The sequence below is a fragment of the Streptococcus sp. VTCC 12886 genome, assembly GCF_049893425.1.
Classification (GTDB): domain Bacteria; phylum Bacillota; class Bacilli; order Lactobacillales; family Streptococcaceae; genus Streptococcus; species Streptococcus suis_AA.
In genome coordinates, this window is sequence record NZ_JBMVJB010000004.1 from 1 (window position 1) to 57,671 (window position 57,671).

The window sequence follows — 57,671 nt, forward strand, 5'->3', positions numbered from 1 at the left end:
AAGCTCTACAATCACGCTTTGAAGCACAACTAGCAGAAACACAAAAGGAATTGTCTAAGTTGGATAATCGTATCAGTGATTTAAACAAAATCACGGCCAGTCTGATAGCTTACCAAAACCAGACACCACAGGCTGACCGTGCTGAAGAAGTCTTGGCAGCTTTCCAGATTGACAAGTTAACTAGTCCAGCTCCCCTTAAAAAGGAGCTTCAGGAGTTGCAGGTGGAAAGAGGAGCTCTTCACGAACACCTCGACATGATTATCAAGAATTTCACGGACTACAAGGAAATTCAAGAGAAGGTCGCAAAACGGGAACAAGAAGAAAAAAGGAAACTATAAATATATTTATAATTATATTTATAAATATATTGACAAACAAAAAAGAATACTATATAATATCAATATAAATACAAATATAAATATATTTATATTGATAAAGGAGTTTTACTATGAAAATCATTAGCTTTGTAGCGATTAAAGGGGGAGTGGGAAAAACCACCCTCACCTTTAACTATGGTGAGTGGTTGGCTCGAAAAGGAAAGAGAGTCCTTTTTATCGACCTTGACCATCAATGTAACCTTACACAGACTTATGACGTTTACGACCAAGATAACACCATTGAGAACGCCTTTAAGGGCGGTGAGGTTGCTATCAAGCAGGTCAAAGACAATATCGCTTTAATACCTGGTTCAATGAGACTAGATAGCGTGGAAAAGGAACTGGAGAACAGTGACAAGAAACACATGCTGCTATATCTTTGGCTAGAGGACAACTACGAAAACAAGAACCTGGAGCAGTTTGACTATGTTTTGATTGATTGTCACCCTGATTTCTCGACTGCGACAAAAAATGCTATTGCGGTCAGTCATGCGATTATTAGCCCTTTGATTCCTTCAGAATTTGGTTATAATGCCAAGTTTAACTTGGAGAATAGACTAGAGGTCTATCGACGTGACGTGATTGATTACCGTACTCGTGAATCCTACATCACGGCAGACCTTTACTTTCTAGCCAATATGATTAGACCGAATTACGGTTCATCACGTGACCTATTGGAAGCCCTAGACCAGGAAGCTAAAGAAAAAGGGACAAGTGACCTTTTAGGTATTGTCCCAGCTAAGGAACTGTTTAATCACTCGACGATTGACAAGGTATCTATTGCAGAAATGAAAGAAGATAAAGACGTCTTCAATCAACACAGGAAATTCTTTGACGAGATTGAAGTGACATTCTCAGCTATCTATGATACAATCTAATTATAAATATATTTATAAACACAAACATAAATATATTTATACCTATGATTATATTGATACAAACGAAGGAGACCCCTATGGCCTTTACCCCTAAAAAACAAGAAATCGCTCAAGCCCTCGGCGATACAAAGAAAACTATAACCCCTCCTCAATCCGTTTCATCTTCTAACACGAAAGAATTTGAACGGAAGAAACAATATCAGTTTATGCTTAAACCAAGCAATCGTGAAAAGCTCACTGAACTTGCTAAAGATAGCGGTTCTCGTTCTGCTTCAGATTATCTGGACAAGTTGATAGAAAGTCTATAAATATATTTATATTGACCTCCCTAGAAAGGGGAGGTCTTTTCTTTTTTCGGTATAATAGGCAGTAATTGATTTTGAGAAAGAGGGACGATAATGGATTTGATAGTATTGAACGAACGAGACTTTTATTCTTACCTTCAGGAAGAAAACAAAAAGACTTTCCTAAAGATGATTGATAAGTTTGAAAATTATATCGCTCCTATTATGCGGTCAAAAGGGTTTAAACGTATCAATCGTGCAGAACGGACAGTCCTTTTCTCATTTGGTGAGATAACCTTTTCCAGGAGCAGGTGGAAAAAGGACGGACAAACTAAAATCCCAGTAGATGAAAAATTAGGTCTAGTCTCTCATACTCGTTTTTCTAAGGAAGTCCTTTACCAACTGACAAAACTGGCCAACTATATGCCCTATCGTAAAGTGGCTGAAGTGATGGAACTCTTAAACCAGGTCTATGTGACTAAAGATAGTGTCCTATCAGCTATCCAGAAAGCAGGGGAGTTGTTGAAGGAGAAGGAGGACTATCGGATTCTCTCTCCTGAAGTAAAGCAGGAAAAAATCAAGCCTGAAGTGCTTTACATCGAAGGTGATGGCGTTTGGGTCAAAAGCTCCCAGGAGCAGGAGGGAAACTGTTCTAAAGAACTTTCCCACTTTGTCGTCCATACAGGTTGCCAAGAGAATAACCGTCGTACCCTCAAGGATAAGCTAGAGGTTATTTCAATCAATTACAAAGAGGCCAAGGACAAAATCCTCGACCTCATACATAATCATTTTGACATCACGTCAGAGACGGTTATCGTGACCAATTCAGATGGTGGCAGCGGCTATACACCAAAAGCCTTTAAGGAGTTGGCGGCGGCTTTTAGCCCTAAAAAGCATATCCATTTTTGGGACGCCTTCCATGTGAACCAGCTTATCAAGAGAATTTTCAACCCTTTCCCACCTGAATTAAAAACCCTTGCCTTTGAAGGGGTTAAGAAGCAGGATAAGGAAACTGTGAGCCTAGCACTAGACACCGCAGAAGCCTTGATAGACACCGCAGAAAAATTAGAACCCTTCCAACGATTGAAGCGTCAGCTCCTGCGTAATTTTGACTATACCCACCGACCAGAACACCAAGGCTTATCTTCTCAAGGAATCGGCGTCATGGAAAGCCAGCACCGAAAGATAACCTATCGCATGAAGAACAAGGGCATATATTGGAGTGACAAGGGAGCTGATACCATAAGCCAGACCATCTTATTAGACCATGAAGGCAAATTAAGAGACCTTTTCTTTGGCGATTGGCGGGAGAACTACGAAATAATACAAGAACGAAGCCAGCACACAACAGGCTATTTTTTGCGTGTCGGTACAAGTAAGAAAATTTATGATTTGCCAAAAGTAAATCTACCACAAAAAACAGTCCAGATTGAAGAATAAAGGGAGTATTTATCTGTATCAAAAAACACTTGAAAAATCAAGGTTTCTTTGAAAAAAATGTGAGAAAAAACTTGCTTTTATCTGTGGATATGGTATAATAGTTCTATAAATAAAACACGAAAAAAGGGCGGTAGGTGCTACAACACCTGACCACCCACCGATAAAACAAGCTAACACCTTGATTTATCAGTTTAGTCTATTTTATCATCAAGAGAGCAGAATAGTCAAGACTGAAGCAAGAAAAAGTTTGTTTTGGTCTTGACTTTTCCGTTTTCTTGGTAATATCCTCTCTTCTCAAAAATTCCGACACACTCTTCGGAAGGCTTGCACTTGCAAGCTTTTCTCATTTTTTGTAGAATAGAAACAGTGAGGTTATAAAATGAGTAAAAAAGACAAAAAAATTGAAATCCAGATTGAAGATGCAACTGTTGTTGTCAATAATGAAAAATATGATGGTTACCGTCTCGTCATTGGAAAAAAAGTTATTGGTGAGATCGCAGAATTAGCTGAAAATAATTTTACAATTGTAAAAAATGGAAATGCCGAAGGCTTATATAAAATATTGGAAAAAGCAGTCGGAAATATTATTGAAAATTATAATTTAAGCAACTAAAAGTATTGTAATTGGTACTATTTTATGGTAAAATAGTGTCTGTTAGTGCACGGAGAGATAGCGAAGAGGCTAAACGCGGCGGACTGTAAATCCGCTCCTTCGGGTTCGGGGGTTCGAATCCCTCTCTCTCCATTGAACAGGATACAAAGGACGTTAAGAAATCCGTATGAAAATAGGAAACTGACGCAGTGTGCTAAACACACAAGGAAGTTTATCTTTTTCACTAGGATTTTAGTCCGTGTTCAACTAAGATACGAAGCAGTTAAAACGCCTAGTGAAATTAGGAGATTGACACTGTGTCGTAAGACACAAGGAAATCGGTCTATTTCACCCAGCGTTTAGGCTGAGTTCATTTAAGATACGAGAGATGTTCTGGTTTACCAGAAATTTCTGTAGAAAATTAGGAGACTGACGCTGAGTGTTAACACTCAAGGAAGGCTATCTATTTTCCTAAGAAATTAATCTCGAGTTCAATTTCTTGTGACTAGTAAATAAATGAATTGTATCTCTTTTTGGGGTATCGCCAAGCGGTAAGGCAAGGGACTTTGACTCCCTCATGCGTTGGTTCGAATCCAGCTACCCCAGTAAAGGTATTAGGCAAGTCCTAATTCGTCAAAGATGTCCATAAGTTGTCCTTGCGTGTGCCTTAATAAAATATATTTTTTGTTGGGTGTAGAAACCCGATTGTCGGAGGTTTATTAATAATGAACGAATTTGAAGATTTGTTGAACAGTGTAAGCGAAGTTACACCAGGTGATGTGGTAACAGCTGAAGTATTGACAGTTGACGCTGGACAAGCTAATGTTGCAATTGCAGGTACTGGTGTAGAGGGTGTGTTAACGCTTCGTGAGTTGACAAACGATCGTAATGCTGACATCAACGACCTTGTTAAAGTTGGTGAAACACTTGAGTTGCTTGTACTTCGCCAAGTTGTTGGTAAAGATACAGACACTGTTACATATCTTGTATCTAAAAAACGTTTGGAAGCTCGTAAAGCATGGGACAAGCTTGTTGGTCGTGAAGGTGAAGTTGTAACTGTCAAAGTTACTCGTGCAGTTAAAGGTGGATTGGCAGTTGAAATTGAAGGCTTGCGTGGTTTCATTCCTGCTTCAATGATTGATAGCCGTTTCACTCGTAACACTGAGCGTTTTGTAGGTCAAGAATTTGACGCTAAAATCAAAGAAGTTGATCCAGCAGAGAATCGTTTCATCTTGTCACGTCGTGATGTAGTTGAAGAAGCAGCTGCTTCAGCACGTGCTGAAGTATTCGGTAAATTGGCTGTTGGTGATGTTGTAACTGGTAAAGTTGCTCGCATTACAAGCTTTGGTGCTTTCATCGACTTAGGCGGTGTTGATGGTTTGGTTCACTTGACTGAGTTGTCACATGAGCGTAACGTATCTCCTAAATCAGCTGTTACTGTTGGTGAAGAAGTAGAAGTTAAAGTTCTTGCTATCGACGAAGTTGAAGGCCGCGTATCATTGTCATTGAAAGCTACACAGCCTGGCCCATGGGATGGCGTTGAGCAAAAATTGGCACCTGGCGATGTAATCGAAGGTAAAGTAAAACGTTTGACTGATTTTGGTGCATTCGTCGAAGTATTACCTGGTATCGACGGTTTGGTTCACATCTCACAAATTTCACACAAACGTGTTGAAAATCCTAAAGATGCTTTGACAGTAGGTCAAGAGGTAACTGTTAAAGTTCTTGAAGTGAACTCAGCAGATGAACGTGTGTCACTTTCTATCAAGGCTTTGGAAGAACGTCCAGCAGCAGCTGAAGGCGAAGAAAGAGCTGAAAAACGTGCTTCACGTCCACGTCGCCAAAAACGTGAAGAAAAACGTGATTACGAATTACCAGAAACTCAATCAGGTTTCTCAATGGCTGACCTTTTCGGTGACATTGAATTGTAATTCACTTAAAAACTTGCCTCGGCAAGTTTTTCCTTTCCACCCTTAGTGTAATGGATATCACGTAAGATTCCGGTTCTTGAGATGGGGGTTCGATTCCCTCAGGGTGGACTAAATATACTTAAAAGCCCTTGATTTACAAGGGTTTTTGTTATATCTGCCCCAAATCTGCCCCAAATTATAGGGGGAGTTAATTTTTTACTGGAGGTATCTATGTTACATTTTGAAAATGATTATAATAAAGGGCTTCATCCTGCGCTTCTAGAAGCTATCATTGAAACAAACAATGAAGGGTTGTCTGGATATGGGACTGATCTTTATACTGTCCGTGCTGTAGAGAAAATCCGTGAAGCAACAGATTGTCCACTTGCACAAGTTACTTTCTTAGCTGGGGGGACACAAACAAACCAATTGGTCATAAATTCAATGCTTGCATCATATGAGGGAGTAATTGCTGCAGAAACAGGGCATGTGACAACTCATGAGGCAGGTGCTATTGAATTTTCAGGACATAAAGTTATGGCCTTACCGCATTCACAAGGTAAGCTAGTAGCATCAAACGTTGAACAATACATAACTGACTTTTATGCTGATGCCAATCACGAACATATGGTATTTCCTGGTATGGTCTATATTTCACATCCTACAGAATATGGTACCTTGTATACAAAACAAGAATTGAGTGACCTTGCTAGCGTTTGTAGTCACTTTCAAATTCCTTTGTATTTAGATGGAGCTCGTTTGGGATATGGTCTAGCAGCAAGGAACACAGATCTCGATTTGAAAGCAATCGCTACCTTAACAGATGTTTTCTACATCGGTGGAACTAAAATGGGAGCCTTACTTGGTGAAGCAGTTGTCTTCACTAAAAATAATCAGCCAAAGCACTTTTCAACAATTGTAAAACAACATGGAGCATTACTTGCAAAAGGTCGTGTAGTCGGTGTTCAATTCGATCGATTTTTCACAGAAAATCTATATATGGAGATTGGTCGTCATGCGATTGAAATGGCAGAGCGTTTAAAAAGAATCTTGACTGAAAAAGGATATCAATTTTATCTGCAATCACCTACTAATCAACAGTTTATCATTGTTTCGAATAAAGCCCTAAACCATTTTGACGAATTAGGAATTGTTTATAGTTTTTGGGAAAAATATGATGAGTATAGTACGGTAATTCGCTTAGCAACAAGCTGGTCTACAACTGAAGAAGATATTACTGAATTAGAAAGCTTGTTATAACATTACAATCATTTACACACATAAAATTTTTAATAAAAACGAATAAAAATACAAAAAACTGTTGACAAATGTATAAATATGATTTAGAATAGCATAAACATACAAAAGAAACTGTTGGTATGTTCAATATTATGATTTTTTATACAGGAGATTATTATGAAATTTAAATCAATTTATAGGTTTGCGACTATTTGTTTTGCCTCTACTATCCTTGTGGCTTGTAACTCAAGCTCAACTTCAAATACTTTGCAAAAAATTGAAGACAAAGGAAAAATTGTTGTTGCTTTAAATCCAGAATTTCCTCCGTTTGAATACAAAACCATTGTAGATGGAAAAGATACAATTGTTGGTGCAGATATTGAGCTAGCTAAAGCAATCGGGGAGGAGTTAGGAGTTGAGGTTGAATTCTCTAGCATGAGCTTTTCAAATGTATTAGCGAGTGTACAGAGCGGTAAGTCTGATATTGCCATTTCGGGTATTTCTGCAACCGAAGAGCGTGCAAAAATCTATGATTTCTCTGAGGCTTATTATCAATCGGTAAACAAAATGATCATAAAGAAATCTGACGCAACTCGCTTAACAAGCATCGAGGATTTCGTTGGTACATCAATTGGAACGCAAAAGGGTACTATTCAAGAAAGTGTCGGAAAAGAAGAATTCACTGGGGCCACAATAATTAGTTTAGATAAAAATGGCGATTTGATTCAACAATTAAAGGCTGGTCAGCTTGATGGTGTCATCTTTGAAGAGCCAATTGCCAAAGCCTACGTGGGGGTCAATAGTGACTTGCAAATAGTTGATATGGATATTGAATCTTCTATTTCGGATTCTTACGCGGTTGCAATGCCAAAGGGTAGTACCGAATTAAAGGAAAAAATTGACAAAGTCATTACTGAGTTAGTTGACTCTGGTAAAATGGATCAATTTGTTGAGGAGGCCTACCAGCAATCCATCAGTAATAATTAGTTGTTTTTGAGAATAAATATTCAAATCTATTGGTTGACAATTGAATAAAAATACGATAGAATATTCACTATCGAATCAAAAAAGATTGATTTGGAAATGAATGAAAAGGAACTGTTTATTAATGAAATTGAAAAAAATGCTTACTCTAGCTGCGACATTTGTCGCTACCCTATCTCTAGCTGCTTGTTCAGCAAGCTCTAGTTCAGATTCCAGCCAATCCACATTAGAAAAGATTAAAGAAAAAGGTACGTTGGTTGTTGCTACTAGTCCAGACTATGCACCATTTGAGTTTCAAGCCCTTGTTGATGGCAAGAATGAAGTCGTTGGTGCAGATATTATGCTTGCACAAAAGATTGCTGATGAATTGGGAGTAAAACTTGAAGTTTCAGCAATGAGTTTCGATAATGTCTTATCTAGTGTACAAAATGGGAAAGCTGATATTGCTATTGCTGGTATATCATACTCAGATGAACGTGCGAAAGTTTTTGACTTCTCAGAAAGCTATTACCAAATTGCTGATGTATTGCTTGTCAAAAAAGATGATGCAAATACCTTAACTTCAATTGATGCAATCTCAGGTAAAAACCTGGCTGTCCAAAAAGGTTCTACTCAGGAAACATATGCTAAATCAGAAATAAGTCAGGCTAAAATTGTTTCATTGACATTAATGGGAGAAGCAGTAAATGAACTTAAAGCTGGTAAAGTTGATGCTGTTTTGATGGATTCACCTGTCGCAGCTGGTTATGTTTCACAAAACTCAGATTTAGTCATTGCTTCAATTGAATTCCCAACTATTGATGAAAATTCAAAAGTTATTGCTCTCCCAAAAGGAAGTGATGACTTGAAAACAAGCATTGACAAGGTTATTAAAGAAGTCAAATCAAGTGGTGAATTTGATACCTTCTTAGAAAAAGCAGCTACTTATACAGCTGTTGAATAGAATACAAAAAAAACTTGTAAGTCTAAAAGTAGAGACTTACAAGTTTTTTCTACTTCATTTTTTCGAAATAGAAACTAGTTAAGCGTGGCATTGTTATCGTAACACCATTCTCATTTGGATAGATACTAAATGATTCCATTGGGATGGTACTAGATGAGAAGACTAGCTTATATTCGGATTCTGCAGGCAGATCCAAATGTACGTCGAAGAGTTCTTGGTCATTAAAATTATGGATCGTTAGAATTTCTTGGTCATCACTCATACGTGAAAATGCAAAGAGATTACTATCACCATCAATTTTTACCCAATTAAACCCTTTTTCGTAGGCTTGATAATCATACTTCCAAAAGGCATCGTTTTCTTTATAGAAAGTAGATAAGGTTTTCATCATTTGATAGAAGGATTGGTGAATTGGAAATTGTAGTAAATTCCAATCCATTTCAGTATATTCATGCCATTCACGAATATGTCCCCATTCATTGCCCATAAAGAGTAATTTTTTACCAGGATGGGCAAAATAAAAGCTATAGTAGGCACGCGCCAAATTAAATTTATCTTCGTAATTTCCATCCATTTTCTCTATGATGGAGTGTTTCCCATGCACAACTTCATCATGTGAAAGTGGAAGAAGGAAATGCTCGTTTTGGTTGTAATACATTCCGAACGTTATTTCGTTTGAATGGTATTTGCGGTAGGCAGATGGGCGACCCATGTATTTTAGCGTATCATTCATCCAGCCCAAATCCCATTTCATATCGAATCCTATACCGCCATCTTCTAAGGAATGGGTTACTTTTGGAAAGCTAGAAGAATCTTCTGCAATCATTAGAACACCTTTATAGTCCGTATGAACCATTGCATTGACACGCTTGATAAAATCGATGGCAGCATGGTTTATTTTGTCTTCAGTCGTTTCCCCTCGCCAATAAAGGATATAGGATAGAGCGTCAACGCGTATGCCATCAAAATGGAAGTATTCTAGCCAATATTTCAAATTTGAAAGTAAGAAAGACTGTGTCATGCCTTTACCAAGGTCAAAATTGGCAGTTCCCCACTGATGATTTTCTCGATCATGCTCATAAGGGTATTCATATAACCAACTACCATCAAACTGGTATAGACCATGTGCATCTTTACAAAAATGTAATGGAACCCAGTCTAAGATAACGCCAATCCCAGCATGATGAAGCTGATCAATTAAATATTTTAATTCGTCTGGCTTACCAAACCGACTGGTGGGACTATAATAACCTGTGACTTGATAGCCCCATGATGCGTCTAACGGGTGCTCAGTAATTGGAAGCAACTCGACATGCGTATAGTTGTTTTCTTTGAGATGCTCGATCAAAAGCGGGGTGATATCCTTATAACTATTGAAGGCCTCCATCGGAGCCCCACCCTCGTTTCTATTGACGAATTTTTGCTTCCAAGATCCCAAATGCACTTCATAGATGGAGACAGGTTGTTCTTTGAAGTCATATTCCACTCTGTCATTCATCCAAGCTTGATCTTTGAATTTATAGCGTGAGTTGTAGGTGGTAGAAGCAGTCTCTGGGCGAACTTGACTGAAAAATGCGTATGGATCAGCCTTATATATTTCCCGACCGTCATGGGTAATAATCAAATATTTATAATTCTCAAGTGACTTTAATCCTTCAACATAGAGTTGAAAAACACCATCAATTTCCCACTGCATTTGATGACTTCTTTGCCACGCATTAAAATCACCAATCACAAATACCTCCCTAGCATTAGGAGCATAGACACGAAAATGGGTACCGAGTATCTTGTTTCTCTCTTTTACCATGTGTGCACCCATCTTTTCGTAAAGGGTGGTATGTTCACCGGAATTCATATAATATAGGTCTAAATCAGTAAATTCTTTCAAAGCAATCTCCATTGTGCAAAAGGAGTGGACGGGGGTCTCACTCCAAATCAATCCTTATTTGTATTCTAACCACTTATTTCATGATAGAGCCAGATGTATTTTTCAGCCGAAGCAGTCCAGCTAAAGTCTCGCTTCATCGCTTGTTCAACCATCCTAAACCAATCTTCTGGCCGGTCATAGTAAGTTTGAAGGGCTAAATCGTAGACTTGACGCATACTGTAGGCATCACGTCCTCCAAAACTAAAACCAGTACCTTCTTTTGTTTCCATGTTATAAGGTGTGACGGTATCAACTAGACCACCTGTTTCACGAACCAATGGGAGTGTTCCATAGTGCATAGAAATCATTTGGCTAATACCACATGGTTCAAACATAGATGGCATTAAGAAGAGGTCACTTGCTGCGTATATTTGATGGGCGAGTGGCTCATTGTACCCACGATAGAAGGCGAATTTATCAGGATATGTCTGTTTGAAATGATTAAAGGCATTTTCAATATCAGTTTCACCATTTCCTAATATCACAAATTGAACATGAGCTTGTAGAAGATGTCCGAGTACCTCAGTCAAAAGATAGAAGCCTTTCTGCCAGGTTAAACGTGATACAATTCCTACCAGAATGACATTCTCATCTTGTGGCAGTGCAAATTGGGCTTGTAATGCCAATTTGTTTGCTTTTTTCTCAGCTATATTTTCCAAGCTGTAATTCTTTACTAAATAGTGATCTGTTTGGCTATCCCAAATATCATAGTCTATACCATTGACAATACCGACAAGATCATGTTTACGCAACTCTAAAACGTGTTGCATATTTTCACCAAATTCTTCTGTCAGAATTTCTCGTGCGTAGGTTTCTGAAACAGTTGTTACCTTATCAGCATACAAAATTCCTAATTTCATGAAACTGATGCATTCATCATGAAAACGTGCAATACCATCCAAGTAGTAGCTGTAGTCCATGCCAAGTGCAGACCACAGTGCCTGCTTATGAAAAATACCTTGGAAGGCTAAATTATGAATGGTAAAGACATGTTTGATGCTACGGAATTCTTCGCGGTAGCTATAGAATGTACGGCATAGGAAAGGAAGTGCAGCTGTATGCCAATCATGTGTGTGCATGACATCTGGGAAGTAGTTCAGGGCTTCTAAGAGGCGACAAGTGGCATGTTGGAAATAACCAAATCGCATAGCGTCATCATCATATCCATATAATTCATCCCGTTCAAAGAAATCACGATGCTCAATGAAGTAAAAAGTCACACCATCAACGATTTGACGATAAACATTAGCCATGGATTGAATGTCGCCTGCTCGCACATCAAAGCTTGATACAAAGTCAAAGTCGGAATGATTGTGTATTGCAATCTTTTTATAAAGAGGAAGGACAACCCTTACATCCAGACCTTGCTTAACAAGTTCTTTAGGAAGTGAACCGATAACATCAGCTAAACCACCAGTTTTGATGAATGGAAGTCCCTCAGATGCAACAAAGAGAACAGATTTTTTAGTCATATCAACTCCTAAATGATTTGATGAGGTTTCAGGTATGCAGGGGAAGTTTGAATTCCTTTGATGTCAATTGGGTGGATAATTTTAGTGGCTTTATCAACAATGGCATTTTCAATATTTGCGCCCGTCTTAATGGTCACACCATTGAGAATGATTGAGTTCTTTATCACAACACCCTCTTCAATGACAACATCACGGTCAATGACAGAATTTTCAACTTGACCATTGATATTCGCTCCATTTGCAACAATACAGCCTTTTACTTCAGCTAATGGACCATACAAGGTAGGAGAGGAGTCACTCGTCTGTGTATGGATAGGCCAGTCATGTTTGAAGAGCAATTTACGGGTATCCCGTTGAAGCAACTCCAGCTGAGTTGTAAAATAGGCTTCCACGTTGTTGATACAAGCAACAAAATCTCGATGAGCATATCCCATGATTTTGTATTGGTCCACAACATCGCTTAGAATATCTTTAAGCCAGTATAAAGAAGAAACCTTATTCGCGCGTTGAATCAATTCGATAAAGGTCGTACGTTTCATGAAGTAAGCTTCTAATGAAACCGGGCGATTCTTGTATTTGCCATGATTTTCTTCAAATGCAATCACTCGACGGTCATCACCGAATTTCAACGTTTGACAGCCGATGAAATTTTCCTTCGCATCTGAAACGTTTTTATAGAGTACAGTGATATCAGCTTCGTTTGCGATATGTTCCTCCATTACTTTTGAAAAATCTTGACTATAGATAAAGTAGGAAGGAGCGATTAAGACATATTCCTTCGTAGAGCTTTCGATATAATGGATATTTTCAGAAAATGCGTTAACATCATGCTGATAAACTGAGTTTGGATCTATCACACTGTTAAGCAAGCGTAATGAGCCACGTTTGCTGTTGATGTTGTAGTGTTTACCGGTACCAACGTGCTGAATGGTAGAACGCATTCTTGCAGGCATATAAACTTGAAATTCAGTAATGCCTGAGTTAGACATACTTGATAGCACAAAGTCGATTAGACGGTAGCGACCTAGGAAGCTAAAAGCTTGAACACCACGGTGACTCATAACGTCACCAAAATGCACATTGTTTCCTTCAATATTTACAATTCCGAGTGTATTTCTTAGCATAGCATTCCTTTCTTACTTACTTACATTTTTGTCAACCAAAAGAATTTTATCAAGAGTTCCTGAGAGTTTTACATTATCAGCAATTTTCACATCCTCAGCAACAATGACATAGTCAAGCTCTGTGCCTTCACCAATCACTGATCCCGGTAACAGAACAGAGTTTTTAACAACCGCATCCTTATTTACCTGAACATCGTTTGAAATAACGGAATGTTCAACATAACCATCAATAACGGCCCCTTTATCAATATAGGCAGATTTAACAGTTGCAGAAGCACTAATAACTTGGGCGGGTGAACCTTTGTCTTCAGAGTAAATTCTCCAAGTTCTGTCGGACAAATCTAAATCACCAGAATGGTCAATTAAGTCCATATTTGACTCCCATAGGCTATTCACTGTACCAACATCTTTCCAATAACCTTGGAATGGATGGGCAATAAGAGTACGGCCATCTGAAAGATATTTTGGAATAATATCGTGACCAAAGTCGTGTGTAGAAGTTTCTAATTTATCATCTTCTTGTAGATATTTTTTAAGGGTTTTCCAGGTGAAAATGTAAACCCCCATCGAAGCCAGGTTGCTCTTTGGATTCTCTGGTTTCTCTTCAAATTCTTGGATGCGGTATTCTTCATCGGTATTCATGATACCAAAACGCGAAGCATCTTTGATAGGGACTTCAATAACGGCGATAGTAGCATCCGCTTTCTTATGAATATGCGTATCAAGGAGTTTTTCATAGTTCATCTTGTAGATATGGTCACCAGATAAAATAAGTACATACTCAGGATCATGGAGATCTATAAAGTCAATGTTTTGCGTAATCGCATCAGCTGTTCCTTTATATAATTCAAAACCTTCGATTTTTTCACTCGGTGGCAATACAAAGACACCAGATCCTTGTACATCAAGTCCCCAACGTTGTGAATGAGCAACATATGAATTCAAGAGAACAGGCTCATACTGGGTTAAAACACCAACAATATCAATACCTGAGTTGGCACAGTTACTAAGTGGAAAATCGATGATACGATATTTTCCCCCAAATGCGACTGCTGGTTTAGCGACTTTTTTAGTCAACCCTTCTAGACGGGTTCCCCGTCCACCAGCAAGGATCATAGCTAACATTTTATTTTGAGCCATCTAACCACTCCTTTATATTTGATACATGTATTATAGCACAGAATGAAAAAAAATGAAAGCGTTTCCCTATTGTAAAATGAAAAATTTTCAATTATTTTACGAAACACTTTCACAAATATATTATATTAAATTCATAGGCATAAAATTTAAATTTTATCGAATTTTACTTCCTCAAGAAGAAACTCTATAAATTTTTCACCCATATCAGAAAGAACTGCCTTTTCATGCTTGATATAGACCAATTCAATTTCATCATCATATTCTAGAGGGATTGAAACGATATTATCTCCGTTCAAATTGGAGTTAAGAATACCTGTTGCAATAGTGTAGCCATCAAGTCCAATTAACAAATTAAAAAGAGTTGCACGGTCAGAGACAACGATTGACTTTTTATGATGTTCTTGAGATAAAATTTCTTCTGAGAAGTAGAAGGAGTTATGAATCCCTTGTTCGTAGCTGAGATAAGGGAAATCAACTAAGTCAGACAGTTTGATTGATTTCTTAGAGGCAAGGGGATTGGTATTACTAACAAAAATATGAGGACTTGCTGTAAAAAGATACGTATGAGACAAGCGATAATCATCTAGTAATTTGAGAAGAACCTCACGATTATAGCTATTCAAAAAAAGTACACCTATCTCAGAACGGAAATTCTTCACGTCATCAATAATTTCCCAAGTCCGTGTTTCCCTTAAGAATAGTTCATAGTCTTCCATCTCTGTTTCCTTTAACAAGGAAACGAAAGCATTTACGACAAAAGCATAGTGCTGGGAAGACACACTGAATAATTGTCGTTTGGCATTCGGATTTTTATAGCGGTCTTCCAATAATTCAGTCTGTTCAACAATCTGCCGTGCGTAAGAAAGAAATTCCATCCCGTCCTTTGTTAAGGTAATTCCTTTGGGGTTTCGATGGAATATTTTGATATTCATTTCTTTTTCAAGATCTCGCACAGCGTTTGAAAGACTTGGTTGTGTGATAAATAATTGTTTGGCAGCTTCATTCATACTGCCTGTTTCAGCGATTTTGATAATGTAAAATAATTGTTGAATTCTCATAATTCTATTTTAACATGAAAATTGACAAATGATATGAAAAAATGTATAATGCTGAAAATAATAACCTTTAACTGAGTCCAGAGAGGCGAAGAAGGGAACGTGATAAAAAGGACAGATTCTGTCTTCTTTTCGTGTAACCTTGCTAGCCAGCAAGGTTTTTTCTCTGCACCGACTTTCTTGTATTCTGAGGATTATAGAATAGGGGAAAAATGATTTTAAAAGAACAAATGTTACTTGTTGAACAAGTTCAACTTGCACCGCGAATTTTTTCAATGATTTTGCAAGGAGAGATGGTTTCCGAAATGAGGATTGGACAATTTATCCATATTCGGGTTCCAAATGATGCAATGCTCTTGCGGAGACCGATTTCCATTTCTGAAATTGATTATGGTAGGTCCCAATGTCGGATTATTTACCGTGTGGAGGGTCTTGGGACAGATGTTTTCTCAAACATGGTTGCAGGCGATTATTTGGATGTCATGGGGCCACTCGGAAATGGTTTTGAGATTGATTTTCTCAAAGACGGTGATGCGATACTTATTATTGGTGGTGGCATCGGTGTACCTCCTCTGGTGGAGGTAGCAAAACAAGCTGCGAAGCGTGGTGCTAAGGTCACGTCAGTGATTGGCTTTGCCACTAAAGAAGCTGTGATTTTGGAGGAGGAGTTGGCGAAGTATGGCTCTGTTCATGTCACAACAGATAATGGTTCCTATGGAATTAAAGGTTCTGTGGCAACAGTAGTGGAGCAGCTGACAAATGACTTTTCTGCCATCTATTCCTGTGGAGCGCCTGGTATGATGAAGTATGTTGACCAACGGTTCCAAGATCATCCACATGCTTACCTCTCGCTTGAAGCCCGCATGGCTTGTGGGATGGGCGCTTGCTATGCCTGTGTTGTCAAACCAAAGGGAGGACAAGAGCACGAGAACAAGCGCGTCTGCAAAGAAGGTCCAGTGTTTGAGACTGGAAGTCTGGTTTTATAGGAGGACAGCATGGAGAAACGTTTAGCGATTTCCTTACCAGGTTTAGAATTAAAAAATCCCATTATTCCTGCATCTGGTTGTTTTGGTTTTGGTCAAGAGTATGCAGATTATTATGACCTTAACCAGCTTGGATCCATTATGATTAAAGCGACCACTCGTCATCCTCGCTATGGCAATGCGACTCCCCGTGTTGCGGAAACTCCAGCAGGTATGCTCAATGCCATTGGCCTTCAAAATCCTGGTATTGATGCCGTCTTGTCCGAAAAACTCCCCTGGTTGGAACAGCATTTTCCAGATTTGCCTATCATAGCCAATGTAGCTGGTTTCTCAAACGAAGAATATGCCTACGTTTCAGGAAAAATTTCAAAGGCTCCGAATGTGAAGGCAATTGAGCTAAACATTTCTTGTCCCAATGTAGACCATGGTAACAATGGTCTTCTAATAGGACAGGTGCCAGAATTAGCTTATGAAGCTGTAAAAGCAGCAGTTACAGCATCATCCTTGCCAGTCTATGTCAAACTCACACCGAGTGTAGCTGATATTACCCTTTTGGCTAAAGCGGCTGAGGATGCAGGTGCAAGTGGCTTAACGATGATCAATACCCTAGTTGGTATGCGATTCAATTTGAAAACTCGACAACCGATTCTGGCAAATGGTACGGGTGGTATGTCTGGCCCAGCTGTGTTTCCAGTTGCACTCAAGCTCATCCGTCAAGTCGCTCAGATGACGAATCTTCCTATCATAGGAATGGGTGGTGTAGATTCGGCAGATAAAGCCCTTGAAATGATGATTGCAGGCGCAGCGGCTATCGGTGTGGGAACGGCGAATTTCACGGACCCATTTTCTTGTCCAAAGATTATTCAAGACTTGCCAAAACGCATGGAAGTTTATGGTATTGATTGTTTGGAACAGTTACGGAAAGAGATTCGTACAAGCTTGAGTCAAGATTGACAAGCTTCGTATAAAAGAGTAATATTAATGAAACTAACTCCTTTAACTATGTCCAGAGAGGCTGGGAAGGTGTCATGTAACTTGCTTGAAAATGTATTTTTCAGGCTGACTTCGTGTACAACCCTGTCTCAATTGGCAGGGTTTTTATGCATATTTGAAAGGATTTTATGAAAGAGAATCGACCAATTATTGCCCTAGATTTTGCAAGCAGAACAGAAGTGCAAACATTCCTAGAACAGTTTCCGAGCCAAGAAAAACTATTTGTAAAGGTAGGAATGGAACTATACTATGCGGAAGGCCCTGATATCATTCACTATTTGAAAGACTGCGGTCACAGTATTTTCTTAGACTTGAAACTTCATGATATTCCCAATACCGTTGAGTCTGCGATGCGAGTATTGGCAAAACTCGGTGTGGATATGACAAATGTTCACGCTGCTGGTGGTGTGGAGATGATGCAGGCAGCTCGTAGAGGATTAGGGGAGGATGCGATTTTAATCGCTGTTACTCAGTTGACCTCAACTTCTGAAGAGCAGATGAGAAAGGACCAGAATATTCAAACCAGCTTACAGGATGCCGTAGTGCATTATGCTCAAAAGGCTCAAGAAGCAGGTTTAGACGGGGTTGTCTGTTCCGCTCATGAAGTTAAACTCATAAAAGAAGCTACAAATCCCGAATTTGTTTGTCTGACACCTGGAATTCGGCCAAGTGGTGGAGAAATCGGTGATCAAAAACGAGTCATGACACCAGCAGATGCTGCTCGAATCGGTAGTGATTACATCGTAGTAGGTCGCCCGATTACAAAATCAGAAGATCCTTACCAGACCTATTTGTCTATTAAAGAGGAGTGGAATCGTGGATGAGGTTTATCAGGTTATCATCGATAGACCTCTCGGGTATATTAATAAATTTGGCAACCAGTACCCTATCAATTACGGCTATGTTCCAAATCTATTGGCTGGAGATGGTGAAGAGCAAGATGTTTACATCATTTCCAAAGCTGTTCGGCAGCCCTTGACAGCTTTCGAGGGGAAATTGGTTGCAATTATCCATCGTAGAGATGATGTTGAGGATAAATGGGTTCTGACAGGTCTTGATGAAAAACTTACCGTGACAGAAATAAAAGAGAAAACCAATTTCATTGAACAGTATTTTGATTCATGGATTGAAATGGTGGACTAGGAGAAGTCTGTAAGAATTCAACAGGGATAAATATAGTTTTTTGTAGGGTTCATAGATTGAACCAATACTTTAGGAGTGACAGGCTATTTGGCGGGATGGTCATGTTGGAATGGTACGCATTTAGAAGGAGGTCTATTATGACATTAGCAACAGAAATCGCATCACACTTATTGGATATTAAGGCAGTTCATCTGCGTCCTGAAAAGCCATTTACATGGGCATCAGGTATCAAATCCCCTATCTATACAGATAATCGTATTACACTATCTTATCCTGAAACTCGAAATCTGATTGAAGATGGCTTTGTTCAACGAATTGAAGAGGAATTTCCTGAGGTTGAGGTGATTGCAGGAACTGCCACGGCCGGTATCCCACATGGTGCCATCATTGCAGATCGGATGAATTTACCATTTGCCTATATTCGAAGCAAACCAAAAGATCATGGTGCAGGTAATCAATTAGAAGGTCGCATCATCAAGGGACAAAAAATGGTAGTTATTGAAGACCTGATTTCTACTGGAGGATCTGTACTAGATGCCGTAGCAGCAGCTGAGCGTGAAGGTGCTGAAGTGATTGGTGTGGTAGCTATTTTCACATATGAGTTGCCAAAGGCAGAACGAAATTTTGACAATGCTGGCGTGAAATTGGTGACACTCAGCAATTATTCAGAGTTAATCAAGGTTGCAAAAGTGCAAGGTTACATTAGTGCGGATGGTTTAGATTTACTTAAAAAGTTTCGTCAAGATCAAGAAACTTGGCAAGAAAAGTAAGATGTTAAGGAATTGACTGTTTTTTGGGAACTCAACTTGCAAAGTGGTATAATGGACTTCTAAGAATAGTGAAGATATACAGAAAGATTCTTTGAGGGAGTTAAAATGATTTCAGTTATTGTACCGTGCTTTAATGAGGAAGAAACGATTCATTATTTTTATCAGGCGATGGAAAAGGTTCGAATAAAAATGAATGAGGAGTTTGAATATATTTTTGTCAATGATGGTTCTAAAGATAGTACTTTATCCATTTTACGTTCATTGTCTGTGCAAGATCGGTCTGTGCGTTATCTTTCATTTTCTCGTAATTTCGGCAAAGAAGCTGCCCTTTTTGCGGGTCTCGAGGCAGCCAATGGTCATTTAGTAACAGTCATGGATGCTGACTTACAAGACCCACCTGAAATGTTGATGGAAATGAAGCAAATGCTTGACGATGATTCAGACTTGGATTGTGTGGGAACTCGTCGTGTCAGTCGTGACGGTGAGCCACTGATTCGTAGTTTTTTTGCAACATTATTCTACAAATTGATGAATAAAATCAGCCAGGTCGAGATCGTTGACGGTGCACGTGATTTCCGTCTCATGCGGCGTCATATGGTTGATGCCATCCTTTCTGTTTCTGAATATAACCGTTTTTCCAAAGGCTTATTTGCTTGGGTAGGTTTTAAAACAGAATACCTGCCCTATAAAAATGTTGAGCGTGTTGCTGGTGAAACTAGTTGGTCTTTATGGAAGTTACTGTCTTACTCCATTGAAGGAATTATCAACTTTTCGGATACACCTTTAAATATAGCATCCTACACAGGATTCTTTACATTCTTGTTGTCACTGGTTTTAATGGTTTTCGTAGTCATCAAAACCTTGGTATTCGGTGATCCGACAATTGGCTGGCCATCGACTATCTGTATTATCTTATTTTTAGGTGGCCTGCAGTTGATGACTATTGGTATACTCGGTAAATATTTGGCAAAAATTTTCTTGGAAACGAAGAAACGTCCGATTTACATTGTTAAAGAGAGAAGTTCAAACTAGGAGTGATGTATGGAACATTCGGCTTGGTACGAACCGATAAAGGCACAGTTGCCAGATCATTATTTTAACAAAATCAATCAATTCTTAGATCAAGTTTATGCCAGTGGTACCATCTATCCGCCTCGAGATAAGGTATTTGCTGCTATTCAGGCAACAGAATTGAAAAATGTCAAGGTAGTTATATTAGGTCAGGACCCCTATCATGGACCTGGTCAGGCACAGGGCTTATCGTTTTCAGTTCCGAACTCGGTGGCAGCTCCGCCATCTCTTCAAAACATCTTAAAAGAATTGAGGGATGATATTGGAGTCAAGGAAGACCATGATTTGACAGCATGGGCGGAACAAGGTGTGCTTTTGCTCAATGCTTGTTTAACTGTTCCAGCAGGTCAGGCAAATGGGCATGTAGGGCAAATCTGGGAGCCTTTTACGGACGCTGTTATTAAGGTGGTCAATAGCTTAGACCAACCTATCGTCTATATTCTTTGGGGTGCCTATGCTCGCAAGAAAAAAGTGCTGATAACCAATCCAAAACATCTGATTGTTGAATCTGCTCATCCTAGCCCACTTTCAGCTTATCGGGGTTTCTTTGGAAGCAAACCCTTCTCCCAAGCAAATGCTTTTTTAACATCTCATGGAAGTACGGGAATTAATTGGCTCCAATAATTGTTATTTGGTCATACAAGGAGAATAAGAATGTTATTAGTGAAAAATGGTCGTGTTTTAGATCCCCAAACTGGACTAGATAAAACTTGCGACATCTTAATAGATGGAAAGAGAATTGTAAAAATTTCGGAGTCAATTTCTGCTGACGCTGAACAAGTGCTTGATGCAACAGGATTAGTCGTTGCCCCTGGTTTGGTTGATGTTCATGTTCATTTTCGTGAGCCTGGTCAGACCCATAAAGAAGATATTCACACAGGAGCCTTAGCAGCCGCAGCTGGTGGCTTTACTTCTGTTGTCATGATGGCTAACACTAATCCGACGATTTCTACAGTAGAAACTCTGAATGAAGTTCTGGAATCTGCTAAAAAAGAAGCCATCCATATTTATAGTGTGGCAACCATTACCAATCAATTTGATGGGCAAAATCTGACCGATTTTTCCGCCTTATTGGAAGCTGGAGCGGTCGCCTTTTCGGACGACGGTATTCCTTTGACAAATGCTGGCGTGGTTAGAAAAGCTATGAAATTAGCCAAAGTGCAGGGCTGTCTCATCAGTCTGCATGAAGAAGACCCTGACCTGAATGGTGTCTTGGGACTCAACGAGCAAGTGGCCGAAAAACATTTTCATGTTTGTGGTGCAACTGGCGTAGCAGAATACAGTATGGTCGCTCGCGATGTCATGATTGCCTATGAAACGGGTGCGCGTGTTCATATCCAGCATTTATCCAAAGCCGAGTCGGTCAAGGTGGTTGAATTTGTTCAAGGTCTCGGAGCAAATGTTACAGCAGAAGTAGCACCCCAACATTTTTCACGAACAGAAGACTTACTTCTAACAAAAGGTGCCAATGCCAAGATGAATCCGCCGTTACGCTTGGAGAGCGATCGGTTGGCAGTGATTGAAGGATTGAAAACTGGTGTTATCTCTGTTATTGCAACGGATCATGCTCCTCATCACGCGGATGAAAAAAATGTAGAAGATCTCACAAAGGCTCCATCAGGAATGACAGGCTTGGAAACATCGCTTTCACTTGGCTTGACTCACTTGGTAGAAGAAGGACACTTGACACTCATGCAATTGCTGGAAAAAATGACTATTAATCCTGCCAAGCTTTACGGTCTTGATGCTGGCTATCTTGCGGAAAACGGTCCTGCAGACCTTGTTATTTTCAATCCAGATGCAAATCGAACAGTCACAGCTGATTTTGCGTCAAAATCTGCAAACTCCCCATTTATCGGTGATACTTTGAAAGGCGATGTCTACTTTACAATTTCAGATGGAAGAATCGTTTATTATAAAAAATAAAAGCATATGGAACTGTAGCCAATTTGGTTGCAGTTTTTTTATCGTTAAAGCCACATTTTGATGCATCATATAGGAAGTCAAGTCTTGCTGAGATGGAAATGATTGTGGAAGTGTTCGAAATATTTCCAGGTATTCTAACGAAAATTTCAACAGTGTCATTTCAAATATCTGTTTAAACAATAAGGAAATCGTTCCAAAATTCATTTTTGAATACCTCAATGCCATTCTAATACAAACATTTTACGAATATTTTAACTATGATAACGAATTCAATGTTTTTGTTTTTAGATAGAGAAGTGTATAATAACTATATAACTCACTTAAGAAAGGTCGATTTATGAAAAAGAAAGATTTATTATTGCCTGTGTTGTCTACCTTGTTGTTGTCGCCAGTGATGTTGGCTCAATAAGCTCAAGCTGATGAAGTACAGACTGCAGATACCTCATCAACTATTGTCCAACAGACTGAAACTACAGGGACAAGTGCAAGTGTTTCTAATTCAGCTTTAAATACTCCAGAGACAGCATCATCTAGTTCAACAATAGATGGGGCAACTGCTGATGCAGTGGCTTTCGAAGCTAGTACCCCGACTGAAACTACTGCCTCTAGTACGGCTACTGATTCAATTGAAGCAGTTATCATTCACACAAACGACGTTCATGGTCGAATTCTTGAAGAAAAAGGCGTAATCGGTGATGCCAAGGCTGCTGCGGTCATTGAAGAAGAACGTAGTAAAATTGAAAATACAATTGTGGTGGATGCTGGTGATGCCTTCCAAGGACTGCCAATTTCCAACTCTACAAAAGGTGAAGACAGAGCCAATATCATGAACCAAGTCGGCTATGATGCCATGGCTGTTGGTAACCATGAATTTGACTTTGGGATGGATCAAGCAATCAAATACAAAGAGACCTTGAACTTCCCACTATTGAGTGCTAACACTTACGTTAACGGCGCTCGTGTTTTTGAAGCTTCAACTATCGTTGATAAAACGCCAACTGTTGTCGGTGATGAATTTGTAGTTATCGGGGTCACTACACCAGAAACTGCTACAAAGACACACCCAAAAAATATTGAAGGTGTTACATTTGCAGATCCTATTACCGAAGTAAATAAGGTCATTGATGAAGTAGAAGCACGTGCACTTGCTGATAATCGTGTCTATAACAACTACATCATTCTTGCGCACTTAGGTGTTGATGCGACAACTCCTGTAGAGTGGAGAGGTTCAACACTTGCAGAAGCCTTATCACAAAATAGCAAACTTGCTGGCAAACGTGTGATTGTTATTGATGGCCATTCCCATACTGTTCAATCTGCTACATATGGTGACAATGTAACCTATAACCAGACAGGTTCCTATTTGAATAATATTGGTAAAGTTACCTTAAAATCTGAACAATTATTGGGTGAAGCAAGTCTTATTTCTGCTGCAGATACGGCCTCTGTGACACCAGATGCTTTAATCACTGAGCTTGTGAATGAAATCAAAGCAAAATATGAAGCTGAAAATGCTCAAGTAGTGATTGAAAACAATCCAGTTGAATTGAATGGTGAGCGTTCAAATGTTCGTGTACGTGAAACTAACTTAGGTAATGCTGTTACAGATGCTATTTACGCATATGGTCAAACAGGTTTCTCAAATAAAGCTAGCCTTGCTGTGACAAACGGCGGTGGTCTACGTGCAACTATTGCTAAAGATCAATCTGTTACAAAAGGTGATATTATTGCAGTTTTACCATTCGGTAATATCATTTCACAAATTACAGTGACTGGTCAGCAAATTCAAGATATGTTTACCAAGTCATTGTCATCTGCCCTGCAAACTGACAAAGAAACAGGCAAATTCATCCTAGATGAAAACGGAGCGCCTCTCTTTGAGGCAAGTGGCGGTTTCTTGCAAATCTCTGGTGCAACAGTATTTTATGATCCAACTTTACCAGTTAAAGAACGTATCCTTCTTATTGGCATCTTAAATCCTGAGACTGGAGAATATGATGACTTGGATTTAGAAAAAACGTATTATCTCGCTACAAATGATTTCTTAGCTGCAGGTGGGGATGGCTACACAATGCTTGGTGGTGCTCGCGAAGAAGGTCCGTCAATGGATAGTGTATTTGCAGATTACCTAAAAACTGCTGACCTATCAGCCTATGCAGACATCAATCCATATTCTCGAATTATTCCTGTAGATTCTACCTTGGATACTGATGAAGATGGTTATCCTGACTTCATCGAAGTCATTGTTGGTACAGATCCTGAAAATGCAGTTTCAAATCCAGATTCCACTTCAACTGAGTCACCAAATCAAGGCTCAAATGGATTTACATCAGACAATAAGGCTCCTGTTGACACGCCTAAGGAAAAAGATGGCAAATCTGAAACTGTAAAAGGCAATGAAATTCTCAAAAAAGCACAACTGGCTAACGGAACCACTCCTGTAGCCAAGTCAGGAGTTTTACCAAATACTGGAGATCAATCAAGTCTTGGACTCAGCTTATTTGGTTTAGGACTCGCTGGACTGGCAATGGCTCTACGTCGTAAAGAAGAAATGTAAGCAATTTTTTTGAAACAGGGTCTTCGGACTCTGTTTTTTAATGGAGGAACTATGCAAACTGTATTTCAATATCAAAGAGAAGGCAAACGTGAACCAATCTCATCCTATGTCGTGCTCAGTAATTCACCACGCCGTAAGGAGTTATTAAAGTTCTTGAAACCACACATTACCTCTGTTGAAGTGGACGAACGAGGAATTGAAGAATATTTTATGAACCAATTTGCTTCCGATGATTTTCTCACTCGGGCAGCTAAAACGTGTTGTGAGATTTCCAAGGCCAAGTCTGAGATCAAGTTGGCCCCAGAACATCTCTATATTTCGGCAGATACAATTGTAATCGCAGACGAACAGATTTTTAATAAACCAAAAGATTTGACCGAGGCTGAAGAGATGTTTCGATCCTATTTTGGCAAGAGTCATTATGTGGTGACCTCAGTTTGCCTACGAACGTCGCAATCACTGGATGTTTTCTATACGCTGGCACAGATTGATTTTGTTGACTATTATCCCGCACTAGAGGAGCTAATTCAGTCCTATATTTTTGAAAAGCAACCACTTGACAAGGCAGGTGCCTATGGTATTCAGGAGCTGGATCCACGATTTGTGGCGAGTATTTACGGGGATGTTCATACCATTATCGGTCTTCCAGTAGCAGAAGTATCTCTCAGGATATTTGAGGACAGCGATTTTGAAAAATAGCAGAGCTGGCAGTCTGGTTTGTGGTATAATGGAGGACGAATAGGAGAGTTTATGAGTGTCGACATTGAAAAATACAAGCAATTGGCCCTGCAGAAGCAAGGAGAACACCGAAAATTTCTAGCAAATCTCAAGAAAAGAGCGCCTAAGAATTTAGACAGAATCGTACAGGACATTCACGCAGAAGTCTTTTCTGAAATTGATTGTATAGAATGTGCAAACTGTTGCAAAACATTGGGCCCACTTTTTACCGAAGCTGATATTACTCGCATTGCCAAACATCTTCGTATGAAACTACCTGTTTTCGAAGAGATGTATTTGCGAGTAGACGAAGATGGAGATAAGGTATTTCAGGCAATGCCTTGCCCATTCCTAGGTGGAGATAATCTTTGTAGCATCTATGATGCGAGACCAAAAGCTTGCCGAGAATTTCCTCATACCGATCGCAAAAAAATCTATCAAATCAACAATTTAACCATAAAAAACTCCTTGATTTGCCCCGCAGCTTATCTCTTTGTTGAAAAACTTCGGGAAAGAATCAGTTAATTTTTCCCATTCCTACTTGGTTCTACTACTTCGGAATTTTTTCGAAAACTTCCAGACTAATTTTCAAACTTTTGTTGCAAACGCTTGCTTATTGCGTTATAATATCTTATATATCTCATAGATAGGAGAACTTCGTGAAACAATACAAGAATTACATCTTTGATTTTTATGGTACTCTAGTAGATATTGTAACGGATGAAAACAAGTTGGAATTATGGGAAAAGCTGGCTGCTATCTATAATTCCTTTGGATGTTCTTATGGTGCTAGACAGCTGAGGAGTGCATTCCAAGAAACCGCGAATGAAGCAGAGCTTGATTTGATCCGGATCAGTCCTTACCAATATGTCGAAATTGACTTAGAGAAAGTATTTGTTCAATTACTGACTGATACCAAATATGGACGGGAAACCCAAAATAAGCCTGCTGATTTAAAGACTTTCGGACAAATGGTAGCTACCGTATTCCGGGTCCTTTCTCGTGAAAAATTAGAAGCTTATCAGTATACCTTAGCTACCCTAGAGGAACTACAAAATAGGGGTGCACGATTGTTTATCTTATCCAATGCTCAGCGAATATTTACCCAAGCTGAGATTGAACTAACAGGGTGCGCAACCTTTATGGAGAAAATTTATATTTCCTCAGATTATCGCATTAAGAAACCTGAACCCGAATTTCTGCTAGGTTTAATGGGTGAAAATCAGTTAAATCCAGCTGAAACAGTCTTTGTCGGTAACGACTTGACTTCAGACATTGCTATTGCTCAAGCTGTTGGAATTGATGGTGTCTTACTGAATACTTTTTCTTACAGTCCTGATGAGATCTTGGCTTACCAAGAAAAAGGTTGGGACTTTACGATTATCAATGATATTATTGAACTGATTCGTTAGATGATAACCCTAAGAACTACCTTCATCAATTTGGAAGTAGTTCTTTTGATTTTCTCATTTTCTATTTTTCAAGAAGGGACATACTTTGAAATAAACTATTCAAGAACTTTTAGACAATTATCGACAAGCGGTTTTATACAAAGATAAAGAATTGATGATTTCCCTTTATTATCATGACATTTTTATCTATGATGTTGCTGGCCAATGGGCGCTTAAAGTCAAACAAGAATTAATTGCAATGGTTGAGGATTGGTTTAAAGTCATTTCCCTAGGTGAAGTAGTAGTTGAATTTTCAAATCTAACCATCAAGTCTTCCCATTACTGTGCCTTTGCCTATTTTGATGCAACTTTTTCAAAACTAAAAAATAAAGTGGTAGTGCAATCTGTTATTGAGCGATTTACACTCTGTTTGGTGTTTGAGGATGGCTGGAAAATAATACACCAGCATGCTAGCCACCCACTAGAAGTTTCTCATACTTGATAATACATAAATATAATTATGTAATTAATCGATATTTTTTTCAATAAGAGTCATTACTAACTTTCAAGGTAAATTTTTGATATACTATTTAGGAATAAAAAATTAGAAAGGTTCTGTTTTGGGTCATCCCCAAACAGTAGCCAGATATTCTGGCTAGAGGTATTAGTTTCATGTCTCAAACCCACATTAATGTTATCGGAGCTGGATTGGCTGGCTCAGAAGCTGCTTATCAGATTGCCAAACGCGGCATTCCTGTCAAACTCTACGAGATGCGTGGTGTCAAGCCGACTCCTCAGCACAAGACAGACAAGTTTGCTGAGTTGGTTTGTTCCAATTCATTCCGTGGTGATAGTTTGACCAACGCTGTCGGCCTTCTTAAGGAAGAGATGCGTCGTTTGGATTCCATTATCATGCGAGCTGGTGAAGCCCACCGTGTGCCTGCTGGGGGTGCCATGGCCATGGACCGTGAGAATTTCTCTCAAGCAGTCACTGATGAGATTCACAACCACCCACTGATTGAGGTGATTCGTGAGGAAATTACTGAGATTCCTGATGATGCTATTACAGTTATCGCGACGGGACCTTTGACATCTGACGCCTTGGCGGAGAAGATTCACGCGCTTAATGGTGGTGATGGTTTTTACTTCTACGATGCGGCAGCACCGATTGTCGACAGCTCGACCATTAACATGGACTTGGTTTATCTTAAGTCCCGTTATGACAAGGGAGAAGCTGCCTATCTCAATGCTCCAATGAACAAGGAGCAGTTCACTGCTTTCTATGAGGCCTTGATTTCAGCCGAAGAGGCGCCGCTCAATTCCTTTGAAAAAGAAAAATACTTTGAAGGCTGTATGCCTATTGAAGTCATGGCCAAACGTGGAATCAAAACCATGCTATATGGCCCAATGAAGCCAGTCGGTCTGGAATACCCTGAAGATTACAAGGGACCACGTGATGGCGAATACAAGACACCGTACGCAGTTGTTCAGCTCCGTCAGGACAACGCAGCAGGTAGTCTTTACAACATTGTAGGCTTCCAGACCCACCTTAAGTGGGGTGAGCAGAAGCGTGTCTTCCAGATGATTCCAGGACTCGAAAATGCTGAATTTGTCCGTTATGGTGTCATGCACCGCAATTCCTACATGGATTCGCCAAACTTATTGGAACAGACCTTTGCGACCAAGAAAAATCCAAATCTTTTCTTTGCAGGTCAAATGACAGGAGTAGAAGGCTATGTCGAGTCTGCTGCCTCTGGCTTAGTGGCTGGTATAAATGCTGTTCGCCGCTTCCGTGGCGAAGACCCAGTCATCTTCCCACAGACCACAGCCATCGGAGCTCTGCCATTTTACATCACCCACACCGAAAGCAAGCACTTCCAGCCTATGAATGTCAACTTTGGTATCATCAAGGAGCTGGACGGACCGCGTATCCGCGATAAGAAAGAGCGTTATGAAGCAATAGCAGAGCGTTCCCTCAAGGACTTGGAAGAGTTTTTGACGGTTTAAGCCGATAGTTTTCCGACGAAAAGTATCGGGAAAACTTGGATGGTAGATGGTAAACTGATAGGGAAAGGGGAAGTTGATGATAAAAGAGTTCAATGCAACCGTACGTTACCTAGAGTCCGTTTTAGAAAGCGAAATCGATGAACGGAAATTTTTGCTCATATCAGGATATTCCGTTCCCATGTTTAGTCGTCTCTTTTCGATTCTGACAGATATGTCCTTGTCAGAATACGTTCGGTTACGAAAGTTGACGCGAGCTGCTATGGACATTCGTGAAGGACAGGCAAAGATTATAGATATAGCCCTTAAATATGGGTATGAATCTTCGGATTCTTTTGCCTTTGCCTTCAAACAATTTCATCAGATTTCTCCTAGTCAAGTGCGTAAGGGGTTGCCTTTTAAGGTCCTCTTACCCTTGCAACTATCATTAACCATCCAAGGAGGTAAAGAAATGGAAGTTCGTATTGAAAAGAAGGCTAGTTTTACAGTTGCTGGACTTCTTCGCACAGCAATCAGTAACGAAGTGTGTCCGCAGGTATGGGAAGACTTGTTCAAGAACCATTCTTATGAAGAGTTAGCTGCTCTAGGAAGTGGGCGGTCCTTTGGAGTTTGTACATTAGCTCAAGCGGACGAGACGATTAATTATATGGCTGCTTATGATGTCACAGATAGGGAAAAAGCGACTAAGTTAGGCTTAGAACTTCTTGATGTTCACGAAGCTGACTATGCTATTTTTACCCTAACAGGCCCTGTTCCTCAATCTATTCATGCAGGATGGCGTTATGCGCTAGAAACTTTTTTTCCTGAACACGGCTATCGCCATTCAGGTGCACCAGATTTTGAGTACTATTTTGAAGGAGACATGAGTTCCCCAGACTACCAAATGGAACTCTGGATTCCCATTGTGAAAGCATAATGTACAGGACACCTTCGGGTGTCTTTTGTATTATACTGGAGAAAGAATAAGAGAAAGAGGAGTACTATGAACCAAGATACTTGGAAGGGGATAATCTTATTTTTAATCCTAAATACATCCGTAATATCTATACTTTGACGGGTATTGTCAAACCTGTTGTCTTTTATAAAGGGCGATTTGTGGCAACCTGGAAACGAGATAAAGGCACTATTTTACTAGACATCTTTGAAGACATCAGCCAACAAGTAAAGAAAGAATTGGAAGATTACCGCCAAATGAACGAGGAAGTCTTGAAGCAATAGCTGGTTATGTTTGGTAAACACGAAAATTATAAATAAATAACTAAATTTTCAGAATATTTCATAAAAACTATGATATAATACTTAATATACCTATGAAAGAGATTACTATGAATAAGTCTTACTTTTATTTGGACATGAAAACACATGAATTAGAAGTTCCCTTCACAGGGAGGAACCGTCGTGTCCGTGTATTGTTGCCTAAGGGATATGCTGAAGATACGGAAAGGACCTATCCTGTTGTCTATTTCCATGATGGACAAAATGTTCTCTATAGCAAAGAATCATTTTCAGGTCATTCTTGGAAAGTTATTCCAACGATCAAGCGCAATCCAGATATTAGTAAAATGATTGTGGTGGCGATTGATAATGATGGAATGGAACGGATGCATGAGTATGCAGCTTGGAAGTACAGTGAAACAAGCATCCCAGGTGTTCAATTTGGTGGGAAAGGGACCTTGTACGCCGAATTTGTCATGGATGTGGTAAAACCCTTTATTGATAAAGAGTACCGGACCAAATCCGACAAGGCACATACGGCTATGATTGGTTCGTCATTGGGTGGCAACATCACCCAGTTTATGGGATTAGCCTACCAAGATCAAATTGGCTGTTTAGGTGTCTTTTCATCTGCTAACTGGCTTCATCAAGATGCATTTGATCGTTTTATTGAGCGTAAAAAAATAGACCCAAGTCAACGAGTTTACATTTATGTGGGTACTGAAGAAGCTGATGATACTGACAAAACATTGATGGCAGGCAACATCAAGCAAGCTTATATCAATTCATCGTTGACCTATTTTCGACAGTTGATCTCTGGTGGAGTTCATTTGCACAATTTAGAGTTAGAAGTGATTTCAGGTGCGGTACACAACGAGGAGGCTTGGGCATTATACTTACCAGATTGTCTACGTTTTTTAAGTGAACATTGGTCATAAATCGAAAAATATAAAAGGAGGTTGTCATTATGCATGTCGAATTTTTAAGTCATTGGTCAGGAAACCTTGGTCGTGAAATGAACTTGAATCGTTATGGTCACGCAGGTATTCCTGTGCTCGTTTTTGCTTCATCAGGTGGTTCCTACAATGAATTTGCTGATTTTGGTATGATTGAGGCTTGCCGCGGGTCTATCGAAGCAGGTCATGTACAATTTTTCACCCTTACCAGCTTTGATAATGAAAGTTGGTTGGCTGATTGGAAATCCATTCATGATAAAGCAGAAGCTCACCGTGCCTATGAACGATATGTGATTGAAGAAGCGATTCCTTTTATTAAACATAAAACTGGCTGGTTTGATGGTATGATGGCAGCTGGTTGTTCAATGGGAGCTTATCATGCACTGAATTTCTTCTTACAACATCCAGATGTTTTTACAAAAGTCATTGCACTTTCTGGGATTTACGATGCACGATATTTCAATCATCATCAAGATTATGGAAATGATGAAGTTGTTTATCAAAACTCTCCAGCAGACTATATTTGGAATCAACATGATGGCTGGTTTATTGATAAATACCGCCAAGCGGATATTATTGTATGTACCGGTCTAGGTGATTGTGAACAAGATGGTCTGGACTCATTCTACAACCTAAAACGCGCATTTGAAGAAAAAAATATTCCTGCTTGGTTTGATACATGGGGTACAGATGTAGCCCATGACTGGGTATGGTGGAGAAAACAGATGCCATTTTTCCTTCATTCGATTGGATTATAAGCTAGAAAGGATTTTTTATGAATTATCTCGTCATTTCCCCTTTTTATCCTGAAAATTTCCAGCCATTTACTATTGAATTGGCAAAAAAAGAAGGCGTTACTGTTCTTGGTATTGGACAAGAGCCTTATGATCAGCTCCCTGAAGAACTTCGTAATGCCTTAACAGAATATTTCCGTGTTGAAAACCTTGAAAATCTTGATGAAGTCAAGCGTGCAGCGGCTTTCTTAATTTATAAACATGGTCCAATGGATCGGGTAGAATCTCATAATGAGCATTGGTTAGAGACAGATGCAGCTCTTCGTGAACAATTCAATATCTTTGGGGCTAAGCCAAGCAATCTTAAAAAGACGAAGTTTAAGTCTGAAATGAAGAAATACTTTACAAAAGCAGGTGTTCCTGTAGTTCCAGGTATGGTTGTAAAAACTGAAAAAGATATTGAAAAAGCTGTGAAAAAGATTGGTTTCCCACTGATTGCTAAACCTGACAATGGGGTGGGAGCTTCAGGAACCTTTAAGCTGACAAAGAAAGCCGATTTGGAAGACTTTAAAACAGCCTGGGATGGTCGTACAGCTTATTTCTTTGAGAAATTTGTCAATTCAAGTATCATTACAACTTATGATGGCTTGATTGACAACAAGGGAAATGTAGTATTTGAAACAGGATTAACTTATGTACATACCCCTTTTGAATTGGTACAAAGTAAAAAAGATAATACCTATTACATTGAAAAAGAGCTTGACCCAAAATTGGTATCCTACGGACGTGCCATTATCAAAGCATTTGGCATGAAAGAGCGTTTCTTCCATATTGAATTTTTCAAGGATGGTAAAGATTATATTGCTATTGAGTACAATAACCGTATGGCCGGTGGCTTTACAGTAGAATCTTATAACTATGCCCATTCAATTGATCTTTTCCGTGATTATGCCAATGTTGTTTCTGGAGGTTCAGTAGAGGAACGGCGTTTTGAACCGCAATACTGTTTGGTAGCAACCCGTCGTGATGCAACAGATTATGTCCACTCCGCAGATGCCATTCGTGATCGTTATTCGGATAAGCTAAAAACAGTAAAACGCATGCCTGACGCCTTCGCAGAATTGCAGGGAAATGATGCCTATCTACTTGTAACCAAAAGCAAGGATGAATTAGATGAAATGATTGCCTTTATTGGGGAAACAAAATAGACTAGATTGAAAGATGCCAGAAATGGTGTCTTTTTTCTTTCCTTACAAAGCTGTAAGTTTTTAAATCAAAACTGTAAGTGAGTGCAAGCGGAATATTTTCTATAATAGACTCATAAGAAATAGAAAGAAGGAAATCATATGTCATTCAAATTTTTACAAGCAAAGAGAATAGAAGAAGAGGTATTCTCAGAAAAAGAAAAGGCTGAACTCCTGGAACTGGCAAAATTTTTAGAGGGGCTAGCACTTGATTTGCAAACGATACGATTTATGTCATACTAGAGGGAGGAAACTATGAAAAAGAAAGTATTTGGTTTGCTGGCTTTGGGCAGTATAATGCTAACTGCTTGTTCTTCCTCTTCAGAAGGCCTTAGCTTTAATGAGGGCTATCAGACTTTCCATTACAAAGAAAAAGACTATGCCATTAGCAAACAGGAAGTTGCCGAAGATAGTATTCAAGGAACAGAAGTTAAGTTTATGGAATGGCCCGTTGTCAAAGAAGAAGGTGCAGTGAAAAAGACAGTCTCCTTGAACAATCTATATGTAACTACTAGCAAGGAATGGGCCATCGGTGTCCAAGATAGTTATTACAAGGTAGATTCAGAAGAAAATATTGCTGAGTCAGACCGAATCGACTATCAAGCATTACTTGATGCAGTTGATTTTTCCAAAGAAAACAATTAGGAGTTTGTATGATATTAGAAATCAATCATTTAGAAAAAGTTTACCGCACGCGCTTTTCAAAAGAGGAAACTCGTGCTTTGCAAGATGTAGATTTTAAGGTAGAAGAGGGCGAATTCATAGCTATCATGGGGGAAAGTGGTTCTGGTAAGACGACTTTGCTTAACATTCTAGCAACTCTGGACAAGCCGACGAGGGGATCTGTTATCCTCAATAATCAAGATATTACCAAAATCAAGGAAAGCAAGCTAGCCGATTTTCGTTTGCGTAACCTGGGCTTTGTCTTCCAAGATTTTAACCTCTTGGATACCCTGTCTACCCAAGATAATATCTTTTTACCTCTGGTATTGGCGCGTGAGAGCTATGAGGAAATGGAGAAACTGTTGAAAGTATTGGCACCAAAACTGCGGATTCAGGATTTGTTGAAGAAACGTCCCTTTGAACTATCTGGTGGGCAAAAGCAGCGCGTGGCCATTGCCCGTAGTTTGATTACCCAACCCCAGATTGTCCTAGCGGATGAGCCGACGGCTGCCCTAGATTATCGCAATTCGGAAGACTTGCTGAATTTGTTTGAAGACATCAACCTAGATGGACAAACCATTCTCATGGTAACTCACTCAGCCAACGCAGCCAGCCATGCCAAGCGCGTCCTCTTCATCAAGGATGGTCGGATTTTCCACCAATTGTACAAGGCAGGCAAGAGCAATCGGGATTTTGCCAAGGAAATTTCGCTCAATATGTCTGCACTTTCAGGGGGTGAGTAGATGTTTTACCTCAAACTTGCTGGGCAAAATATCCGAAAATCTATGGGTGTGTTTGCTCCTTTTGTTTTAGCCAGCCTGGTCCTCTTTACCTTGATTTGTTCCATGTTCCTGCTCATGCTGAGTCCAGTTATGAAATCCATGGGAACAGCTGCCGTGTCTATCGGGCTAGGTATCGTTGTATTGACCATTTTCTCGCTGATTATGGAAATATATAGCTTTAATTTCCTCATGCAACAACGGACTAGGGAGTTCGGTCTTTACAATATGCTGGGGATGAACAAGAAGAAGGTGGCCTTGGTTGCTAGTATTGAATTGTTTTTCATCTTCCTCTTGGTTATTGTGCTGGGTTCTGCATTAGCTGGTGTATTTGCCAATGTTCTCTACTTAATTTTTGTGAATCTGACCAATTATAGTGACTTACACTTTAGTATTTCACCTCTGGCATTTGCCATGACCGCCTTTCTCTTTGCAGTTATCTTCTTCATCTTGGAATTACTGGCCATTCGGACTATTGGTAAGACGAGTTCGCTGATTTTATTCCGAGCTAGTGAAAAGGGAGAGAAGGAGCCAAAAGGCAATGTCCTTCTGGCTGCCCTTGGTGTTCTTAGCTTAGGTGTTGGCTACTACCTGTCACTTTCATCGAAAGCAGCAGGGTTAGCTGTCATCTATCGTTTCTTCATCGCTGTGCTTTTTGTCATTGCGGGTACCTATCTGTTTTACATCAGCTTTATGTCTTGGTATTTGAAGGCTCGTCGGAAAAACAAGCGGTATTTCTATACGCCAGAGCATTTCATTACCACATCGCAGATGATTTTCCGGATGAAGCAACACGCAACGGGTTTGGCCAATATCACACTGCTTTCGGTCATGGCCTTTGTGACCATTGCGACAACGACATCACTCTATACAGGTATGTCCAGTATGACAAGTAGACTTTATCCAAAGGAAACATCCATCACCTATCCTGTTTCGGATAGAAGTCAAGGTGAAACTGTCTATCAGCAATCGGTGCTCAGCCATTTTCCAGAAAAAGCCCATGACAGCCTATCCTACCTGACCTACCAAGTTGGTTTGGTCTATGATGGCGGTGAAGAGATTGTCATTAGCCCGGTAACCATTTCCAATCCAGATTTTTCTAAAATTGCCTTTACCTACTTTATCACGCAAGATGATTTCAGGAAATTCGGCAATGACCTGCCAGAGCTTGCTGCTAATCAAGTCGCCTTTATACGTCCGAGCGAGAAACCATCGTTGAAGAAGCTTGTTCTGGGCGAGCAAACCTTTGAGAATGTAGTCAATCTTGACCACGCTATTTTCCCTGATATTACTAATACGCTCAATGCCGCTGTCATAGTGGTTAGCGATGACACAGTGTTGAATACTGTTCGTGAGTATTACGAGTCCAATAAGCCGCAAGGGTATCCAGTCAGTCTGGACTACCGTGTCTTTACTGATTTGACTGATGAAGAGGTTGCTTCGATTGGTCAGCAAACTGGCGACTCTTATAATATCAACGATGCAAACGGAGAATTCCTAGGATATGCTATGCAAAAATCCGATTTAAACAATATGCTTCTGGGCTTCACAGGTGGCTTCCTCTTCACAGGTTTATTGTTGGGCATTAGTTTTTTGCTGGGTGTTGCCTTGATTATCTACTACAAGCAGTATTCGGAAGGGCATGAGGACAAGAAATCCTATAAGATTCTTCAAGAAGTGGGGATGAGCCAGAAGGCTGTCAAGAAAACAATTAACTCCCAAACGCTTTTGGTCTTCTTTATGCCATTGGCTATGGCAACCTTGCACTTTTTCGTCGCCCTTGTCATGCTCAAGCAAATGTTGATGGTGTTTGGTGTGGTTTCTTCAAGCATGATTTACACGGTTAGTGGTATTACATTGCTTGCAGTTGCCTTGTTCTACTTTATCATTTACAAGTGGACCAGCCGAACCTATTATCGTATTATTGAACGATAGCAGAAGTCTCGCTTATGCGAGATTTCTTGCTTTTTTTGGTAAGTGGTGTTACAATGGTAATACCAAAAGAATGCTAGAAGAGGTGAGAAAATGGCAGCTATTACATTAAAAGTTTCTGAGCAAGACAAGCTATTTATGCAGGCTATGGCAAAGTTTGAAGGTGTCAGCTTGTCAGAACTCATCCGGACTAAAACCCTTGAAGCTCTCGAAGATGAATACGATGTCCGTGTGGCAGATATTGCTTGGGCAGAATACCAAGCTGACTTGTCGAATGGAATTGAGCCGATAACACTAGAACAAATGGCTGAGGAGTTGGGCATTGAGTTATAAGGTTATTTTGTCTGCTAGGGCTCAAAAGCAAATTCGAAAAATGGATAAAACGGCTGCAAGTTTGATTTTGCGGTATCTTTATAAGCATATCGACGGGTGCGACAACCCTAGACAATACGGAATAGCCTTAACTGCCAATCGTTCTGGCCAATGGCGGTACCGTATCGGTAACTACAGAGTTATCGTCAGTATTGAAGATGACAAATTGATTATGACAAGCATAAAAATGAGAAATGGAAGTATGTAGAAGCCAAGACTTGTGTCCTGGCTTTTACAGAATGAAGATGATGAAAAAAGAGAAGATTTATATTGTTGAAGACGATGAGATGATTGTCCAACTCTTGAAGCAGCATTTGGGAAAATCTTATCTAGTTGAAAGTGTGCAGAATTTCCGAGCTGTCAGTCAGGAAGTGGCGGAAATCAAACCAGACTTGGTACTGATGGACATTAGCCTACCCTATTACAACGGATTTTACTGGACGACAGAAATGCGTAAAACCATGACCATGCCCATTATCTTTATCTCCTCGTGCGATGATGAGATGAATGCGGTCATGGCTATGAATATGGGTGGCGATGATTTTGTTTCCAAGCCTTTTTCACTGGGAATTTTGGATGCCAAAATTGGTGCCTTCCTGCGTCGGGTCAATCAATTCAGCAAATCAACTGACTTGTCTATCGACCAATTCCAGCTTAGTTTGGACGGGCGATTCTCAAGCGAATTGGAGCAGGTTCAATTGTCTCCTACAGAAACCAAGATTTTGACTGCCTTGCTAAAAAGACAAGGGCAGATTGTCAGTAAGGAAGAACTCTTGGAAAAACTCTGGGAAAATGAAGAATTTATCGACCAGAATACGCTCAATGTAAACATGACCAGACTGCGTAAGAAGGTGAGCGAGGTCGGTTTTGAACGTATTCATACCGTTCGTGGCGTAGGGTACTTGGTCAAATGATAGCAAAATTTATCCGTGAATACCGGAGTTTTTACTTCTCCTACATTGTTCTGGCTACTAGTTTTATCTTGCTCTTCTTTCTCTATCAACTGCCCACCGAATTCCTGCAAAACGCTCTGTTATTGTCCCTAACCCTTATCATCCTACTGACAGTAGGCCTGTTCTGGAAGTTTCGCAACCGCATGAGGGCCTTGGAAGACTATATCCTTGAAGAAGCTTTGCCCTTGCTAAATAAGCCTGTGGACCTTGCCTATCTCAACTTAATTGAAGCGGAAAAGGAGGCGACACGGGAGCAGCTTTTAGTCTATAAGTCACGAGAGGAGGATCTGCAAGCCGTGGTCAAAATGTGGTCCCACCAGATGAAAGTGCCTCTGGCTGCCCTGTCTTTGATGAGCCAGACTGACAATCTCAACCAGCAGGATGTCGATCATCAGCTCTTACGCTTGGACAATTATATGGCAAATCTCCTCAATTACCTCAAACTGACTAACCATGCCAGCGATTTTCGATTTGAGCAGGTGGAAGTAAGAGAAGTAGTGGTCGATTTGGTCAAAAAATACCGCAATCAGTTCTTGCAAAAAGACATTTCAGTGACCATCGATGGAAATTGGCTACTGAAGACCGATAAGAAATGGCTTAGTTTTGCCATGTCACAGATAATCGACAACGCCCTCAAGTACAATAAGACTGGTGGTAAGGTGGCCATTGAACTGAATAAGGGAATTTCCATTTCCGATACGGGAATTGGGATTCTGGCAGAAGACCTTCCTCGCCTGTTTGATGAAGGTTTTACAGGTTTTAATGGCCGTGAACACCAAAAAGCGACAGGATTTGGGCTGTATCTGACCAAGCGGGTCTTGAATCAGTTGGAACTAGCTATTTCCGTGGAAAGTCAACTGGAAGTTGGGACAACTATAAGCATCACTAAAGTACAGTAAAAGCTGTGCTTTTTTCATTTTATTGCTGACCTTCGTCAAACCAACCTCGAAGGCTTTGCTTTTAACCCAGAGAACGAAGAAGGAGGCGGTTTGACTTGACAGTGCCTTATGGTGAGCGGCTGGTTCTTGCTCCGTACGAGCCTCCACGAGCCCCCTCTTGGTAAAATGTTACCAGACAGGCTATATTCCAGCCGTTTTACGAACCCTCTCAGCCTTTTTGCATAAGTACCCAGCTGTCAATCTGGAAAAATTGAAAGAATTATTGTAAAACTGCATTTACCTGGTCCTAGGGATCATGTTTTTAAATTTCAAAGGTAAAAAAATGAGATTTGTTTCATTCCCAAATCTCCTTTTTTATATTTATAGATATACTTTTGTAAAAAATAAATAACTGGACCTGTAAAAATTATTGCGATAATTGTGCCTTCTCTAATGCCAAATAATGGATTTCCAAATAGAAATGAAAGCATAAGAGCCACTATAACCATCGCACTTTCACAATATAATTTTACCTGATGAAACGAACGGCCACTTGCTAGTGCAACAGTTTTAGGTAGTCCTTCACCAGGCATAACAACTGTTCCAGCCTGAACTTCCATTAAGACGCCAAGAGTAAGCACAAAGATGCTAATAATCAAAATAATAAGCTGGATAGGATGTACTTGTGTAGTAAGAACCGGAGTAAGTAATCTGTCATAGAAAGAAATAAAAATGCCGAAACAGGTTCCTGGAATTAGTTGCACAACATACGGAATTAAGTCTTTAATCGAATCTGGTTTGGCAACGATAATTTGAATGAGTACAAGTATAGCTAAAAATACAGTTGTATTAACACCAATTACAGAAACAACGTTTGGAATCGTAGCAATGGGAGAAGTACCTAATAACGAAGATTTCGACATAACCACAGCAATTGCCATGATATTAATTGCAACGATAAATCTTACAAATTTCATGTCATTATTGTAAATACTTCTAAATGAAAAATCAATACTCAACTTTGAATTGATAAAATTTTAGAATGTTGTTACATAATATATATTACGTAACACTATAATTGATCCAGAGCATTTTTCTGCTCATCGTTGACGATATGAGTGTAGAGGTCAGTGACCTGGGTATTGGAGTGACCCAGCTGATGACTGACCAGAACTTGTGACTTGGTGGCATCATAGAGTCGCGTTGCTAGCGTATGACGAAGTTTGTGTGGAGTAACACGTATCTTAAAGTCTGCAGAATACTTAGCCACCATTTTTTCAATAGAAGACGCATCGATTCGATTGGGCAAACCACGATATTCAGATAGGAAAAAGGCTGTATCTGTTTTCTCTGCCTTGTAGCGTTGCTGACGTATGCTCATATAGGCTTCCAGATAGGACTTAGCAAACCCAGCCACATTGACCGAGTCCCGTTTTCCACCTTTACGGGTTACTTCGATAATCATCATATTGAGATTTACATCTCGAAGATCTAAATTCACCGCTTCTGACAGACGGATGCCAGAAGCCAAGAGAAGTGCCAGAATCGCCAAATCCCGCTCCTTATTTTTCTGGAAAGAGGAGAGGGCCCGCTTGGATAACTTGGCTTGGTATTCATTGTCTACGTACTCCAAAAACTTAATGGTTTCATCTCCCAAAAAGAGCTTCTGCTTGATGTTCTCCGCCCTTGCCGCCAAAGTTTCTTTCTTTTTTTTAGTAGAAACTTTCTTCATCACATTGCGGTAGAAGTAGGGCTCGCCCTGCTCATTTTCCACTTCTTCGGTTAAATACTTGAAGAGACTAGAAAGAGCCGAGAGGGTACGGTTAATGGTGGTCTGCGACACACCATTCTGCGAGGTATTGGCGTTCAGCAAGGGACGCTCCCGCAGATAAAGAATAAAAGCCTCCATATCTTTTTTGGTCAGATGTTCCAAGACGTCTAATGGAATGTCAGCAATCCGTTCAACAGACACCAAATCCGAATCTTGTAACCACTCAAAGAAACGACGATATTCTTTCAGATATTCGTACAAGGTTGTAAAACTGTAGGGCACAGACAACTTTGACTGATAATATTCCAGAACATACCAAGGCATAATTTCTTTTAGTTGATCAATTTTTTCCAATAATAATTCGCGTCTCATCATTTTCTCCTGATTTTATCTATATAAGTAGTATAGCATAATCTTGTATATGTTTCAAGAAAATTATAGTTTTTCGGAAAGATGTGCGGTGTCTTTGATGATTTTTTTATAATTAATAGCCCTCATATCTTCTTATACTAATTAAAAATCGGATCATATTCTATTCCACTCCCGTCATCTACAACAACTATTTGAACATTTTGAAAATATGAATCAAGTGTAATATCTTTTGTTAACTTATTTAACTTTGAATCGGGTTGATATGCCGGAATAAGAATGGCAAAATTTGTCATGTTAGATGCTCCTGTTTTTCATTTCTTTTCATTTGGTTAAGAGTATTTTTTATAGTTTAGCTTAAAATTGTACCTATAAATATCTGATAAAATTCCGAGCAATTTTTACCATTTTATCCCGTACTCTTGTTAAAAAATGAACAAAAAGTTTCATATAGCACTTGAGACTTGCAATGTTTCTATAGTCAAATATGTATATAATTAGTTATCTAAAAAAACTTTACATAATTAATTATATGTAAAGTTTTAAAATTTTATATTACTAATAAAATATAAGCAAGTAGGACACTAATGATACTAAACAGTGAACCAATCAAATAGTATTCAGCAAAGGCTTGGCTTTTGTATATTTTATCATAGCGTGCGATGGATTTTGCGGTAAATACCAAACCAATAGCTGTAAATTGCCCCATGAGTAGAAAAATCCCCATAATCGAGCGTTCTAATTGGCCAATCAAGGCACCTGCACCTGTCACAGTCAACTCTTCTTCTCCTTCCGTTACCTGATATTTGTTGAAGAAAAGTTTAAAAACGATATCCACCGGCTTAGTAATCAATATGATAAATAACAACTGCAATAATAGACTATTCGGCTCACTCCAAAATGAATAGGCAGAACTATTTACCTCAATTGTTTGATATAAAATGATGATACAGAAAATATGCAATAGCTGATCAATGACGAAGGTATTTCCGTCCCATTTTTCTTTTATCCAGCCATGTTTACTGAGGAAATGCTTACAATAATCAATTGCTAGGTGACTTAGCCAAACTTGAAAAAAAAGATCCCCATTATTAATTGGCAATAAAAAAGCCAGAATAGATAGTGGAATTCCAACCACTGTTAGATGGAGTACGAGTGCTAAAAAATTCGTTCTTTTGGCATTTGCTAATTGTTGGCTTTGAAATGTAAAATCACTTAAGAAATAAGCAATCAACAAGGCTGTTAAGATTGGTTATTGAACCAAGTAAAGTAATGTGATAATACGGATACGTACATGCTGCTACACCTCTTTCTGACAAAGTTGTAGGATTAAACTCATCACCATTTGCCGATTCCGAAAATATAGTTTTATTCCACTAGATTTTACACGTTTTGTAAACGCGCTTGGAGTCAATTTCATTTTCTCAGCAATCGGTTTTTGCTTAAAATCTTCACTGTAGATGTTATTACTAATTAACGTTCCAAATAAATCAGTTTGTGAATTATTCCAAGAAGCTCTGATAAAATCACTTGAGTTTAGTAGAGAGTTAATCACGCGGTTGATTTGTTTGTATTCAGATGAGAAGGCTATTTGACTAGTGCCGTAGTCGTTATTATCATGAATATAGTCAATTGCTTTTCGAGCTTCCCAATAAGCTGGACCATCAGCTCCGATACTTTGATGTGGATTAATGTCTGTGAGGATTTCTCCTAAGCCTACTCCGAATCGAATTTCTAATTCATTTCTAAAAGCTATTTTTATCTGATCTATCATTAGAAAGATGTGTGGGCTTGGTTTGCAAAGTGCTTGGAATTCATCACCTTTCGTAATAGTAAATGGAGAGGCAAATTCACTTGAAAAAGTATAATTGACACGTTTGATAACATGACCTAACCGTTCCTGAATATTTGAACGATTGTATACCTGTTTTGAGTTGATAATATCACCAATAATTGCTATGTATTGCATAAGGTTTCCCTCCTTTTTCTTATTGTGTCCATTATAACAGACATTTTGTTTTGTGTCCATAAAAACAGACATTTTTAATTATTTCCACCATAGTGGACATTTTATATTTGCTACTACTTCTGCTTCCCCTTGGAACATAAAAAATACTACACCAGTTGAACCGATGCAGCATTTTCTTATTTAATTTAGTCAGATTCAATCCAAACCGATAAGGAACCTGCGTTGACAGGGAAACGACCCCAACCAGTTTCATTGAGCAAGACTTGGTCTTGTCGATTGCCTGTGGCATCTATAAACATTTTACCAGCATTTAATTGTCCCATATCCATATCTTTGTAGCCTTCATCTGAGTTGCTAATAACAGCTGCCAGGCCTTTAGGATGATCTTGGTCTCCTTGGCAGACCCAACCAATGCAGTTGGGATGATCAAAATAATCAATCTGAGGACCGTATGTATGGTTTTGTCGAATTCCTAGTAGTTTATCCAGCATATCTTTAAAGGACTCCTGGCCAAATTCTCCAGAAATACCATAATAATCCCCATAAAAAATCGTTGGTAGTCCTTGTTGACGCAGAAGAATGAGTGCATAGGCAGCTGGCTTAAACCATTCAGCGATTGTTGATTCTAATGCCTGTCCACGTTGAGAATCATGATTATCGACAAAGGTAACCGCAAAGTTTGGATTTGATTGGACAATAATACCATCAAAGATGGTTCTCAAATCATAACCAGCTCCGTCAGTGCTAGCTTGGAAAAGATTCATATGAAGGGGGACATCCACCAAATCCATTTGAAAATTCGTTTCATTAATGTAATCTAAACTGGCTTCTTGACTGTTTTTCCAATATTCAGCAAAGACATAAAGATTGTCTTTGTATTGTTCTCTGACGTTTTGGATAAATGAGCTGATAAAGTCTTCTCCGATATGTTTGGCAGCATCGATTCGAAAACCATCTATCTGCGTAGTCTCTAAGAACCAACCTACCCAGTCCATTAAATGTGAACTAACTTCTGGATGTTTGAAATCAATATCATTAAACATCAGATAGTCATAGTTGCCATGTTCTCCGTCTACTTGATCTTGATTGGCCCAGCCTTTATTATCTCCAACAATCTGATAGATTCCTGTTTCCTTGTGTTTGGCGTCAAAATCTAGCCCTGTAAAATGATACCAATGCCACTTAAAGTCGTTATAGGTATTATTTCGTCCGGCAAAATCATAACCTGTGTAGCCCTCGATTTCATAAGGCTCTGACAGACTTTCTTGACGATTATCAGGATTCATACGGCGGACTTGGAAACGTTCCAAGTAGTCGCCTCCTGCCTTATGATTTAAGACAATATCTGCTATGGTTACTATTCCCTGCTCCTGAAGAGCCTGGATCGCTGCAATATAGTCCTTTTTCGTACCGTACTTTGTTGGGACGGTGCCTTTTTGATCGAATTCTCCTAAGTCAAAAAGATCATAAATTCCGTAGCCGACATCCTCTTTTCCTGTTGCTTTAAAAGCTGGAGGCATCCAAATATGGCTGATTCCAATTTCTTTGAGATGGCTAGCATCATTTTTCAAATTTTCCCAGTGCTTGCCATCTGCTGGCAAATACCACTCAAAGTATTGCATCATGGTTGGTCTTGTCATTTCCGTAAGTATACTCCTATATTAGATATTAGAAGATTTATTTCCTCTTCTTTTTAGCTTTTTTAATTTTATTTGCTTGGCGTTTCATGGCCTGTTTCATGGTAAATTCACCAATTTTGCCTTTCAAACCACCGCCGAACATTTGAGACATATCGGGCATTCCTGCGCCACCCATTAATTGGCTCATGTCTGGCATACTAGCTCCGCCCATCATATCTTCCAGAGCAGACATATCCAAACCATTCATGTTTGGCATATTTTTAGGAAGATTGTTTGGATTGATACCCATTTGTTTCATCATTTTGTTCATATCACCAGACATAACTCCCTGCATCATTGACTTAGCCTGGTTGAAATCTTTGATGAATTTATTGACTTCGACAAAGCTATTTCCTGATCCAGCAGCGATACGACGACGGCGACTAGGAGTCAATAAATCCGGATTTTCACGCTCTTCTGGCGTCATTGATGACACAATCGCACGTTTACGGGCAATTTGTTTTTCATCAATTTTCAGATTGGAAAGAGCGGGATTTCCAGCCATACCTGGAATCATTTTGAGAAGGTCTTCCATCGGGCCCATATTTTGAACTTGATCTAATTGGTCAATGAAGTCATTGAAATCAAAGGTATTTTCACGCATTTTTTCAGCGAGTTCTAATGATTTCTTCTCATCATATTCCTTGCTCGCCTTCTCAATCAAGGTCAGCATGTCACCCATACCAAGAATACGCGAAGACATACGATCTGGGTGGAAGGTTTCGATATCGGTGATTTTTTCACCTGTACCTGTGAATTTGATTGGCTGACCTGTGATGTGACGAACAGACAAAGCTGCACCACCACGAGTATCACCATCAATCTTGGTCAAAATCACACCGGTGATGGACAACTGATCATTGAACTCACGTGCAACATTAGCAGCTTCCTGACCGATCATGGCATCAACTACCAAGAGAATTTCATTTGGTTGAGCAAATTCCTTGATTTCTCTCAACTCGGCCATAAGGGCTTGGTCAATTTGTAAACGACCAGCCGTATCAATCAAGACATAGTCATTGTGATTGACTTTGGCTTGTTCTAAACCTTGACGGACAATCTCAAGAGCTGGAACTTGATTGCCCAACTCGAACACAGGTACATCAATCTGTTGACCAAGTGTCTTCAACTGGTCTATGGCAGCTGGACGATAAATATCGGCAGCAATCAAGAGTGGACGAGCATTTTCTTCCTGCTTGAGTTTATTAGCCAACTTTCCTGTGAAAGTCGTTTTACCAGCCCCTTGCAAACCAGCCATCATAATGATAGTTGGAATTTTCGGAGATTTAATGAGTTCGGAAGTTTCAGACCCCAATACAGCTGTTAACTCTTCATCAACGATTTTAACGATTTGTTGAGCAGGATTCAAGGTTTCAATCACTTCATGCCCAATAGCACGTTCGCGTACTTTCTTGATAAAGTCTTTCACAACTGGCAAGGCCACATCAGCCTCAAGCAAGGCCAAACGAATTTCCTTGGTCGCTTCCTGAATATCACTCTCAGAAATTTTTCCTTTACGACGCAGATTTTTAAAGACATTCTGCAAACGTTCTGTTAAGCTTTCAAAAGCCATATACTTCTCCTCTTAATCTCTATTATCGATACTAGTTAGAATAGCGATTTTCTCCTCTAAGTAACCATCCCCCGGATACCTAGTAAGAATTTCATCAAAAATTTGACTACGCACTACATAATCAGAGTACATATGTAGTTTCATCTCGTAGTCTTCCAGCAATTTTTCTGTTCGTTTAATGTTATCATACACCGCTTGACGACTTACATTGAATTCCTCAGCAATTTCTGCCAGACTATAATCATCTGCATAATACAGCTCAATATAGTTCATTTGCTTATCCGTCAGCAAGGCTGCGTAGAATTCAAATAAAGCATTCATTCGGTTGGTTTTTTCAATTTCCATAAACTTTATTATATCAAAATTTTTATCTTTTATAAATAAGAAAATCCGTCATCTTTTGAAAGAACAAGCGGATTTTCTAAAATATATTACATAATTTAATGTATGTTAATTATTTTCTAAATAAAACTCAAAGCGTTCGCCCACGTACTGGCTATTAACAAATTCAAATGCTTGACCATCTTCCAAATAGGAAACTTGTTTTAAAGCAAGTATAGCCTGATTCTTAGTAATTTCTAAGTACTGAGCAACTTTTTCATTCGCCAAACGAGCAAAGATTGTTTGCTTACTTGTTCCAATACGATAACCATTATCTACTAGTGTTTTGAAAAAATGATTGGTTACTTCTTCTTTTGGAACATTTTTAATCAAACGCTCCGGAATGCTGGCTACTTCATAAACAACCGGTACATTGTCAGCATAGCGAACCCGTTCCATTCGAATGATTGATTCCCCTCGAGACAAACCAAGCTCTTCAATTTCCTTTTCGTTTGGTTTTGTACGAGTGTATGACAAGAGCTTGCTCGTAGGTGTTTTCCCTTGAAGCAGTACCAATTCAGTAAAGGAAGTTGTTCCCCGCATCTTCTCCTGCACTCGAGTGCTGGCTACATAGGTGCCAGAACCCACTTTTCGTTGCAAGACTCCCTCTTCTACTAATAGCGTAATGCCTTGCCGTAAGGTCATGCGAGATACTCCAAATTCTTCTGATAAATCTCTTTCACTCGGCAAGCGCTGACCGATGGTCCAAATCCCCTGGTCAATTTGTTCTTTTATCTTATCATGAATCGTAATATATGCTGCTTTCATCTCGACCAACCTTTTTCTTTCTAGTGTACCAAAAATATTCTCATTTGACAAAAATAGACCGATTTTTATGTGGAAAAATGATACCGCAAACAATAAGAAAGATTTTCCTAAAATAAGCAATGTAAAAAATAGAAAAATACGAACACTTTGTTTTTATAAATTACTCATAGTTTGCAAAACAGATATTTATGAAATATAGTTTGGAAAATGTTCGCTTTTATGATAAAATATGTACTAGTATTTGAATTTATTTCAAAACGAAAGGGTAAAACATGACAAAACAAGATGTCCAAAAAATCATTGTACTGGATTATGGTAGCCAGTACAATCAGCTTATTTCGCGTCGTATTCGTGAATTTGGTGTCTTTTCAGAATTGAAAAATCACAAAATAACTGCCGATGAGGTTCGCGCCATCAATCCAATTGGTATTGTACTTTCAGGTGGTCCTAACTCTGTCTACGCAGAGAATGCTTTCGATATTGATCCAGAAATATTTGAATTGGGTATTCCAATCTTGGGTATTTGTTACGGAATGCAACTCATCACTCACAAGCTAGGTGGTAAGGTTGTGCCTGCTGATGAAGCTGGAAATCGTGAATATGGTCAATCTAACCTACAATTGAAAACCGAGTCAGCTTTGTTTGCGAATACACCAGAAGAACAACTAGTGCTTATGAGCCACGGTGATGCTGTCACAGAAATCCCAGCAGATTTCCATCTTGTTGGTCTTTCATCTGACTGTCCCTACGCTGCAATTGAAAACACGGAACGCCGTATCTACGGTATCCAATTCCACCCAGAAGTTCGTCATTCTACTTATGGTAATGACATTTTGAAAAACTTCGCATTTGGCATCTGTGGTGCACGTGGCGATTGGACGATGGAAAACTTCATAGAAACTGAAATCGAAAAAATTCGTCAAACAGTTGGCGATAAGAAAGTCTTACTCGGTCTCTCTGGTGGTGTTGACTCATCTGTCGTTGGTGTTCTTCTTCAACGTGCTATCGGTGATCAATTGACTTGTATCTTTGTTGACCACGGTCTTCTTCGTAAAAATGAAGGCGATCAAGTCATGGAAATGCTAAGCGGTAAATTTGGACTGAATATTATCCGTGTTGATGCGGCTAAACGATTCTTAGATTTGCTAGCTGGCGTATCTGATCCAGAGAAAAAACGTAAAATCATCGGTAATGAATTTGTTTACGTATTTGACGATGAGGCGAGCAAGTTAACAGATGTTGAATTCTTGGCTCAAGGAACACTTTATACAGATATCATTGAGTCTGGTACAGATACAGCTGAAACCATCAAATCTCACCATAATGTTGGTGGTTTGCCTGAAGATATGCAATTCAAACTAATCGAACCACTCAATACATTATTTAAAGATGAAGTTCGTGCCCTAGGTACTGCTCTCGGCATGCCTGACGAAGTTGTGTGGCGCCAGCCATTCCCTGGTCCAGGGCTTGCTATCCGCGTTATGGGTGAAATTACAGAAGAAAAACTCCAAACTGTTCGTGATTCAGATGCTATTTTGCGCGAAGAGATTGCCAAAGCTGGTCTAGACCGCGATGTTTGGCAGTATTTCACGGTCAATACTGGCGTACGCTCAGTGGGTGTTATGGGAGATGGTCGTACTTACGACTATACGATTGCTATTCGCGCTATCACTTCTGTCGATGGAATGACGGCTGACTTCGCCAAACTTCCTTGGGATGTTCTTCAGAAAATTTCTGTCCGCATCGTAAATGAAGTAGCTCACGTCAACCGCATTGTCTACGATATCACAAGTAAGCCACCTGCAACAGTTGAGTGGGAGTGATAGAGCCTGGGGATAGGCTCTATCAGCAATCAATTCCAACGCGCCTAGTAAAAAAGTAGCGTCAAGAATTCGTGAGAGGCTTGATTTACCTTCAAAAATAGCGATTCTACAGCAGTTTAGCAGGAATAAACTAGTTTAAAAAGGGTGAATCTTTGTTTGATTTCCCTTTAATCCCCTCTAAAAAAGAATTAACTAGAAATTTTTCTAGTTAATTCTTTTTTTTGTTTCTATCGAAAACTTTATTTCCTGGTACTCAGATATCCTAAATCAATCTTATTCTAAAGTGATTTCAGTCGTTAATATTGCATGATCAGGAAAGGGAGGTTCATTAATAATAAAAAATCCTTCTGGAACCCTATAACCTTCAAGGTAGAATAAATCATTATTTTTTCCAAAACTCCAATCAAGTTGATTATAGTGCGAGTGTCCATCAATAAATACCCCTTTAGTAATCAGCCAATCTAATTGTTTCCCTTTCCAACTTGTTCCTGGAGGTGAATATGGAGAAAATTGTTGATAATCTAGATATCCTTCATCTCTCATCATATAAACAATATCCTGCCAATTTAACTTTTCCTCTTCACACCAATCAGTTTCTGCTGGGCCATAGTTCAAATCGCCTATAATAATTTGATGTTTGGTTTGTTTATTTTCTTTTAATAACCAGTTGATTTGAGTTTTTCTATCATTCAATTCCTTATTATCATGTTTTGATCCAACTTTTACCCTTACACCAATAATCGTTAGCTCCTTCCCGGTTTTAATGGTGCTTTTTATTTTTAGCCAATTGGGTTGTTCGTCTTTAAAACTTTCCTCCCAAGTTATTTCTTCTGGAGATGGTTCATTGAATATACTTTTCTTCAACCCCATATAAATTCCATTACCAGTTTTAATGTTTCCATTCACACAAGTATATTGCGAACCATTATAAGAATAAGTATAATATCTCTCAGAAAAAGCACTGTCTAATCTAGACCTATTGTGTTCTCCTTTAAATTCAACTAATACAATAACATCTGGATTTTTTCGAGAAATTTCTGTGATAACATACTCAGGAAAACTGCTATTTTCACAAGAGCGTTGATTAATATTCCATTCAAGTATTTTTATGTTTGTCATAACTTTTTCACCATTTTCTTAATCTATTGTCAATATAAATTATGAACTAGAAATAAATAGTTCGAGATATTACCTATTCAATGGGACATTCACCGAAAACCTCATTTCCTGATACTCATATAACCTAATGCGAGGGTTCTCCTTCATGGTTTTCACTTTAAAAATAAAATAATGGTCACGACCGTCAGTAGCCTTACTTTTGTGCAAACGAAAATAATTTTTCTGTTTCATCGCCATTGTCAGTAATATATCATCAATAAGAAATGTGAGGGGATCTACCCCTTTATAGTATTTATTAAAATCCTTCTCGAACTGAAGATAGGAATCAGAGAAATAATCGAACTGAATCAAGTTTTCATATATAGTTTTCCTATTCATCTAGTACCTCCACTAAACTCATTTCAATGATTTCAGAAATTTGAAGCAGCACATATTGTTCAACTGTTTTAATCGTAATTTCCTTTGAACTTAATTCGGTTATGCGTCCTTGAAAAGCTTGTCTTTTGCCTTTACGAAGGATGACAAACATTCCTTGAGATTGTGAAGTATATAATTGAGTCACGTAAGTGAGGATTTCACTCTTTGATAGCTGTGATGATACTTCTATTTTATATTTATCTTCGATCAAGGAACTGGTATGCTCAGATAAAAAGAATCCCATCCATTTTTGCATGCCTCGGTCTTGATACTCTCTTGCTGATTGGTAAGGCAAATAACTTCTATCGATCATTTTAATCCATCTAAACCGCCAGCAGAATGTCCGCCAACCAATTTACTTCTCGCAATACTGCGTGATGCACTTGTTAAGGAATTGGCTTTTTGCAGCGTGGTAAAACCAAATTGACTGCGTATTGCATCAATGGCGGTCTGTAGTCTCTCTTTCTTCAATATTTCTTCAGGATCATCAAAGAGACTGAGCATAGTTATGTTTTCATCAACAAATGATGAGTAGAATACAGAGATACTTCGAACGGCACCACCATTGTATTTTTTTCGAAAGAGAGAGATGACATATTTTTGTAGTTCCTCTGTCTGATTCGTAGGCTCTATTTTCATTTGTCCTCTGAATGAGGTCGACTCCTCAAAGCGCGAATAACCGATACTAATAGAAACTGTCGTCGTCTTTTTTCGAATGGCACGTAGGCGAATGGCAACTTGCTCCGCCATCTCACTCAGAACTAGCTCAATCTCCTGTTGTTTAACATAATCTCTTGGAAGAACCTGAGAATTACCAAGTCCTTTCGATTTTGGTTTATAGGGTACATGAACATTGCTTTCATCAACTCCATTTGCGTGATACCACAATTGAACACCGTATACACCAAATTCTTTCTTTAATAAATCTGGATTGTAAGTCGCCAATTCTTTAATGGTATAGATCCCAAGTTTTTCAAGTCTTTTTTCAATTGCAGCACCGATTCCCCAAAAGTCCGTTAATCTTGAAATCCCCCATACTTTTGTAGTTACATCTTTATAGGACCAGTTAGCTCTCATGTTATGTGTTTTCTTAGCCTCATTATCTAAAGCTAATTTTGCAAGTAAGGGATTGGCATTAGACATCCCAACGGTAGAATAAACACCTGTCTTACGATAGATATCCCTTTGAATTCTCGCACTAAGCATATCTAATTTATCTTTTCGGCTAATTGATTGATTGGGAATGAAATAGTTTAAAGAAGATGTCAAGTCAATGAACCCTTCATCAATTGAGTAGGGCATGATATCTTCGATACTCCCGTATTGCTGAAAAATATGCTGGATTTCAATATTTTTTTCAATATATAAATCCATACGAGGCGGAACAATAACTGTCGCTCGCGCCCACTCCTCAATGAATCGAATATAAGCAGGGTCTGTCGATAGACCTTGCCTTTTTGCATTATAGTAAGAAAATTTTCTTGTATGTATATCAAAAGGTAAATCGTAGGCTCTTCCTACATTTGACTTGCCAAATACTTCTTTGAACAGGGGTGATGAAGCAAGGATCAAGCCATTCGAGTTGTCTGCCCTACTCATCACACATAGCGAAGTTTTTAAAGGATGCAAACCACGGCTGGCACATTCAACACTTGCATAAAAAGATTTCATATCAACAAAGGCAATATCACTTTTTGGTTCTCTCTCGTAATCAATCATACTCATCACATCACATTATATTGTCAAATGTTGTTCTCATTATTCAAGCTTCTCAATTGGTCTGAAATGGCCAACGACTTTTCCAACGATTTTAAATTCATCATATCCATACGCATACATATCAGGGTATTTGGGGTTGATGGAGACAATCCTATACCGATTTTTTTCTTTGTACACGCGCTTAATATAGGCTTTCCCATTAAGGGATATGGCATATACTGCACCATCATAATCATATCCTGAGGAGGAAAACAGGGCGACTTCTCCATCAGAGTAAGTTGGCTCCATGGACTGTCCCACAATAAATGAAGCAAAATCGTAGCTGTACTCTTCATCTGAGTAGACTGTACTAAACCGGTACTCGTCGTAGTAACTTTCACCATACCCAGCAGATAAGGGAACTTCTTCCAATACCTGAATAGGGTAAAGGGAAATGACCTTCTTAGAACTTTCTTCCATTTGATTTTTCAGTAATTCTTCTACAAAATGATCAGCACTCGTCCTATTTTTTTGATTTAAGCGGAGATAGTTGGATACAATCGTGTATTCAGATTCAAAATATGAATTTTCTACTCCAAATAAGCTCACTAAACGTTCTAAATTGGACTGATTTGGCTTTGCCCTTCCCAACTCCCAACTCGCATATGAAGCACGATTGATTTCTAATTGTTGAGCAATTTCCATCTGAGTCAAGCCTTTTTCTTTTCTCAGTTGTTTTAATCGTTCTCCAGAAAACATAAACACCTCCAATGTGTTTTATTAAACACATTATACAAAAATTTCTTTCAGTTGTCTATAAGAAAACAATCACGAACTGATTTTTTAAGTAAACAATTTTGAATTTTTTCTGGACTTAACGAACACTTGTAAGCTTATTGTCAACCACTACTTCAGCTTTCCACCACCCCATTATCAGAGATGACCAATACATTTACAAGCTCCTAAAAAATAGTAGAATAACAATAAAATAGATAGAATCGGAGGGGCAGATGCTACAATTACAACAATTAGAACAACTCATCGCCTTTGCGGATCAGGGAACTTTGTCCAAGGCAGCAGAGGTTTTACTGATTTCTCAACCCTCGCTAACGCACAATATGCAGAGCTTAGAAGACGATTTAGGCGTTCAACTCTTTCAGTGTAGTAAAAACAAACTTATCTTGACAGAAACAGGAAAATACACCGTTCAACAGGCCAAGAAATTGTTAAAACAACGTCAGACATTTTTGGAAAATGTCTAACGTTTTTCGATGCAAGCAACCACCTTATTTGGTGGTATCTGTGCTCCAGGGGTCAAATGGGAAATACGCTCTGGGCTAGCTGAACAAGAGAATAATCAAGAAATTCGTTTGGATTTACAAGAAAATGAGGCATTAATCGCTGGCTTAAAGGATGAGCACTATCAATTCATCGTAACGGATTTTCTATTAGATGAAGACGACATCTTATCAAATGGATTTTTTATGGAACAACTCTATCTGTCTATCCCCCCTGCACATCCTTTCGCTACGCAAGAGGAAATTACTCTTGATGACTTAGGCGATTTGACCATGTTATTACGATCCGATTTGGGAATTTGGCAACCCCTAGTCGACAGTCTGACAAGGACAAAGTTCATTGTTCAAAAAGATTGGGACGCCTTTGAAGAATTAATTTCCGCTTCTGCTCTACCAAGTTTCTCCACAAACATCACCCACCTGGCATCTGAAAATGACAGTCAGCGGGTTCATATTCCCATTTCTGATAGGGAAGCCACTAAAACTTTCTATATTTCTGCCTTAAAGAAAAACAAAGCTATTTTTGACCAATTAACAAAAAACTAGACGCGCTGTCTAGTTTTTTAGTTATTCACCATTCCCAGATAATCCATTCCATAAAGCCCCGCATAACGACACATAGTATAATCGCCCATCTCTAACACTTCTTGTGTCGGAGCAGAGCCTTGAAAGATAAAATAAAGTTTTTTTCCAACTAACTGATCGGTCACCACACCGTATTGGCGGTCCAAAAAATTGCGGACCAAGCCATTGATACTGTGCCAATAAACGGGCGAGCCAATGGCCAGAGTATCCACAGCAAAGACTTTCTGAATGACTTCCTTGAACTGATCGTCTAAAAAATCTTGACCGTAGTCATAAATTTTGTAATCTGCTAAATGCAGGGTTTCATATTCTTGATTTCTGAGCAATCTTTTAACTAGAGCAACTCTATTCCCATTTTATTTGGACTGCCATTGATAAATAAAGTTGTCATAATCTTATTCTCCTCTTATAAAAAATACTCTGCACTGTTCAACATGTAAACAATCGCAGAGTATAATATCTTTTTTCTTAGAACGATTTGCCAACAAATCCAGCAATAATTTTGACAGCTTTTGCAGCGTTATGATCTTCAAAAAGTGTTGTATTTGTATTCAGACTAGAAATTTTTTCCATGTCTTCAGCTGATAATTCAAAGTCAAAAATATCGAAGTTTTCTTGAATGCGAGCTGGTGTAACGGACTTAGCAAATGAAACTAGGTATGATTGCAAGTGCCAGCGCAACATAACTTGAGAAGTCGTTTTCTCATATTTTCTAGCAATCTCAACTTTTCGCGTTTTCATTCTTTTAGTCGTGAGCATGAATATCGTAGGCAGTCAAAAGATACTCTCCCACACCTGGCGCATTTGGATTGTGTGAGCCTTTTCCTTACCTGTTTGACCTAATTTTGTGTATTCCATTTCTTCTTGCTCCTTCCATATGAACTGCATTTTCTGTCTATACTATAATCCCCTTTTGTTGTTTTGTACAATGGACATTTTAAATAGTAGTATGCAATTTATGAATACTATGTCGTTTGAATTAACATACCATCGGTCCAACCTATAAAAAATCAAGAATGATTCAACCATTCTTGATTTTAACAATTGATGCTGTGTTTTAAAGAGCCAATCAAACTCTATAAATTTTTCAATTCAATGACCATATCACGAATCTGGGCTGCCAGTTCAAAGTCAAGCACTTCTGCTGCTTCCTGCATTTGACCTTCCAGTTTCTTGATCATAGCCTTGCGTTCATCTTTGTTGAGGGCATTGAAGTCCACCACTTCTTCCTTGTCCTGAGTAACAGCTTTGGTTACGCTAATCAGGTCACGGATTTCCTTCTTGATAGTTTGTGGGATAATACCATGCTCTTCATTATAAGCCATCTGGATTTGACGGCGGCGAGCTGTTTCTTCCATAGCCTTGCGCATAGACTCGGTAACCTTGTCCGCATACATAATCACACGACCTTCAGAATTACGAGCTGCCCGACCGATTGTCTGGATGAGCCCCCGTTCATTACGGAGGAAGCCTTCCTTGTCAGCATCTAGAATAGCCACCAGACTGACTTCTGGCACGTCAATCCCTTCACGAAGCAAGTTAATCCCTATCAAGACATCAAAGACACCCAAGCGCAAATCACGAATAATCTCCGTACGCTCCAAGGTCTTGATGTCCGAGTGCATATACTTGACCTTGACACCCATTTCTTTCAAGTAGTCGGTCAAGTCCTCTGCCATTTTCTTGGTCAGGGTAGTGATAAAGGTCCGCTCACCTTTGTCAACTTGGGCATTGATTTCACCTAAAAGGTCATCCATTTGGCCCATAGTTGGACGGACTTCCACTTTTGGATCCAGAAGCCCTGTCGGCCGAATGATCTGCTCAACAACGGTATCGGTCTGCTCCATTTCATAGTCACCCGGCGTCGCAGATACATAGACAATCTGGTGGACATGGCTCTCAAATTCTTCCCTGCGCAGCGGACGATTATCCAGTGCACTCGGGAGGCGGAAACCATAGTTGACCAACATCTCCTTGCGTGAGCGGTCACCATTGTACATCCCCTTAATCTGCCCCATGGTCATGTGGCTCTCGTCAATCATAATCAGGTAGTCTTCAGGGAAAAAGTCCAGCAGAGTATATGGAGGCTCGCCCTCGCTTCGCCCGTCCATGTGTCGTGAATAGTTCTCAACTCCGTTGGTGTAACCCATTTCCCGAAGCATCTCGATGTCGTACTCGGTCCGTTGTTTCAATCGCTGAGCTTCTAAGAGTTTTCCTTCTGCCTCAAAGACCTTGAGCTGCTCTTCCAGCTCCGCCTGAATCTTGGCAATAGCCGTTTCCATATGGTCATCGTTGGTCACGAAGTGGGTGGCAGGGAAAATCGCCAAGTGGTCCACATCGCCCAAAACCTTACCTGTCAGGCTTTCAATCTCACGAATGCGGTCAATTTCATCCCCGAAAAACTCCACACGGAAGGCGTGTTCATCACGAGAAGCTGGGAAAATCTCCACCACATCTCCACGTACACGGAAGCGTCCCCGTTGGAAGTCAATGTCATTGCGCTCAAACTGGATATCTACCAAGGAATTGAGCAACTGGTCCCGGGAAATCTCCTGGCCGGGTCGCAGACTAACCACGCTCTCTAAATATTCCTTGGGCGATCCCAAACCGTAGATACAGGAAACCGAAGCCACAACGATGACATCATTTCGTTCGAGAAGAGCTGACGTCGCTGAGTGACGGAGTTTGTCAATCTCATCATTGACCGAACTGTCCTTCTCGATATAGGTATCGCTAGATGGTACATAGGCTTCTGGCTGGTAGTAATCATAGTAAGATACGAAGTATTCGACCGCATTTTCTGGGAAGAATTCCTTGAACTCGCTGTAGAGCTGACCAGCTAGAGTCTTGTTGTGGGCGATGACTAGAGTGGGCTTATTAACACGGGCAATGACCTGGCTCATGGTGTAGGTCTTACCCGTACCAGTCGCCCCCATGAGAATCTGGGCTTTTTCGCCCCCCTCGATGTTATCAACCAAGGTTTCAATGGCTTGGGGCTGGTCACCAGACGGTGAGTATTTAGATACAAGTTTAAATTTGTTTTCAGTATTTCGATTTATCATACCCTTATTCTATCATAAGTTCTTCCTATTAAATAAAAAAAGACATCTGAATGAAACGAAGAAAAATAAGTTATTTTTTCAATGAAAAACTACCATCTATGTCAGAAGATATAACATTAGAAAAAGCGTTCATTTTGCAATAATTCTGACAATATGATATACTAGGTAAGTTATTTTATATAATATATAGAAGGAGTATGAAAATGAAGAAAAAATTACTCATGCTATTGGCAGGTATTCTGCCAGTATTCTTTGTTTTTACTGGTGTCAAAGCAGATGATACAATTGATATCGTATTTGACAATGCTTATGCCCCATTTGAGTTTAAGGACTCAGACCAAGTTTATAAAGGATTAGACGTTGATATTATCAACGAAGTTGCTAAACGTTCTGGCTGGAAGATGAATCAAAGTTTTCCAGGATTTGATGCTGCAGTCAATGCTGTTCAGTCTGGTTCTGCCGATGCCTTGATGGCTGGAACCACCATCACTGAAGCCCGTAAACAAGTCTTTA

The 57,671-nt window shown here is 39.4% G+C and carries 61 protein-coding genes, 3 tRNA genes and 2 pseudogenes (1 of these 66 running past the window's edge); 44 read left to right on the forward strand and 22 right to left on the reverse strand.

Translation table 11 applies throughout. The features are described from left to right. From ACPC57_RS01855 to ACPC57_RS01910, 12 genes are all read left to right on the forward strand, one after another. Positions 1 to 338, forward strand: a 338-nt coding sequence (locus ACPC57_RS01855) for a helical hairpin domain-containing protein (RefSeq protein ID WP_434066177.1), incomplete at its 5' end; no start/stop codon positions are given. A 110-nt stretch (positions 339 to 448) separates the two neighbouring features. Further along, positions 449 to 1,255 carry a ParA family protein gene (locus ACPC57_RS01860; protein WP_434066178.1) on the forward strand — a complete coding sequence of 269 codons (807 nt, stop codon included), beginning with the start codon at positions 449 to 451 and terminating at the stop codon, positions 1,253 to 1,255. Positions 1,256 to 1,332: 77 nt separating this feature from the next. After that, positions 1,333 to 1,563 carry a hypothetical protein gene (locus ACPC57_RS01865; protein ID WP_434066179.1) on the forward strand — a complete coding sequence of 77 codons (231 nt, stop codon included), beginning with the start codon at positions 1,333 to 1,335 and terminating at the stop codon, positions 1,561 to 1,563. A 90-nt stretch (positions 1,564 to 1,653) separates the two neighbouring features. Further along, positions 1,654 to 2,979: an ISLre2 family transposase gene (locus tag ACPC57_RS01870; RefSeq protein WP_434066180.1), complete on the forward strand. Its 1,326-nt coding sequence runs from the start codon at positions 1,654 to 1,656 to the stop codon at positions 2,977 to 2,979. Between the two features lie 379 nt (positions 2,980 to 3,358). Continuing rightward, the gene (locus ACPC57_RS01875) at positions 3,359 to 3,592 is read left to right on the forward strand and encodes a DUF2969 domain-containing protein (RefSeq protein ID WP_130555316.1); all 234 of its coding nucleotides are present in this window, start codon (positions 3,359 to 3,361) and stop codon (positions 3,590 to 3,592) included. Between the two features lie 51 nt (positions 3,593 to 3,643). Further along, positions 3,644 to 3,724: transfer RNA gene (locus tag ACPC57_RS01880), tRNA-Tyr, on the forward strand. 381 nt (positions 3,725 to 4,105) lie between these two features. Then, positions 4,106 to 4,177: transfer RNA gene (locus ACPC57_RS01885), tRNA-Gln, on the forward strand. A gap of 119 nt (positions 4,178 to 4,296) precedes the next feature. Further along, a complete protein-coding gene (rpsA, locus tag ACPC57_RS01890; protein ID WP_434066181.1) occupies positions 4,297 to 5,502 on the forward strand; it encodes a 30S ribosomal protein S1 in 1,206 nt (401 codons plus the stop codon). 36 nt (positions 5,503 to 5,538) lie between these two features. Next, positions 5,539 to 5,610 (forward strand) — tRNA-Arg (locus ACPC57_RS01895). A 102-nt stretch (positions 5,611 to 5,712) separates the two neighbouring features. Next, on the forward strand, positions 5,713 to 6,741 hold the full coding sequence (locus ACPC57_RS01900; protein WP_434065325.1) for a threonine aldolase family protein: 1,029 nt from the start codon (positions 5,713 to 5,715) through the stop codon (positions 6,739 to 6,741). Between the two features lie 153 nt (positions 6,742 to 6,894). Next, positions 6,895 to 7,707, forward strand: coding sequence for a transporter substrate-binding domain-containing protein (locus tag ACPC57_RS01905; protein WP_398577533.1), 813 nt, complete (start codon positions 6,895 to 6,897; stop codon positions 7,705 to 7,707). 127 nt (positions 7,708 to 7,834) lie between these two features. After that, a complete protein-coding gene (locus ACPC57_RS01910; protein WP_434066236.1) occupies positions 7,835 to 8,647 on the forward strand; it encodes a transporter substrate-binding domain-containing protein in 813 nt (270 codons plus the stop codon). A 49-nt stretch (positions 8,648 to 8,696) separates the two neighbouring features. Here the strand turns inward: ACPC57_RS01910 and glgB are convergent, their stop codons facing one another. The 5 genes from glgB to ACPC57_RS01935 all read right to left on the reverse strand — a co-directional run bounded on the left by glgB (position 8,697) and on the right by ACPC57_RS01935 (position 15,368). After that, complete coding sequence (glgB, locus tag ACPC57_RS01915) at positions 8,697 to 10,535, reverse strand: 1,4-alpha-glucan branching protein GlgB (protein ID WP_434066182.1); 1,839 nt, start codon at positions 10,533 to 10,535, stop codon at positions 8,697 to 8,699. Positions 10,536 to 10,600: 65 nt separating this feature from the next. Next, entirely contained in the window at positions 10,601 to 12,046 is a 1,446-nt protein-coding gene (gene glgA / locus ACPC57_RS01920; protein WP_434066183.1) for a glycogen synthase GlgA, read from the reverse strand. A gap of 8 nt (positions 12,047 to 12,054) precedes the next feature. Further along, positions 12,055 to 13,170, reverse strand: a complete 1,116-nt coding sequence (gene glgD / locus ACPC57_RS01925) for a glucose-1-phosphate adenylyltransferase subunit GlgD (RefSeq protein ID WP_434066184.1) — start codon at positions 13,168 to 13,170, stop codon at positions 12,055 to 12,057. Between the two features lie 12 nt (positions 13,171 to 13,182). Next, positions 13,183 to 14,310, reverse strand: a complete 1,128-nt coding sequence (locus ACPC57_RS01930) for a glucose-1-phosphate adenylyltransferase (protein ID WP_434066185.1) — start codon at positions 14,308 to 14,310, stop codon at positions 13,183 to 13,185. Between the two features lie 146 nt (positions 14,311 to 14,456). Further along, positions 14,457 to 15,368 carry a LysR family transcriptional regulator gene (locus ACPC57_RS01935; RefSeq protein ID WP_434066186.1) on the reverse strand — a complete coding sequence of 304 codons (912 nt, stop codon included), beginning with the start codon at positions 15,366 to 15,368 and terminating at the stop codon, positions 14,457 to 14,459. 209 nt (positions 15,369 to 15,577) lie between these two features. Here ACPC57_RS01935 and ACPC57_RS01940 point away from each other — a divergent pair, with 209 nt between their 5' ends. The 28 genes and pseudogenes from ACPC57_RS01940 to ACPC57_RS02075 form a co-directional block, all read left to right on the forward strand. Then, positions 15,578 to 16,351 carry a dihydroorotate dehydrogenase electron transfer subunit gene (locus tag ACPC57_RS01940; protein ID WP_434065330.1) on the forward strand — a complete coding sequence of 258 codons (774 nt, stop codon included), beginning with the start codon at positions 15,578 to 15,580 and terminating at the stop codon, positions 16,349 to 16,351. A 9-nt stretch (positions 16,352 to 16,360) separates the two neighbouring features. After that, positions 16,361 to 17,302, forward strand: coding sequence for a dihydroorotate dehydrogenase (locus tag ACPC57_RS01945; RefSeq protein ID WP_434066187.1), 942 nt, complete (start codon positions 16,361 to 16,363; stop codon positions 17,300 to 17,302). A gap of 167 nt (positions 17,303 to 17,469) precedes the next feature. Beyond that, positions 17,470 to 18,165 carry an orotidine-5'-phosphate decarboxylase gene (gene pyrF / locus ACPC57_RS01950; protein ID WP_434066188.1) on the forward strand — a complete coding sequence of 232 codons (696 nt, stop codon included), beginning with the start codon at positions 17,470 to 17,472 and terminating at the stop codon, positions 18,163 to 18,165. Further along, complete coding sequence (locus ACPC57_RS01955) at positions 18,158 to 18,484, forward strand: inorganic diphosphatase (protein WP_434066189.1); 327 nt, start codon at positions 18,158 to 18,160, stop codon at positions 18,482 to 18,484. Before pyrF ends, ACPC57_RS01955 begins: the two co-directional genes overlap by 8 nt. Before the next feature lie 137 nt (positions 18,485 to 18,621). After that, complete coding sequence (pyrE, locus tag ACPC57_RS01960) at positions 18,622 to 19,254, forward strand: orotate phosphoribosyltransferase (protein WP_434066190.1); 633 nt, start codon at positions 18,622 to 18,624, stop codon at positions 19,252 to 19,254. 105 nt (positions 19,255 to 19,359) lie between these two features. Next, complete coding sequence (locus ACPC57_RS01965) at positions 19,360 to 20,286, forward strand: glycosyltransferase family 2 protein (protein ID WP_434066191.1); 927 nt, start codon at positions 19,360 to 19,362, stop codon at positions 20,284 to 20,286. A 9-nt stretch (positions 20,287 to 20,295) separates the two neighbouring features. Continuing rightward, complete coding sequence (locus ACPC57_RS01970) at positions 20,296 to 20,949, forward strand: uracil-DNA glycosylase (protein ID WP_434066192.1); 654 nt, start codon at positions 20,296 to 20,298, stop codon at positions 20,947 to 20,949. Positions 20,950 to 20,979: 30 nt separating this feature from the next. Beyond that, the gene (locus ACPC57_RS01975; protein WP_434066193.1) at positions 20,980 to 22,251 is read left to right on the forward strand and encodes a dihydroorotase; all 1,272 of its coding nucleotides are present in this window, start codon (positions 20,980 to 20,982) and stop codon (positions 22,249 to 22,251) included. Positions 22,252 to 22,588: 337 nt separating this feature from the next. Then, positions 22,589 to 24,808, forward strand: a pseudogene (gene nt5e, locus ACPC57_RS01980) (cell surface ecto-5'-nucleotidase Nt5e). Positions 24,809 to 24,859: 51 nt separating this feature from the next. Further along, entirely contained in the window at positions 24,860 to 25,507 is a 648-nt protein-coding gene (locus ACPC57_RS01985) for a Maf family protein (protein WP_434066194.1), read from the forward strand. 51 nt (positions 25,508 to 25,558) lie between these two features. Next, a complete protein-coding gene (locus ACPC57_RS01990; RefSeq protein ID WP_434066195.1) occupies positions 25,559 to 26,050 on the forward strand; it encodes a YkgJ family cysteine cluster protein in 492 nt (163 codons plus the stop codon). A 134-nt stretch (positions 26,051 to 26,184) separates the two neighbouring features. Then, positions 26,185 to 26,937 (forward strand): HAD family hydrolase, encoded by a 753-nt coding sequence (locus ACPC57_RS01995; RefSeq protein ID WP_434066196.1) that lies wholly within the window; start codon positions 26,185 to 26,187, stop codon positions 26,935 to 26,937. A 97-nt stretch (positions 26,938 to 27,034) separates the two neighbouring features. Continuing rightward, positions 27,035 to 27,418, forward strand: a complete 384-nt coding sequence (locus tag ACPC57_RS02000) for a YybH family protein (protein ID WP_434066237.1) — start codon at positions 27,035 to 27,037, stop codon at positions 27,416 to 27,418. Positions 27,419 to 27,588: 170 nt separating this feature from the next. Further along, positions 27,589 to 28,923 carry a methylenetetrahydrofolate--tRNA-(uracil(54)-C(5))-methyltransferase (FADH(2)-oxidizing) TrmFO gene (trmFO, locus tag ACPC57_RS02005; RefSeq protein ID WP_274503799.1) on the forward strand — a complete coding sequence of 445 codons (1,335 nt, stop codon included), beginning with the start codon at positions 27,589 to 27,591 and terminating at the stop codon, positions 28,921 to 28,923. Between the two features lie 76 nt (positions 28,924 to 28,999). Then, on the forward strand, positions 29,000 to 29,836 hold the full coding sequence (locus ACPC57_RS02010) for an AraC family transcriptional regulator (RefSeq protein ID WP_289648829.1): 837 nt from the start codon (positions 29,000 to 29,002) through the stop codon (positions 29,834 to 29,836). An 80-nt stretch (positions 29,837 to 29,916) separates the two neighbouring features. Beyond that, the gene (locus ACPC57_RS02015) at positions 29,917 to 30,138 is read left to right on the forward strand and encodes a hypothetical protein (RefSeq protein WP_274503795.1); all 222 of its coding nucleotides are present in this window, start codon (positions 29,917 to 29,919) and stop codon (positions 30,136 to 30,138) included. A 107-nt stretch (positions 30,139 to 30,245) separates the two neighbouring features. Then, the gene (locus ACPC57_RS02020; protein WP_217375112.1) at positions 30,246 to 31,073 is read left to right on the forward strand and encodes an alpha/beta hydrolase; all 828 of its coding nucleotides are present in this window, start codon (positions 30,246 to 30,248) and stop codon (positions 31,071 to 31,073) included. A gap of 29 nt (positions 31,074 to 31,102) precedes the next feature. Then, the gene (locus ACPC57_RS02025) at positions 31,103 to 31,849 is read left to right on the forward strand and encodes an esterase family protein (protein ID WP_434066197.1); all 747 of its coding nucleotides are present in this window, start codon (positions 31,103 to 31,105) and stop codon (positions 31,847 to 31,849) included. Positions 31,850 to 31,866: 17 nt separating this feature from the next. Further along, positions 31,867 to 33,033, forward strand: coding sequence for an ATP-grasp domain-containing protein (locus ACPC57_RS02030; RefSeq protein ID WP_434066198.1), 1,167 nt, complete (start codon positions 31,867 to 31,869; stop codon positions 33,031 to 33,033). A 138-nt stretch (positions 33,034 to 33,171) separates the two neighbouring features. Next, complete coding sequence (locus ACPC57_RS02035; RefSeq protein ID WP_434066199.1) at positions 33,172 to 33,312, forward strand: hypothetical protein; 141 nt, start codon at positions 33,172 to 33,174, stop codon at positions 33,310 to 33,312. A 12-nt stretch (positions 33,313 to 33,324) separates the two neighbouring features. Further along, complete coding sequence (locus tag ACPC57_RS02040; protein ID WP_217375109.1) at positions 33,325 to 33,714, forward strand: NisI/SpaI family lantibiotic immunity lipoprotein; 390 nt, start codon at positions 33,325 to 33,327, stop codon at positions 33,712 to 33,714. 8 nt (positions 33,715 to 33,722) lie between these two features. Continuing rightward, positions 33,723 to 34,475, forward strand: a complete 753-nt coding sequence (locus ACPC57_RS02045) for an ABC transporter ATP-binding protein (RefSeq protein WP_434066200.1) — start codon at positions 33,723 to 33,725, stop codon at positions 34,473 to 34,475. Then, a complete protein-coding gene (locus ACPC57_RS02050) occupies positions 34,476 to 36,446 on the forward strand; it encodes an FtsX-like permease family protein (RefSeq protein WP_434066201.1) in 1,971 nt (656 codons plus the stop codon). It abuts the gene before it with no gap. Between the two features lie 90 nt (positions 36,447 to 36,536). Next, complete coding sequence (gene relB, locus ACPC57_RS02055) at positions 36,537 to 36,776, forward strand: type II toxin-antitoxin system RelB family antitoxin (protein WP_434066202.1); 240 nt, start codon at positions 36,537 to 36,539, stop codon at positions 36,774 to 36,776. Next, positions 36,766 to 37,023, forward strand: a complete 258-nt coding sequence (locus ACPC57_RS02060; protein ID WP_434065342.1) for a type II toxin-antitoxin system RelE family toxin — start codon at positions 36,766 to 36,768, stop codon at positions 37,021 to 37,023. The genes relB and ACPC57_RS02060 overlap by 11 nt, the downstream gene beginning before the upstream one ends. Positions 37,024 to 37,060: 37 nt before the next feature. Continuing rightward, positions 37,061 to 37,729 (forward strand): DNA-binding response regulator, encoded by a 669-nt coding sequence (locus tag ACPC57_RS02065; protein WP_434066203.1) that lies wholly within the window; start codon positions 37,061 to 37,063, stop codon positions 37,727 to 37,729. Beyond that, the gene (locus tag ACPC57_RS02070; RefSeq protein ID WP_434066204.1) at positions 37,726 to 38,667 is read left to right on the forward strand and encodes a sensor histidine kinase; all 942 of its coding nucleotides are present in this window, start codon (positions 37,726 to 37,728) and stop codon (positions 38,665 to 38,667) included. The genes ACPC57_RS02065 and ACPC57_RS02070 overlap by 4 nt, the downstream gene beginning before the upstream one ends. Positions 38,668 to 38,688: 21 nt before the next feature. Continuing rightward, positions 38,689 to 38,935 (forward strand): annotated as a pseudogene (locus ACPC57_RS02075) (phosphomannomutase/phosphoglucomutase); the annotation flags it as partial. A 40-nt stretch (positions 38,936 to 38,975) separates the two neighbouring features. Here ACPC57_RS02075 and ACPC57_RS02080 read toward each other — a convergent pair. The 9 genes from ACPC57_RS02080 to ACPC57_RS02120 all read right to left on the reverse strand — a co-directional run bounded on the left by ACPC57_RS02080 (position 38,976) and on the right by ACPC57_RS02120 (position 47,156). Next, complete coding sequence (locus ACPC57_RS02080; RefSeq protein ID WP_434066205.1) at positions 38,976 to 39,623, reverse strand: hypothetical protein; 648 nt, start codon at positions 39,621 to 39,623, stop codon at positions 38,976 to 38,978. A 95-nt stretch (positions 39,624 to 39,718) separates the two neighbouring features. Beyond that, positions 39,719 to 40,789, reverse strand: coding sequence for a tyrosine recombinase XerS (gene xerS, locus ACPC57_RS02085; RefSeq protein ID WP_434066206.1), 1,071 nt, complete (start codon positions 40,787 to 40,789; stop codon positions 39,719 to 39,721). Between the two features lie 137 nt (positions 40,790 to 40,926). Continuing rightward, positions 40,927 to 41,082 carry a hypothetical protein gene (locus ACPC57_RS02090; protein WP_434066207.1) on the reverse strand — a complete coding sequence of 52 codons (156 nt, stop codon included), beginning with the start codon at positions 41,080 to 41,082 and terminating at the stop codon, positions 40,927 to 40,929. Between the two features lie 254 nt (positions 41,083 to 41,336). After that, positions 41,337 to 42,035: a DUF3307 domain-containing protein gene (locus ACPC57_RS02095; protein ID WP_434066238.1), complete on the reverse strand. Its 699-nt coding sequence runs from the start codon at positions 42,033 to 42,035 to the stop codon at positions 41,337 to 41,339. 51 nt (positions 42,036 to 42,086) lie between these two features. Continuing rightward, positions 42,087 to 42,755: a SatD family protein gene (locus ACPC57_RS02100; RefSeq protein WP_217375101.1), complete on the reverse strand. Its 669-nt coding sequence runs from the start codon at positions 42,753 to 42,755 to the stop codon at positions 42,087 to 42,089. A gap of 185 nt (positions 42,756 to 42,940) precedes the next feature. After that, complete coding sequence (locus ACPC57_RS02105; protein ID WP_434066208.1) at positions 42,941 to 44,395, reverse strand: alpha-amylase; 1,455 nt, start codon at positions 44,393 to 44,395, stop codon at positions 42,941 to 42,943. Positions 44,396 to 44,432: 37 nt separating this feature from the next. After that, positions 44,433 to 46,007, reverse strand: a complete 1,575-nt coding sequence (gene ffh, locus ACPC57_RS02110) for a signal recognition particle protein (protein ID WP_434066209.1) — start codon at positions 46,005 to 46,007, stop codon at positions 44,433 to 44,435. Between the two features lie 12 nt (positions 46,008 to 46,019). Further along, on the reverse strand, positions 46,020 to 46,352 hold the full coding sequence (locus ACPC57_RS02115; protein WP_216658250.1) for a putative DNA-binding protein: 333 nt from the start codon (positions 46,350 to 46,352) through the stop codon (positions 46,020 to 46,022). Between the two features lie 105 nt (positions 46,353 to 46,457). Then, positions 46,458 to 47,156 carry a GntR family transcriptional regulator gene (locus tag ACPC57_RS02120; RefSeq protein ID WP_024392131.1) on the reverse strand — a complete coding sequence of 233 codons (699 nt, stop codon included), beginning with the start codon at positions 47,154 to 47,156 and terminating at the stop codon, positions 46,458 to 46,460. Positions 47,157 to 47,428: 272 nt separating this feature from the next. Here ACPC57_RS02120 and guaA point away from each other — a divergent pair, with 272 nt between their 5' ends. Further along, positions 47,429 to 48,979, forward strand: coding sequence for a glutamine-hydrolyzing GMP synthase (guaA, locus tag ACPC57_RS02125; protein WP_418127458.1), 1,551 nt, complete (start codon positions 47,429 to 47,431; stop codon positions 48,977 to 48,979). 273 nt (positions 48,980 to 49,252) lie between these two features. On the opposite strand, the gene ACPC57_RS02130 is transcribed toward guaA, so the two are convergent. The 5 genes from ACPC57_RS02130 to ACPC57_RS02150 form a co-directional block, all read right to left on the reverse strand. After that, the gene (locus ACPC57_RS02130) at positions 49,253 to 50,098 is read right to left on the reverse strand and encodes an endonuclease/exonuclease/phosphatase family protein (RefSeq protein ID WP_274504893.1); all 846 of its coding nucleotides are present in this window, start codon (positions 50,096 to 50,098) and stop codon (positions 49,253 to 49,255) included. 69 nt (positions 50,099 to 50,167) lie between these two features. Further along, complete coding sequence (locus tag ACPC57_RS02135; RefSeq protein ID WP_434066210.1) at positions 50,168 to 50,476, reverse strand: DUF5960 family protein; 309 nt, start codon at positions 50,474 to 50,476, stop codon at positions 50,168 to 50,170. After that, complete coding sequence (locus ACPC57_RS02140) at positions 50,469 to 50,828, reverse strand: 50S ribosomal protein L23 (protein ID WP_171988461.1); 360 nt, start codon at positions 50,826 to 50,828, stop codon at positions 50,469 to 50,471. The genes ACPC57_RS02135 and ACPC57_RS02140 overlap by 8 nt, the downstream gene beginning before the upstream one ends. Next, positions 50,825 to 52,240: a Y-family DNA polymerase gene (locus tag ACPC57_RS02145; protein ID WP_434066211.1), complete on the reverse strand. Its 1,416-nt coding sequence runs from the start codon at positions 52,238 to 52,240 to the stop codon at positions 50,825 to 50,827. Before ACPC57_RS02145 ends, ACPC57_RS02140 begins: the two co-directional genes overlap by 4 nt. Before the next feature lie 33 nt (positions 52,241 to 52,273). Then, positions 52,274 to 52,972 (reverse strand): XRE family transcriptional regulator, encoded by a 699-nt coding sequence (locus ACPC57_RS02150; protein WP_217375093.1) that lies wholly within the window; start codon positions 52,970 to 52,972, stop codon positions 52,274 to 52,276. Positions 52,973 to 53,223: 251 nt separating this feature from the next. On the opposite strand from ACPC57_RS02150, the gene ACPC57_RS02155 reads away from it, so the two are divergent. Next, a complete protein-coding gene (locus ACPC57_RS02155; RefSeq protein WP_434066212.1) occupies positions 53,224 to 53,475 on the forward strand; it encodes a LysR family transcriptional regulator in 252 nt (83 codons plus the stop codon). A 9-nt stretch (positions 53,476 to 53,484) separates the two neighbouring features. Further along, positions 53,485 to 54,057 carry a LysR substrate-binding domain-containing protein gene (locus ACPC57_RS02160; protein ID WP_434066213.1) on the forward strand — a complete coding sequence of 191 codons (573 nt, stop codon included), beginning with the start codon at positions 53,485 to 53,487 and terminating at the stop codon, positions 54,055 to 54,057. Between the two features lie 17 nt (positions 54,058 to 54,074). Here the strand turns inward: ACPC57_RS02160 and ACPC57_RS02165 are convergent, their stop codons facing one another. The 3 genes from ACPC57_RS02165 to uvrB form a co-directional block, all read right to left on the reverse strand. Then, entirely contained in the window at positions 54,075 to 54,422 is a 348-nt protein-coding gene (locus ACPC57_RS02165; RefSeq protein ID WP_277843651.1) for an NAD(P)H-dependent oxidoreductase, read from the reverse strand. Between the two features lie 142 nt (positions 54,423 to 54,564). Beyond that, positions 54,565 to 54,837 (reverse strand): aldo/keto reductase, encoded by a 273-nt coding sequence (locus ACPC57_RS02170; RefSeq protein ID WP_434066214.1) that lies wholly within the window; start codon positions 54,835 to 54,837, stop codon positions 54,565 to 54,567. Positions 54,838 to 55,172: 335 nt separating this feature from the next. Further along, positions 55,173 to 57,158, reverse strand: coding sequence for an excinuclease ABC subunit UvrB (gene uvrB, locus ACPC57_RS02175; RefSeq protein WP_434066215.1), 1,986 nt, complete (start codon positions 57,156 to 57,158; stop codon positions 55,173 to 55,175). 203 nt (positions 57,159 to 57,361) lie between these two features. Between uvrB and ACPC57_RS02180 the strand changes: the two genes are divergently transcribed. Next, on the forward strand, positions 57,362 to 57,671 hold the start of the coding sequence (locus ACPC57_RS02180) for an ABC transporter substrate-binding protein/permease (protein ID WP_434066216.1). Its footprint extends 1,898 nt past the window's final position; the window shows 310 of its 2,208 coding nt (coding positions 1-310); its start codon is at positions 57,362 to 57,364; its stop codon lies beyond the right edge, outside the window.

Bases quoted from the DNA above. Each gene is read 5' to 3' on its own strand.
- ACPC57_RS01865 (WP_434066179.1), top strand. From the start codon at position 1,333: ATGGCCTTTACCCCTAAAAAACAAGAAATCGCTCAAGCCCTCGGCGAT.
- ACPC57_RS02120 (WP_024392131.1), bottom strand. From the start codon at position 47,156: ATGAAAGCAGCATATATTACGATTCATGATAAGATAAAAGAACAAATT.
- ACPC57_RS01990 (WP_434066195.1), top strand. From the start codon at position 25,559: ATGAGTGTCGACATTGAAAAATACAAGCAATTGGCCCTGCAGAAGCAA.
- ACPC57_RS02065 (WP_434066203.1), top strand. From the start codon at position 37,061: ATGATGAAAAAAGAGAAGATTTATATTGTTGAAGACGATGAGATGATT.
- ffh (WP_434066209.1), bottom strand. From the start codon at position 46,007: ATGGCTTTTGAAAGCTTAACAGAACGTTTGCAGAATGTCTTTAAAAAT.
- ACPC57_RS01945 (WP_434066187.1), top strand. From the start codon at position 16,361: ATGGAGAAACGTTTAGCGATTTCCTTACCAGGTTTAGAATTAAAAAAT.
- ACPC57_RS02080 (WP_434066205.1), bottom strand. From the start codon at position 39,623: ATGAAATTTGTAAGATTTATCGTTGCAATTAATATCATGGCAATTGCT.
- ACPC57_RS01970 (WP_434066192.1), top strand. From the start codon at position 20,296: ATGGAACATTCGGCTTGGTACGAACCGATAAAGGCACAGTTGCCAGAT.
- ACPC57_RS02045 (WP_434066200.1), top strand. From the start codon at position 33,723: ATGATATTAGAAATCAATCATTTAGAAAAAGTTTACCGCACGCGCTTT.
- ACPC57_RS01985 (WP_434066194.1), top strand. From the start codon at position 24,860: ATGCAAACTGTATTTCAATATCAAAGAGAAGGCAAACGTGAACCAATC.
- ACPC57_RS02010 (WP_289648829.1), top strand. From the start codon at position 29,000: ATGATAAAAGAGTTCAATGCAACCGTACGTTACCTAGAGTCCGTTTTA.
- ACPC57_RS01935 (WP_434066186.1), bottom strand. From the start codon at position 15,368: ATGAGAATTCAACAATTATTTTACATTATCAAAATCGCTGAAACAGGC.
- ACPC57_RS01875 (WP_130555316.1), top strand. From the start codon at position 3,359: ATGAGTAAAAAAGACAAAAAAATTGAAATCCAGATTGAAGATGCAACT.
- ACPC57_RS01860 (WP_434066178.1), top strand. From the start codon at position 449: ATGAAAATCATTAGCTTTGTAGCGATTAAAGGGGGAGTGGGAAAAACC.
- ACPC57_RS02150 (WP_217375093.1), bottom strand. From the start codon at position 52,972: ATGTTTTCTGGAGAACGATTAAAACAACTGAGAAAAGAAAAAGGCTTG.
- trmFO (WP_274503799.1), top strand. From the start codon at position 27,589: ATGTCTCAAACCCACATTAATGTTATCGGAGCTGGATTGGCTGGCTCA.
- ACPC57_RS02090 (WP_434066207.1), bottom strand. From the start codon at position 41,082: ATGACAAATTTTGCCATTCTTATTCCGGCATATCAACCCGATTCAAAG.
- ACPC57_RS01930 (WP_434066185.1), bottom strand. From the start codon at position 14,310: ATGGCTCAAAATAAAATGTTAGCTATGATCCTTGCTGGTGGACGGGGA.
- ACPC57_RS02160 (WP_434066213.1), top strand. From the start codon at position 53,485: ATGCAAGCAACCACCTTATTTGGTGGTATCTGTGCTCCAGGGGTCAAA.
- ACPC57_RS02155 (WP_434066212.1), top strand. From the start codon at position 53,224: ATGCTACAATTACAACAATTAGAACAACTCATCGCCTTTGCGGATCAG.
- ACPC57_RS02115 (WP_216658250.1), bottom strand. From the start codon at position 46,352: ATGGAAATTGAAAAAACCAACCGAATGAATGCTTTATTTGAATTCTAC.
- ACPC57_RS02105 (WP_434066208.1), bottom strand. From the start codon at position 44,395: ATGACAAGACCAACCATGATGCAATACTTTGAGTGGTATTTGCCAGCA.
- rpsA (WP_434066181.1), top strand. From the start codon at position 4,297: ATGAACGAATTTGAAGATTTGTTGAACAGTGTAAGCGAAGTTACACCA.
- guaA (WP_418127458.1), top strand. From the start codon at position 47,429: ATGACAAAACAAGATGTCCAAAAAATCATTGTACTGGATTATGGTAGC.
- pyrE (WP_434066190.1), top strand. From the start codon at position 18,622: ATGACATTAGCAACAGAAATCGCATCACACTTATTGGATATTAAGGCA.
- xerS (WP_434066206.1), bottom strand. From the start codon at position 40,789: ATGAGACGCGAATTATTATTGGAAAAAATTGATCAACTAAAAGAAATT.
- glgD (WP_434066184.1), bottom strand. From the start codon at position 13,170: ATGCTAAGAAATACACTCGGAATTGTAAATATTGAAGGAAACAATGTG.
- pyrF (WP_434066188.1), top strand. From the start codon at position 17,470: ATGAAAGAGAATCGACCAATTATTGCCCTAGATTTTGCAAGCAGAACA.
- ACPC57_RS02170 (WP_434066214.1), bottom strand. From the start codon at position 54,837: ATGAAAACGCGAAAAGTTGAGATTGCTAGAAAATATGAGAAAACGACT.
- ACPC57_RS01965 (WP_434066191.1), top strand. From the start codon at position 19,360: ATGATTTCAGTTATTGTACCGTGCTTTAATGAGGAAGAAACGATTCAT.
- ACPC57_RS01940 (WP_434065330.1), top strand. From the start codon at position 15,578: ATGATTTTAAAAGAACAAATGTTACTTGTTGAACAAGTTCAACTTGCA.
- ACPC57_RS02100 (WP_217375101.1), bottom strand. From the start codon at position 42,755: ATGCAATACATAGCAATTATTGGTGATATTATCAACTCAAAACAGGTA.
- ACPC57_RS02025 (WP_434066197.1), top strand. From the start codon at position 31,103: ATGCATGTCGAATTTTTAAGTCATTGGTCAGGAAACCTTGGTCGTGAA.
- ACPC57_RS02145 (WP_434066211.1), bottom strand. From the start codon at position 52,240: ATGAGTATGATTGATTACGAGAGAGAACCAAAAAGTGATATTGCCTTT.
- ACPC57_RS01975 (WP_434066193.1), top strand. From the start codon at position 20,980: ATGTTATTAGTGAAAAATGGTCGTGTTTTAGATCCCCAAACTGGACTA.
- ACPC57_RS02040 (WP_217375109.1), top strand. From the start codon at position 33,325: ATGAAAAAGAAAGTATTTGGTTTGCTGGCTTTGGGCAGTATAATGCTA.
- ACPC57_RS02070 (WP_434066204.1), top strand. From the start codon at position 37,726: ATGATAGCAAAATTTATCCGTGAATACCGGAGTTTTTACTTCTCCTAC.
- uvrB (WP_434066215.1), bottom strand. From the start codon at position 57,158: ATGATAAATCGAAATACTGAAAACAAATTTAAACTTGTATCTAAATAC.
- ACPC57_RS02140 (WP_171988461.1), bottom strand. From the start codon at position 50,828: ATGATCGATAGAAGTTATTTGCCTTACCAATCAGCAAGAGAGTATCAA.
- glgA (WP_434066183.1), bottom strand. From the start codon at position 12,046: ATGACTAAAAAATCTGTTCTCTTTGTTGCATCTGAGGGACTTCCATTC.
- ACPC57_RS02135 (WP_434066210.1), bottom strand. From the start codon at position 50,476: ATGAATAGGAAAACTATATATGAAAACTTGATTCAGTTCGATTATTTC.
- ACPC57_RS02035 (WP_434066199.1), top strand. From the start codon at position 33,172: ATGTCATTCAAATTTTTACAAGCAAAGAGAATAGAAGAAGAGGTATTC.
- ACPC57_RS01900 (WP_434065325.1), top strand. From the start codon at position 5,713: ATGTTACATTTTGAAAATGATTATAATAAAGGGCTTCATCCTGCGCTT.
- relB (WP_434066202.1), top strand. From the start codon at position 36,537: ATGGCAGCTATTACATTAAAAGTTTCTGAGCAAGACAAGCTATTTATG.
- ACPC57_RS02030 (WP_434066198.1), top strand. From the start codon at position 31,867: ATGAATTATCTCGTCATTTCCCCTTTTTATCCTGAAAATTTCCAGCCA.
- ACPC57_RS02130 (WP_274504893.1), bottom strand. From the start codon at position 50,098: ATGACAAACATAAAAATACTTGAATGGAATATTAATCAACGCTCTTGT.
- ACPC57_RS02050 (WP_434066201.1), top strand. From the start codon at position 34,476: ATGTTTTACCTCAAACTTGCTGGGCAAAATATCCGAAAATCTATGGGT.
- ACPC57_RS01870 (WP_434066180.1), top strand. From the start codon at position 1,654: ATGGATTTGATAGTATTGAACGAACGAGACTTTTATTCTTACCTTCAG.
- ACPC57_RS02020 (WP_217375112.1), top strand. From the start codon at position 30,246: ATGAATAAGTCTTACTTTTATTTGGACATGAAAACACATGAATTAGAA.